The sequence below is a fragment of the Rothia nasimurium genome (assembly GCF_004569295.1).
GTDB classification, from domain to species: Bacteria; Actinomycetota; Actinomycetes; order Actinomycetales; family Micrococcaceae; genus Rothia; species Rothia nasimurium_B.
In genome coordinates, this window is the sequence record NZ_SPQC01000009.1 from 1 (window position 1) to 57671 (window position 57671).

The 57671-nt window shown below is 57.1% G+C and carries 51 protein-coding genes, 1 tRNA gene and 1 pseudogene (1 of these 53 running past the window's edge); 38 read left to right on the top strand and 15 right to left on the bottom strand.

Features of this window, described 5'->3' with window-relative positions; genetic code table 11:
- From E4U03_RS12745 to hemL, 5 genes and pseudogenes are all read left to right on the top strand, one after another.
- A pseudogene (locus E4U03_RS12745) lies at positions 1-197 on the top strand (ferrochelatase); the annotation flags it as partial.
- A 73-nt stretch (positions 198-270) separates the two neighbouring features.
- The gene (hemC, locus tag E4U03_RS03560) at positions 271-1278 is read left to right on the top strand and encodes a hydroxymethylbilane synthase (protein WP_135011620.1); all 1008 of its coding nucleotides are present in this window, start codon (positions 271-273) and stop codon (positions 1276-1278) included.
- 5 nt (positions 1279-1283) lie between these two features.
- Positions 1284-2105, top strand: a complete 822-nt coding sequence (locus E4U03_RS03565) for a uroporphyrinogen-III synthase (protein WP_135011621.1) — start codon at positions 1284-1286, stop codon at positions 2103-2105.
- A gap of 32 nt (positions 2106-2137) precedes the next feature.
- A complete protein-coding gene (hemB, locus tag E4U03_RS03570) occupies positions 2138-3145 on the top strand; it encodes a porphobilinogen synthase (protein WP_135011622.1) in 1008 nt (335 codons plus the stop codon).
- Positions 3146-3149: 4 nt separating this feature from the next.
- The gene (hemL, locus tag E4U03_RS03575; protein ID WP_135011623.1) at positions 3150-4475 is read left to right on the top strand and encodes a glutamate-1-semialdehyde 2,1-aminomutase; all 1326 of its coding nucleotides are present in this window, start codon (positions 3150-3152) and stop codon (positions 4473-4475) included.
- A 149-nt stretch (positions 4476-4624) separates the two neighbouring features.
- Here the strand turns inward: hemL and E4U03_RS03580 are convergent, their stop codons facing one another.
- Together E4U03_RS03580 and E4U03_RS03585 are read right to left on the bottom strand one after the other, a co-directional pair.
- On the bottom strand, positions 4625-5962 hold the full coding sequence (locus tag E4U03_RS03580) for a threonine/serine ThrE exporter family protein (protein ID WP_135011624.1): 1338 nt from the start codon (positions 5960-5962) through the stop codon (positions 4625-4627).
- A gap of 144 nt (positions 5963-6106) precedes the next feature.
- Positions 6107-6793, bottom strand: a complete 687-nt coding sequence (locus E4U03_RS03585) for a 3'-5' exonuclease (protein ID WP_135011625.1) — start codon at positions 6791-6793, stop codon at positions 6107-6109.
- A gap of 140 nt (positions 6794-6933) precedes the next feature.
- Here E4U03_RS03585 and E4U03_RS03590 point away from each other — a divergent pair, with 140 nt between their 5' ends.
- Together E4U03_RS03590 and E4U03_RS03595 are read left to right on the top strand one after the other, a co-directional pair.
- The gene (locus E4U03_RS03590) at positions 6934-10410 is read left to right on the top strand and encodes a UrvD/REP family ATP-dependent DNA helicase (RefSeq protein ID WP_135011626.1); all 3477 of its coding nucleotides are present in this window, start codon (positions 6934-6936) and stop codon (positions 10408-10410) included.
- Positions 10411-10419: 9 nt separating this feature from the next.
- Positions 10420-14100: an ATP-dependent DNA helicase gene (locus tag E4U03_RS03595; RefSeq protein ID WP_135011627.1), complete on the top strand. Its 3681-nt coding sequence runs from the start codon at positions 10420-10422 to the stop codon at positions 14098-14100.
- Here the strand turns inward: E4U03_RS03595 and E4U03_RS03600 are convergent.
- Entirely contained in the window at positions 14089-15039 is a 951-nt protein-coding gene (locus tag E4U03_RS03600; RefSeq protein ID WP_135011628.1) for a phosphotransferase, read from the bottom strand. The genes E4U03_RS03595 and E4U03_RS03600 overlap by 12 nt on opposite strands.
- A 38-nt stretch (positions 15040-15077) precedes the next feature.
- Here E4U03_RS03600 and nudC point away from each other — a divergent pair, with 38 nt between their 5' ends.
- The 3 genes from nudC to E4U03_RS03615 are packed head-to-tail and all read left to right on the top strand — an operon-like array spanning position 15078 to position 18771.
- Entirely contained in the window at positions 15078-16316 is a 1239-nt protein-coding gene (nudC, locus tag E4U03_RS03605) for an NAD(+) diphosphatase (RefSeq protein ID WP_228065770.1), read from the top strand.
- Positions 16317-16372: 56 nt separating this feature from the next.
- The gene (locus E4U03_RS03610; RefSeq protein ID WP_135011629.1) at positions 16373-18199 is read left to right on the top strand and encodes an ATP-dependent helicase; all 1827 of its coding nucleotides are present in this window, start codon (positions 16373-16375) and stop codon (positions 18197-18199) included.
- Positions 18199-18771, top strand: coding sequence for a M48 metallopeptidase family protein (locus tag E4U03_RS03615; RefSeq protein ID WP_135011630.1), 573 nt, complete (start codon positions 18199-18201; stop codon positions 18769-18771). The genes E4U03_RS03610 and E4U03_RS03615 overlap by 1 nt, the downstream gene beginning before the upstream one ends.
- 29 nt (positions 18772-18800) lie before the next feature.
- Here E4U03_RS03615 and E4U03_RS03620 read toward each other — a convergent pair whose 3' ends face one another.
- Complete coding sequence (locus E4U03_RS03620) at positions 18801-20189, bottom strand: zinc-dependent metalloprotease (protein WP_245207659.1); 1389 nt, start codon at positions 20187-20189, stop codon at positions 18801-18803.
- 161 nt (positions 20190-20350) lie between these two features.
- Between E4U03_RS03620 and E4U03_RS03625 the strand changes: the two genes are divergently transcribed.
- From E4U03_RS03625 to E4U03_RS03635, 3 genes are all read left to right on the top strand, one after another.
- Positions 20351-21436, top strand: coding sequence for a YlbL family protein (locus tag E4U03_RS03625; protein WP_135011631.1), 1086 nt, complete (start codon positions 20351-20353; stop codon positions 21434-21436).
- A 167-nt stretch (positions 21437-21603) separates the two neighbouring features.
- Positions 21604-24639, top strand: coding sequence for a UPF0182 family protein (locus E4U03_RS03630; protein WP_135011632.1), 3036 nt, complete (start codon positions 21604-21606; stop codon positions 24637-24639).
- Between the two features lie 146 nt (positions 24640-24785).
- Positions 24786-24862: transfer RNA gene (locus E4U03_RS03635), tRNA-Met, on the top strand.
- Here the strand turns inward: E4U03_RS03635 and E4U03_RS13700 are convergent.
- Entirely contained in the window at positions 24819-25193 is a 375-nt protein-coding gene (locus tag E4U03_RS13700; RefSeq protein ID WP_135011679.1) for a helix-turn-helix domain-containing protein, read from the bottom strand. The genes E4U03_RS03635 and E4U03_RS13700 overlap by 44 nt on opposite strands.
- Before the next feature lie 155 nt (positions 25194-25348).
- Between E4U03_RS13700 and E4U03_RS13705 the strand changes: the two genes are divergently transcribed.
- From E4U03_RS13705 to E4U03_RS03680, 8 genes are all read left to right on the top strand, one after another.
- Positions 25349-25537, top strand: coding sequence for a helix-turn-helix transcriptional regulator (locus tag E4U03_RS13705; RefSeq protein ID WP_416220608.1), 189 nt, complete (start codon positions 25349-25351; stop codon positions 25535-25537).
- Entirely contained in the window at positions 25537-25842 is a 306-nt protein-coding gene (locus E4U03_RS12750) for a hypothetical protein (protein ID WP_167752261.1), read from the top strand. The genes E4U03_RS13705 and E4U03_RS12750 overlap by 1 nt, the downstream gene beginning before the upstream one ends.
- Before the next feature lie 175 nt (positions 25843-26017).
- Positions 26018-26380: a MarR family transcriptional regulator gene (locus tag E4U03_RS03655; protein ID WP_135011635.1), complete on the top strand. Its 363-nt coding sequence runs from the start codon at positions 26018-26020 to the stop codon at positions 26378-26380.
- Positions 26381-26419: 39 nt separating this feature from the next.
- Positions 26420-27028, top strand: a complete 609-nt coding sequence (locus E4U03_RS03660; protein WP_135011636.1) for a helix-turn-helix domain-containing protein — start codon at positions 26420-26422, stop codon at positions 27026-27028.
- 74 nt (positions 27029-27102) lie between these two features.
- Positions 27103-27633, top strand: coding sequence for a hypothetical protein (locus E4U03_RS03665; protein ID WP_135011637.1), 531 nt, complete (start codon positions 27103-27105; stop codon positions 27631-27633).
- 36 nt (positions 27634-27669) lie between these two features.
- Complete coding sequence (locus E4U03_RS03670; RefSeq protein ID WP_135011638.1) at positions 27670-27972, top strand: hypothetical protein; 303 nt, start codon at positions 27670-27672, stop codon at positions 27970-27972.
- A gap of 43 nt (positions 27973-28015) precedes the next feature.
- Positions 28016-28879, top strand: a complete 864-nt coding sequence (locus tag E4U03_RS03675; protein WP_135011639.1) for an RNA polymerase sigma factor — start codon at positions 28016-28018, stop codon at positions 28877-28879.
- Positions 28880-29027: 148 nt separating this feature from the next.
- The gene (locus E4U03_RS03680; RefSeq protein WP_135011640.1) at positions 29028-29393 is read left to right on the top strand and encodes a DUF4190 domain-containing protein; all 366 of its coding nucleotides are present in this window, start codon (positions 29028-29030) and stop codon (positions 29391-29393) included.
- Between the two features lie 145 nt (positions 29394-29538).
- Here the strand turns inward: E4U03_RS03680 and E4U03_RS03685 are convergent, their stop codons facing one another.
- From E4U03_RS03685 to E4U03_RS03700, 4 genes are all read right to left on the bottom strand, one after another.
- Complete coding sequence (locus tag E4U03_RS03685; RefSeq protein WP_135011641.1) at positions 29539-29799, bottom strand: hypothetical protein; 261 nt, start codon at positions 29797-29799, stop codon at positions 29539-29541.
- Positions 29800-29948: 149 nt separating this feature from the next.
- A complete protein-coding gene (locus E4U03_RS03690) occupies positions 29949-30377 on the bottom strand; it encodes a hypothetical protein (protein ID WP_167752263.1) in 429 nt (142 codons plus the stop codon).
- Between the two features lie 440 nt (positions 30378-30817).
- Positions 30818-31987, bottom strand: a complete 1170-nt coding sequence (locus E4U03_RS03695) for an HNH endonuclease family protein (protein WP_135011643.1) — start codon at positions 31985-31987, stop codon at positions 30818-30820.
- Entirely contained in the window at positions 31984-33378 is a 1395-nt protein-coding gene (locus tag E4U03_RS03700; RefSeq protein WP_135011644.1) for an adenine-specific methyltransferase EcoRI family protein, read from the bottom strand. Before E4U03_RS03700 ends, E4U03_RS03695 begins: the two co-directional genes overlap by 4 nt.
- 300 nt (positions 33379-33678) lie before the next feature.
- On the opposite strand from E4U03_RS03700, the gene E4U03_RS12755 reads away from it, so the two are divergent.
- The 14 genes from E4U03_RS12755 (at position 33679) to E4U03_RS03770 (ending at position 46732) form a co-directional block, all read left to right on the top strand.
- On the top strand, positions 33679-33906 hold the full coding sequence (locus E4U03_RS12755; RefSeq protein WP_167752264.1) for a hypothetical protein: 228 nt from the start codon (positions 33679-33681) through the stop codon (positions 33904-33906).
- A gap of 14 nt (positions 33907-33920) precedes the next feature.
- A complete protein-coding gene (locus tag E4U03_RS03710; protein WP_135011645.1) occupies positions 33921-35048 on the top strand; it encodes a transglycosylase SLT domain-containing protein in 1128 nt (375 codons plus the stop codon).
- A complete protein-coding gene (locus E4U03_RS03715) occupies positions 35033-35734 on the top strand; it encodes a hypothetical protein (RefSeq protein ID WP_135011646.1) in 702 nt (233 codons plus the stop codon). The genes E4U03_RS03710 and E4U03_RS03715 overlap by 16 nt, the downstream gene beginning before the upstream one ends.
- 12 nt (positions 35735-35746) lie before the next feature.
- Positions 35747-36328, top strand: coding sequence for a hypothetical protein (locus tag E4U03_RS03720; RefSeq protein ID WP_135011647.1), 582 nt, complete (start codon positions 35747-35749; stop codon positions 36326-36328).
- Positions 36325-37809: a hypothetical protein gene (locus E4U03_RS03725; protein WP_135011648.1), complete on the top strand. Its 1485-nt coding sequence runs from the start codon at positions 36325-36327 to the stop codon at positions 37807-37809. Before E4U03_RS03720 ends, E4U03_RS03725 begins: the two co-directional genes overlap by 4 nt.
- Before the next feature lies 1 nt (position 37810).
- Positions 37811-38362 (top strand): DUF6668 family protein, encoded by a 552-nt coding sequence (locus tag E4U03_RS03730; protein WP_135011649.1) that lies wholly within the window; start codon positions 37811-37813, stop codon positions 38360-38362.
- Between the two features lie 123 nt (positions 38363-38485).
- Positions 38486-38716: a hypothetical protein gene (locus E4U03_RS03735; protein ID WP_135011650.1), complete on the top strand. Its 231-nt coding sequence runs from the start codon at positions 38486-38488 to the stop codon at positions 38714-38716.
- Positions 38717-39638: 922 nt separating this feature from the next.
- A complete protein-coding gene (locus E4U03_RS03740; protein ID WP_135011651.1) occupies positions 39639-40571 on the top strand; it encodes a hypothetical protein in 933 nt (310 codons plus the stop codon).
- Positions 40572-42098 (top strand): SCO6880 family protein, encoded by a 1527-nt coding sequence (locus E4U03_RS03745; protein ID WP_135011652.1) that lies wholly within the window; start codon positions 40572-40574, stop codon positions 42096-42098.
- Between the two features lie 115 nt (positions 42099-42213).
- Positions 42214-43812: a hypothetical protein gene (locus E4U03_RS03750; RefSeq protein WP_135011653.1), complete on the top strand. Its 1599-nt coding sequence runs from the start codon at positions 42214-42216 to the stop codon at positions 43810-43812.
- Between the two features lie 26 nt (positions 43813-43838).
- The gene (locus tag E4U03_RS03755) at positions 43839-45593 is read left to right on the top strand and encodes a type IV secretory system conjugative DNA transfer family protein (protein ID WP_167752266.1); all 1755 of its coding nucleotides are present in this window, start codon (positions 43839-43841) and stop codon (positions 45591-45593) included.
- Complete coding sequence (locus E4U03_RS03760) at positions 45586-46086, top strand: hypothetical protein (RefSeq protein ID WP_135011655.1); 501 nt, start codon at positions 45586-45588, stop codon at positions 46084-46086. Before E4U03_RS03755 ends, E4U03_RS03760 begins: the two co-directional genes overlap by 8 nt.
- Before the next feature lie 128 nt (positions 46087-46214).
- Positions 46215-46460, top strand: a complete 246-nt coding sequence (gene relB / locus E4U03_RS03765) for a type II toxin-antitoxin system RelB family antitoxin (RefSeq protein ID WP_167752268.1) — start codon at positions 46215-46217, stop codon at positions 46458-46460.
- On the top strand, positions 46457-46732 hold the full coding sequence (locus E4U03_RS03770; RefSeq protein WP_135011657.1) for a type II toxin-antitoxin system RelE family toxin: 276 nt from the start codon (positions 46457-46459) through the stop codon (positions 46730-46732). Before relB ends, E4U03_RS03770 begins: the two co-directional genes overlap by 4 nt.
- 174 nt (positions 46733-46906) lie before the next feature.
- Here E4U03_RS03770 and mobF read toward each other — a convergent pair whose 3' ends face one another.
- Positions 46907-52033, bottom strand: coding sequence for a MobF family relaxase (mobF, locus tag E4U03_RS03775; RefSeq protein ID WP_135011658.1), 5127 nt, complete (start codon positions 52031-52033; stop codon positions 46907-46909).
- Between the two features lie 771 nt (positions 52034-52804).
- On the opposite strand from mobF, the gene E4U03_RS03780 reads away from it, so the two are divergent.
- From E4U03_RS03780 to E4U03_RS03795, 3 genes are all read left to right on the top strand, one after another.
- Positions 52805-53215, top strand: coding sequence for a hypothetical protein (locus E4U03_RS03780; RefSeq protein ID WP_135011659.1), 411 nt, complete (start codon positions 52805-52807; stop codon positions 53213-53215).
- Positions 53216-53774: 559 nt separating this feature from the next.
- Positions 53775-54062: a hypothetical protein gene (locus tag E4U03_RS03790; protein WP_135011661.1), complete on the top strand. Its 288-nt coding sequence runs from the start codon at positions 53775-53777 to the stop codon at positions 54060-54062.
- The gene (locus E4U03_RS03795; protein ID WP_135011662.1) at positions 54052-54384 is read left to right on the top strand and encodes a ribbon-helix-helix protein, CopG family; all 333 of its coding nucleotides are present in this window, start codon (positions 54052-54054) and stop codon (positions 54382-54384) included. Before E4U03_RS03790 ends, E4U03_RS03795 begins: the two co-directional genes overlap by 11 nt.
- Positions 54385-54458: 74 nt before the next feature.
- On the opposite strand, the gene E4U03_RS03800 is transcribed toward E4U03_RS03795, so the two are convergent.
- The 5 genes from E4U03_RS03800 to E4U03_RS03820 form a co-directional block, all read right to left on the bottom strand.
- Complete coding sequence (locus tag E4U03_RS03800; protein WP_135011663.1) at positions 54459-54884, bottom strand: hypothetical protein; 426 nt, start codon at positions 54882-54884, stop codon at positions 54459-54461.
- A 413-nt stretch (positions 54885-55297) separates the two neighbouring features.
- The gene (locus tag E4U03_RS03805; protein ID WP_135011664.1) at positions 55298-55636 is read right to left on the bottom strand and encodes a ribbon-helix-helix protein, CopG family; all 339 of its coding nucleotides are present in this window, start codon (positions 55634-55636) and stop codon (positions 55298-55300) included.
- Positions 55637-55682: 46 nt separating this feature from the next.
- Complete coding sequence (locus tag E4U03_RS03810; RefSeq protein WP_135011665.1) at positions 55683-55994, bottom strand: helix-turn-helix domain-containing protein; 312 nt, start codon at positions 55992-55994, stop codon at positions 55683-55685.
- Between the two features lie 4 nt (positions 55995-55998).
- On the bottom strand, positions 55999-56355 hold the full coding sequence (locus E4U03_RS03815; RefSeq protein WP_135011666.1) for a type II toxin-antitoxin system RelE/ParE family toxin: 357 nt from the start codon (positions 56353-56355) through the stop codon (positions 55999-56001).
- Between the two features lie 219 nt (positions 56356-56574).
- Positions 56575-57671: the 3' end of a helicase-related protein gene (locus E4U03_RS03820; protein ID WP_135011667.1), read on the bottom strand. Its footprint extends 4582 nt past the window's final position; only the last 1097 of its 5679 coding nucleotides appear in the window; the start codon falls outside the window, past its right edge; its stop codon occupies positions 56575-56577.

The window sequence follows — 57671 nt, forward strand, 5'->3', positions numbered from 1 at the left end:
CCTACGTTGAGGGCCTGCGCCAGCTGATCGCCGAACGCGTCGCCTCCACCGCCCCCGCCCAGGACGCCGACGGCGTACAAGCAGCCCGCCAGTCCGTCTGCGGCGGAAACGGCTGGTTCGACGCCTGCAACCCCGACTGCTGCAAGTCCCAGCGCCCCGGCTCCGACAAGCCGGTGATTGCTGACTACAAGGGCTAGTACGCTGGACTGGTAGGCGGCAGGGGACGGCGGCTTAAACATCTCAGATAAAGATTGCACGAAAGGACGCTCATTGGCAGCTCGAACATTTACCGTAGGTACGCGCGGGTCGGCTCTTGCGACCACTCAGACCGGCTGGGCTGTTCAGCGTATGCGGGAGGTGACCGGCATTGAGCTAGAGACCGTCACCGTCAAAACTGAGGGCGACGTGCTCACCGGCCCCCTGTCTCAGCTGGGTGGTACTGGTGTTTTTGCTGCGACCCTGCGCGCCCGCCTGCTCGATGGGGGAGTGGATGTGGCCGTCCATTCCCTGAAAGACCTGCCCAGCGCGCTCTGCCCGGGGCTGACCGTCGCTGCCACCCCGGAGCGGGAGGACCCCCGCGACGCCCTGTGCGCCCGTGACGGTCTGACCCTCGACACCCTGCCTGCTGGTGCCCGGGTGGGCACGGGGTCGCCGCGTCGAGCCGCCCAGCTGCTGGCTATCCGTCCTGACCTCACCATCGTTGATATCCGCGGTAATGTGGGTACCCGCCTGGCCCGTGTGGCTGGTAATGAGCACTACGGGGTGGGCGCCCACGGCCTGCACGGTGAGAAGAAGCTCGGCGCTATCACCGGTGATTGCGATGCGGTTGTGCTGGCTGCTGCCGGTCTGCACCGCCTGGGCCTTGCTGAGACCATCACCGAGTACCTGGGAGTTGACAGGGTTGTGCCCGCTCCCGGCCAGGGGGCCCTCGCTATCGAAATTCGTACCGAGGATACCGGCGAGCAAACAGAGCTGGGGCAGGCTGTAGCCGCTGTCAACCACACCGAGACCCAGCTGGCTGTGACCGCTGAGCGTGCCCTGCTCCGCCGCCTTGAAGCGGGTTGCGCCGCCCCCATTGGGGCTTACGCCCTGGTGAACGCTGGCCAGCTCGTCCTTAACATCGCTGTGGCTAACCCCGACGGCACCGAGCTGCTGCGGCACACCGTGCAGACAGAAACCCTGTCGGCAGAAGCCGCCGCCTTCCTCGGCACCCAGGCTGCCGATGACCTGCTGGGTATGGGCGCTGCCGCTCTCGCTGGTCTTGAAGGCGGTGCTTAGGAGCCATGACTACCTATCTCATCACCCGCACCCCGGCTAAGGCCGCCGCGCTGACCAGCGCTCTTCTGGAGCAGGACGCCGAAGCTCAGCTGCTCTACGCCCCCATTCTTGACCCCGTGGGCACCGAACCAGAAGACTGGGAAGAGGTTGCCTTCGCCCTGATTCGCGGGGAGTTCTCCTGGGTTACCTTCACCTCGGTCAACGGGGTACTGGGCCTAGACGCCCTGGCACAGAGGCTGGGCCAAAGCCTGGTCGAACTGTTAGGTGCTGCCCAGATTGCAGCCGTCGGTCGGGTTGCCGAGGCAGCCCTGGTTGAGCGGGGCCTGCTGGTCGACTTCGTGCCCGAAACCCAGTCAGCAGCCGGAATGGTCGACGAATGGCTCATTGACGAAGAATGGGATAACCCCATGGACGAAACTATCTTGGCCGTCCAGGGAACCACAGCTTCACCGACCCTCGAAGAAGGGCTCACCGACTACGGCCACACCGTCGCCACCCTGCCGGTCTACGACATGCTGCCCTACCCAGCAGCGAACCCCCTTACCGGGCAGAACCCCGCTGAGACCGATGCTCCGTCAGGTTCCGCGCTCACCCTGGGCGAGGCCGTCACCGCGCTCGCTACCACCGACGTCCTGATTGCGACCTCGCCCCTGCTGTTGCAGACCCTAGCGGACGCCGCCGGCAGCGCCCTGCCCCCCACCGTTGCCATCGGGGCCAGCACCGAAGCTGCCGCCCGCAACCTACCCGAGCAGCAGCGTCCTGCCACCATCACTGTGGCGGCAAGCCCCGCCGCCGCAGACCTGGCAGCAGCCGCCCTCGCCCTCTAAGCTAAAAAGACACCTACCCGTCAAGGAAGACCATGTTTGAACCCTCAGCCCTCCCGGTGCGTCCCCGCCGCCTGCGCACCACCGGCCCCATGCGGGCCCTGACCGCCGAAACCGCCCTGACCCCGGCTAAACTGGTGCAGGTGCTCTTCGTGCGCGACGGAATTGAGGAGCCCGTTGCCATCGAATCCATGCCAGGCCAGTACCAGCACACCCTGGAGACCGTCATCGGCGAAGTACAAAAAGCCGTGGACGCCGGCGTGCGCTGCATCGACCTCTTCGGTGTGCCGCGCGATGAAGATAAGGACGCAGCCGGTTCAGCAGCCTGGGCTGAGGATGGTATTCTCAACCGGGCTATCCGTGCTGTGCGCCAGCACTTCGGCGACTCTGTGGTCGTCATGGCAGATACCTGCCTCGACGAATTCACCGACCACGGACACTGCGGCCCGCTGGTCGAAGACGCCTTCGGTAACACCGTCGTTGATAATGACGCCGCCGTGGAGTCCTACTGCAAGATGGCGGTTTCCCAGGCGCGCGCCGGTGCCCACACCGTCAGCCCCTCCGGCATGATGGACGGCCAAATCGCCGCCATGCGCACCGCCCTCGACGAAGCCGGCTTCACCGACGTTTCTATCTTGGCCTACTCCGCCAAATACGCTTCGGCCTTCTTCGGCCCCTTCCGCGATGCGGTGGGCTCCACCTTCACCGGCGACCGCAAAACCTACCAGCAGGACCCCGCCAACCGCCGGGAATCCCTCTACGAAGTCCAGCTCGATATCGAGCAGGGCGCCGACATGGTCATGGTCAAACCCGCTACCGCCTACCTGGACATCGTGCGCGAGGTTGCTGACTTCTCGCCCGTCCCCGTGGCTGCCTACCATGTCTCCGGTGAATACGCCATGATTGAAGCCGCTGCCGCCGCCGGCTGGATTGACCGCAAGGCCGTAGCCCTCGAAGCCCTCATGGGCATCCGTCGGGCAGGCGCCTCCATCATCCTGACCTACTACGCCACCGAAGCCGCCACCTGGCTCAACGAAAGGTAACCCCTTGACCGTCTCAGAAGACCTCTTTGCCCGCTCCGCCCGCGTCATTCCCGGCGGCGTCAACTCACCCGTGCGCGCCTTCAACTCCGTTGGTGGCACCCCCGCCTTCATGGTGGAAGCCTCCGGCCCCTACCTGACCGACGCGGACGGCCACAACTACGTCGACCTGGTCTGCTCCTGGGGCCCGGCCCTGCTCGGACACAAGCACACCGGCGTCATCGAAGCCGTGCACGCAGCGGTTGAACATGGCCTCTCCTTCGGCGCCTCAACCGCCGCCGAAACCGAACTGGCTGAACTCGTGGTTGACCGCATCAACGCCGTAGCCCCTGGAACCATCGACCAGATCCGCATGGTCTCAACCGGCACCGAAGCAACCATGACCGCCATCCGCCTGGCCCGCGGCTACACCGGCCGCGACAAGATCATTAAGTTCGCCGGTTGCTACCACGGCCACGTCGACGCCCTACTCTCAGAAGCCGGCTCCGGCGTCGCCACACTCGCCCTGCCCGGCTCGGCAGGTGTCACCGCCGCTACCGCCGCCGAAACTATCGTTCTTCCCTATAACGACGAGGACGCCGTCCGCGCAGCTTTTGCCGCCAACCCCGGCGAAATTGCCGCCATCATCACCGAAGCAGCTCCCTGCAACATGGGCGTTGTGACCCCTGCTGAGGGCTTCAATGCCTTCCTGCGCGAGATTACCCGTGAACAGGGTGCCCTCATGATTTTCGACGAGGTGCTGACCGGCTTCCGCGTCTCGTCCGCAGGTTACTGGGGCTACTCCGCCCCCGCAGAAGGTAACTGGGCCCCCGATATCTTCACCTTCGGCAAGGTAATCGGAGGCGGCATGCCCATGGCCGCCCTGGGCGGCAAACGAGAGATCATGGAATACCTGGCTCCGCTGGGCCCCGTCTACCAGGCAGGTACCCTCTCCGGTAACCCCATCGCCATGGCCGCCGGTCTGGCCACCCTCAAAGCCGCTGACGCCACCGTCTACGAAACCATTGACGCCCGCTCAGCCCAGCTGCAGGCAGCCCTGGTTGAAGCCTTCAACGCCGCCGGGGTCAACCACTCTATCCAGACCGCAGGCAACCTCTTCTCCGTTGCCTTTGGCACTGCTGACAAGGGCGTGCACAACTACGAAGACATCAAGGCATCAGAAACATACCGCTACAATGCCTTCTTCCACTCCATGCTGAACTCCGGCATCTACCTGCCGCCCAGCGCCTTCGAGGCATGGTTCCTTTCAGCAGCCCACGATGACGCCGCCATGGACCGAATCATCGCGGCCCTGCCCGACGCCGCGCGAGCAGCGGCAGAGGCGACAGCCTAGAATAAAACCCTATGCACAAGCGCGCTGCACTGACTTTCGCCAACTAACCTTCTCGCTGGCTCGCAAGCGATTCATGCCAGACCTAGCCAGTTGGCTACCGGCCAGTGCACCGCGCTTGTGTTCATGTGGGAACTCAGGAGCTCTAACGGCTATCTCATGTGCCCCTGCGGCAGGGACGCCAGGTTTTGGGTATCGCGGTCGTAGAGCCAGTTCTTGTCCATGAGCAGACGGGATAGGGCCAGACCCATTCCTAGAGCAGCGAAGATGAGCAGGACCTGCACGAAGCTGGCCAGGGCCTCATTGACATCGCCGTTAGAGAAGTGGGCCATGGACATGTAAAACATGACACCGGGAACCATGGTGACGGTAGCTGGCACCGCCAGGGAGATACGGGAAACCCTGCGGGCGTGGAGGGGAGCGACGATTTCTGAGAGTACCCCGGCGGTAAAAACGGCCAGAGCAATGGCAAGGTGGGGCGCCCACCCGGCTTCTACCAGCCAGATACGTCCTGGGTTTACGATTGCGGCGATTGCCCCTGCCCAGGCGCAGGAGAGGGGAGTAGCTGAGAAGAGCATGGCGAAGCCGAAGGCAGCGGTGAAGGAGGCCAGCATCTGAAGAATTAGGAGCAGCCAGAAGCCCAGGTGCGGGGCTGGGGCCTGCTCTAGCGGCAGGCTAAATACCAGGGAGATGAGCCAGACCGAGAAGGACGCACTACCCAGGAGCAGGGCAACATAGGTGAGACGGGAAATGCCGGAGGAGAAGTCCATGCGGGCTATTTCTAGCATGCCGGTGACCAGGGGGAAGCCCGGTACCAGGTAGAGAATTGAGGATATAAAGCCCACCAGGTGGTTATCCGCGATGAGGCCGGGGGCGATAAGCGCCGACATGACCCCCACGTAGATACCGGCTGAGAGCAGGCCGCAGAGCATCCAGACTGCCATATGGTTGAGACCCCGGTGGGCGAGGGTGGAGCGTAGGAGCTGGCCGGCGAAGGCTGCGACGAGAACGACTGAGCATTCAATGACTCCGCCCCGGTTGAGGAAGGCGAAGGCCGCACAGGCTAGGGCGGCAGCGAGAGCTAGGAGCCAGGGGGCGTAGAGGGGCTTTTCTTTCTCAATGCGGGTGAGCGTTGCGTCGGCTAGAGCTGGGTCGATGCGCTCGGGCAGGGATGAGACGAAGTCGCTGAGCAGGTCGATTTTGTAGGCGGAGATTCCCTTGACGCGGGTTTCTGCAATTTCGGTGCGGAAGTTGCCTCCGGAGTAGGCGGTGGTGGAGAGTTCGGTGAAGTGTACCTGGGCGTGGTGTTCTTCAAGCCCTACGGCTTTGGCCAGGCGGGACATGGAGGTTTTGACGCGGTAGGCGCTGGCTCCAGATTTCATGAGGAGCAGGCCTAGCTTGAGGACGACCGCTGACTGGGCTACCAGTTCTTTGTGCTGGTTGCGGGTGGAGCCGAGGTAGATGCTGTTGGTGGGTGCGGGCTCGTTCACGGTCGTCCTTGCGGTTGTGGGGTATCTGCTTCTTTAAATCTAGTAGAGGGAGAGCAGAAAAGGACGTCGGTGGGCAAGGGGACGGTGCTCAAGGCACCTACCTGCCTACCGGCATCCTGACGGAGCGTTCACGCTACCTGAACCTTAGTCGGTGCGCACCGGCCAGGCGCCGCTGACATCCGCCTGCTTGCCAATGCGGTTGAAGTAGTCCTGCAGCTCGGCTGCCTGCTCAGCTGCCCAGGTAATCTGCTGCTCATGCAGGGCTGTAGCAGGCTGTTCGATCTCTTCGTATTCAAAGCTCATAGCCGTCAGTAGGCGCTCAGCTGCTAGGGCGTCGTCCTTCGAGGTGTGGGCGTTTTCCAGCTCCACGCTGTACTCATTCGCCAGCACTTCCAGGGTACGCTTGCCCTTCTTAAACTTGTGCACATGCTTATTGATGACCAGGGGATCAAGCACGGGATAGCAGGTCAGCGGCGGGTACCCGTAGCGGGCCAGCTCAAAATGCAGCACCGAGAAATCGTAGGCAGCGTTAAAGGCGATGACGGGAACGCCATCGGCAAAGAGACCGCCTAGAGCCATAGCCACCTCGTAGGCCACCTGCTGGGCAGGCTTGCCGTGCTCGCGGGCGTACTCGGTGGTGATACCGTGAATAGCGGAGGCCTGCTCAGGAATCTCAACCCCGGGGTCAGCCAGCCATTCCCCGGCGCGTAAAACCTCGCCGTCCGGAGAAACCAAGACCAAAGAAGCCGTGACGATGCGGGCGGTCTTAGGGTCGATACCGGTTGTCTCAAGGTCGAAAGTGGCGCGGGGAAGCTTGGTCCATGAAGTCATACCTTCGATAGTAGCGACAGAACCTGCCCCACAAAAATATTTGGGGCAGGTGGCGCCCAGGCTCTTAAAATGTCAGCCACCTATGATGAACTTGGAATACAGTGAGAACCTCGACCACGACAAAAGATGGGGAGTGCACGGTGACACACGAGCAACTAGAGACTCAGGGCGCTACCTTGCTTCTGGGCGCGCCCGGCAGCGGCAAAACCCAGGCCCTGCTAGAAGTAGCTACCGGATTCATTGAGCAGGGTAAAGACCCTGCCCGCCTGCTGGTGCTTACCCCCTCACGCGTCAGTGCAACCAGGTTCCGAGAAGCGCTCTCAGCCCGCATCACCGCAACAGTCTCAACCGCCCCTGTACGCGCCTGGCAGGCTTACGCCTTTGACCTGCTGCGACGAGCCCATATCGAGGGTTATCTACCCCACCTGGACTTCACCCCCAAGCTCCTTTCGGGTCCCGAGCAGGACGTCCTGATTAAAGAACTCCTCGACGGCCACCGCAGTGGCGAAGGGTTCAGCATTATCTGGCCCGATGACCTCCGTGAAGCCCTTGAAACCCGCGGTTTCCGCCACGAGGTGCGAGACTTCTTCGACCGCATGGCCGAATACGACCTCACAGCCTCAGCAGTTGCAGACCTAGCGCAGCGCTTCGATCGCCCCGAATGGCGGGCCCTGGCCAAGCTCTACACCGAATACCGCCAGGTGCGCTCCCTCCGCGCCCCGCATGCCTTCGACCCCGCAGCCCTTATCCACGAGGCCACCAAGACCCTGCTAACCCACCCTGATGTGCTGAGTGCAGAACGCGCCCGCTTTGACCTGGTGCTCATTGATGATGTGCAAGAACTCACCCCTTCCATCTACCGGCTGCTGGCTGTTCTGACCGGCAGGTCAGCAGAGTATCTGCGTGCCACAGCCAGTAACTCGCTGGCCTCTGACACCGAAGCCGAATCCGCAGACCTGGACGGTCTTCTTGCCTCAGGCCCGGTAGTGGTCATGACCTGCTGCACCGATACGGTCGTGCAGGGCTTCCGCGGAGCCAGCCCCCAGTTGGCAGCCAACCTCCCCGACATCTTCCCCTCTCTCGTTACAGAAGAGCTCACCACGAGCTGGCGCATGGCTCCTGTTATCGCCGAGCGTTGGGCAGAACTGGCCTCCCGCCTACCGCTTGTGCCCCGGGCAGCCCACCGGCGCGTCCTTGCCCGCGCTTCTCAGGAGCCCAGCGAAAAGGCCCTCCTACCGGTCGGGGATGACGGCGCCCTGCTAAACCCCGCAAAAGCAGCAGAACCAGACCCCGAGGTGCTGGGCCTGGTTGTAGCAACCCCCCAGCAGGAAAACCAGCTGCTAGCCCAAATGATTCTTGAAGACCACCTTTACCGGGGCAGGGCCTACCAGCGTAGCGCTATTATCGTGCGAAACGGCTCAGACGTCACCCGACTGAAACGAGCACTTAGCAATCTGGGTGTTCCCGTACAAACAGCAGCTTCTATTACCCCCGTGCGCGATGAACCTGCCGCCCGCCCCTTCCTCGATGCTCTGGGGCTAATCCTGCACACCCGGCGCCTACGGGGTGCAGAGCAGGCTACGAGCTCTCAGGGCACAGAGACAGAGCCTTCAACTACCCAGCAAGTAAACACCTGGGGCCTGGGCGCTGATACTGCGGTTTCCCTGCTGACCTCCCGCTTGGGCGGGGCCTCGACCATGGACGTGCGTCGTTTACGCCAGCGTCTCCGCGCCGAAGAACTGCGAGCCGGGGGCACTCGCGACAGCGATGCCCTCCTGGTTGAAGCCCTCATCAACCCCCAATTACTGCCCACCGGCGAAAGCAGCGCAGCTGCCCGCCGCCTGGGCCGGGTACTCACCGCAGGCGATAAAGCCCTCGACCAGCCCGGCGCTACCGCCGAAACCGTCCTCTGGGCACTCTGGGAGGCCTCAGAACTTGCACCCCTCTGGAAAGCCCAGTCCCTCTCAGGCGGTGCAGGAGCCGACCGAGCCGGGCGAGACATCGACGCCATGATAGGCCTGTTTGAGGCAGCCGAACGTTACACCGACCAGATGCCGGGAGCCACCGCCGAACAGTTCTTGGCCTACATCGATGCCCAAGACCTACCCATGGATACCCTGGCAGAGCGCACCAACCACCGCGACGCCGTAGAAATCATGACCCCCGCTCTCGCCGCAGGGCGTGAATGGGACACTGTCTACATCGCGGGCCTGCAAGATAGCACCTGGCCGAACACCACCGTCCGCGGCTCCCTACTGGGAACCCTCGACCTCGTGGACGCAGCTACCGGGCGCTTGGACGCAAACGGACGCAATAACGGTAGGGGAGTAGCTCCCGGCTATTCGCTTCTTGAACGCTTACGCTCTAACCGTTTCGACGAGTTCCGTATGTTCGCCACAGCAACCTCCCGAGCCCGCTCCCGGGTAGTATGCACCGCTGTGTCTTCTGCTGACCAGGCCCCCAGCGAGCTGCTCGATATCTTTGCCCCGGCCCCCGGTGGCGAGCGACCCCTTACCGAGGTTCGGCGCCCCATGACCCTGCGCTCGCTGGTTGCTGAACTGCGCCAGTGGTCAGAAGCCCAGCACATTTCACCGGCGAAAGCCGATGCCGCTGCCCGCCTACTGGGGCGGCTCGCCGACCCTGAGCAGACCTCCGGGCTGAACTTACCGGGTGCCCACCCCCGCTCCTGGTGGGGGCTGCTGCCCCTGTCCTCACAGGCCCCGGCCTTTGAAGGGGATGGGCCAGTTCCGGTATCGCCGTCTCAGATTGAAAAGATTCACCGCTCGCCCCTGGACTGGTTTGTGGCTGCCTCCCGTGCTGAAGCTGCCACCGACGCATCGCGGTCGCTGGGCACTCTCATCCACGCCATTTGCGAAGATATGCCCGAAGGGAACGGAACCGACCTGCGCGACGAGCTCCACCGCCGCCTACCCCAGCTAGGGCTGCCCGACACCTGGGAGAGCCAGAAGATGGTGGAGCGGGCCGAGGGCATGCTCGAGAAGTTTGCCGACTACGTGCGAGACCTCAAGGGCAAAGGACGCTCCCTGGTGGGTGTCGAGGGTTCCTTTAGTGTGCTGGTGCCCGGCCCCGCCAAGGACGCCCTGCTGTCGGGACGTGTAGACCGCATCGAGGTAGACCAGGTAGGGCGCTTTATCATCATCGATATGAAGACCGGTAAGAGTAAACCCAGTAAGGCAGATCTTGAACAGCACCCGCAGCTCGCTGCCTACCAGGTTGCTCTTGAAGCCGGTGCAGGTGCCCTGATGCAGCAGGCCCTACAGCACGATGCCCTAGCCCAGAAAGAGGGCGAGCAGCCAGCGAAGCCGCAACCGAACCAGGTGCCGGTACTCGACGGGCTCCACGAACTTTCGGGCGGTGCCCTGCTTCTACAAATTGGTGGGACCACGAAGAGCTACTCCGAGCAGGAGCAGGCCCCGCTGACCGCTGAAAGTACCTGGGCTGTTGAACTCATCAACCGGGCTGCCGAACTGATTGCAGGGGAGCACCTGCAGGCTCGGCATACCGCAGGTGGCCCCTTTGGCATTGGCTGTGCCCTCCCCGATATTTGCCCCATCTGCTCACGGGGCCGCGCTATCACCGTCCGCCCCGCCCAGTAAGGCAGAATCATGACTGAACAGAAGCCAGCAGAAACCTTTCTCAGCCCCGAAGAAATCGCAAAAGTCCTGGGCCGCCCCCTACCCACAGCGGAGCAATCTGCCATTATCAGCTCCCCGCTGGTACCCCGCCTGGTCGTAGCGGGAGCAGGGTCAGGCAAGACCGCCACCATGGTGGACCGAGTAGTGTGGCTGGTTGCAAACGGGCTTGTACGCGCCGACCAGGTACTGGGGGTGACCTTCACCCGCAAGGCTGCCGGTGAACTGCGGGAGCGTATGCGCTCCCGCCTTGAAGAGCTCCGCCGCCAGGGGCTCGTGCGAGAAAACCCTGGTCAGGGCGCGGACGGAGTCATGAGCGACCCCACCATCTCCACCTACCACTCTTACGCTAATACGCTGGTGCAACAGTACGGGCTTCGCATCGGCGTAGAAGACGACGCCCAAATGCTGGGTGGCGCTCAAACCTGGCAGCTGGTTGCCCAAATCGTGGAGCACTATGAGGGCAAGCTGCCTGAAAAAGACGTCGCTAAGTCAACCATGGTGGAAGCCATCATCAAACTCTCGTCCGAGTGCGCTGAACACCTGGTAAGCCCCGATGCCGTTATCGACTGGTGCACAGAAACTCTGAAACAGGTAGAGCACCTGGGCAAGCCCACGGTCAAGGGAGCGACCACCGAACAGCGGGCCCTGGTGCAGGGGCTACAGCTGCGTATTTTTTACGCTGAGCTGGTTAAACGCTATTCGTCTATCAAAGAACAGATGCAGGTGATGGACTACGGCGACCTCATCGCCAAGGCTGCCCACATCGCGAAGACCGTACCCCAAGCTGCGCAGACAGAACGGGAACTCTTTAGGGTGGTGCTCCTGGACGAATTCCAAGATACCTCCCATGCCCAGATGCAGCTCTTCTCCGATCTGTTTGGGGCAAAAGCAGATGCCCCTGCCCACCCCGTGATGGCGGTGGGCGACCCCAAGCAGTCTATCTACGGCTTCCGCGGAGCTTCAGACGGCCAGCTCTTTAGCTTCTACGACTACTTCCCGGCAGAAGACCGTACCGCCAGCTACCTCACCGTGGCCTGGCGAAACGACACTTCTATCTTGGCGGCTGCCAACCGGGTAGCTGAGCCCCTGAGCGTAAGCCCCGACTGGGTTCAGCGCACCCATGCCATCGAGGTGCCGCCCCTGGTTGCGCGCCCCAACCCCACCGCCGGGCGGGTGCTGGTAGGGGAGTACCTCACAGACCTGCAAGAAGTCCGTGCCCTTGGTCAGATGATTGCCGAGCAACGCTCTAGCTTTGTTGGCCGCCCGCTCTCCGACATGCCGACCATGGCCGTCCTCTGCAAAAAGCGAGCCATGATGGAACCCCTGCAAGAAGCCTTCGACGAGCTGGGTGTCCCCTACCAGGTGGTAGGTCTGGGCGGTTTGCTCGATACCCCCGAAATCGTAGATCTGGTGTCGGTGCTCCGAGTGCTGAGTGACCCCGGCCGTTCAGATGCGCTCATGCGCATACTGGCTGGCGCCCGCTGGCGGCTTGGCTTATCTGACCTGCTAGCCTTTGGCGAGTGGGCAGAAGCCCTCAAACGCCAGCGAGAACTTGAAATCAGATTCGGCATTACAGCCCAGGCCGCTGCCCTGCGCGCCGAACAGGAAATCCTCGACGAGGTTGAGGGCCTGAGCGAAGCCGCTGAACGCGGCGCCACCAGCGCGAGGGACCTAAAGGACGCTGGCGAGCAGGCACCCGCGTCCGCTGAAGACTACCGGCGCCTGCTCCAAGCTGCCGCCCCTGATGTCACCGATGGAGCCTCCCTCATCGAGGCGCTCGAAAACCTGCCGCAGGAGGGCTGGGTCTCAGCCCGCAGCGGCCGGTCCATCAGCGCCGAAGGCTTGAAACGACTGCAGGCAGTATCGAGGGAGCTGACCTACCTGCGCCAGTTCACCGCCGATGATCTCACCACCCTCATCAGCGAAATTGAGCGCACTCTCCTGCTCGATATCGAGCTTGCTGCCCGCCCGGGGGCACACGCCACATCGGCTCGCAGGCACCTCGATGCCTTCTACGATGTGGCCGCTACCTACGATTCCACCGCCCCCCGCGTGAACGCTCTGCTCTTGGCCGCTGCTAACGGCCAGCCCCTGGAAGAAGGGGAGGCCGGGGTTCGCTTTGCCCTGAGCGCCACCGGTGCCTCGGCATCGGGGATTAGCGGCTTCTTAGCCTGGCTTGATGCGGCAGCCCAGCAGGAAGCCGGGCTCGAAATGGCAGCAGAGGCCCCCCGCCACGACGCAGTGCAAATTCTCACCGTGCACGCTTCAAAGGGGCTGGAATGGGACCAGGTATACATTCCGGGAATGGCTGCCGGAGACTTCCCCGATGCTAAGGACGAGCGCTGGACCAAGCAGGGGGACACCCTGCCCTGGCCCCTGCGCGGGGACGCCGCCTACCTACCCGGCTGGCGGTCAGACTTTGATCATCTGCAGGATCTCGGTGATTTTATGGCCCAGCTCTCGGAGCAGGCGGTAGAACATCGCACCCTGGAAGAGCGCCGTCTAGCCTACGTGGGGTACACCCGTGCCCGGTCCCTGCTCGTTCTGACCACCTCGGGCTGGAAGGGGACCACGGCTAAGCCCCGCTTCATGTCTGACTTCGTCGCCGAGTTACTCGATGCCCCGGTTGAGTTAGCTGAAATTCTGAGTGAGCTTGACCCTGACCAGGTAGGCACCGTCAACCCCCAGTCAGCTACGATTACCACCGCCCTCTGGCCCTTCGACCCCTTCGACGGGCCCTACCAGATGACCTGGACCTCTCTTCAGGAACTCGAAGCAGCAGGCCCTGCACCCAGCCCAAACGAGAGTAAACAGGGCAACCTAACAGGGCTCAGCCCCCGCCAGGTAGTCGAGCGTGCAGCCCAGAACGTGCTACGCGGTGGGCTTGAGGCAGATACGCTGGCTGAAGCTCTCGCTGCCCTCCCCGACCCCATCCCGGAGCAGAGCCAAGAGGCACGAGATGCTATCGAGGACTGGCAAGAAGAAACCGACCTGCTTCTGAGCCTGCTGGCCGCACCCGCGGAAAACAGCTCCTTCGAGCTACCCGGCCATCTGTCAGCCTCCTTGCTCGTCAACCTGGTCAAAGACCCGCAGGCCGTCATCGACAACATGCGACGCCCCATGCCCCAAAAGCCGGGTATAGCGGCCCGCCAGGGCACCATCTTCCATAGCTGGGTTGAAGACCACTTCGGCACCAGCGGCATGCTCGACATGGACGAAGATTTCGATGACGACAGCACCGAAGAAGAGCTCAATATTCCGGCTCTGCGAGAGAACTTCCTTGCCAGCGAATGGGCAAGCCGTGAACCCTGGGCCCTGGAATACCCGCTGGAAACACCGCTTGCCGGAGTAACAGTACGCGGCCGCATCGACGCCATCTTTACCCGGACGGGCGGCGACGGCTCGACCATCTGGCAGCTGGTGGACTGGAAGACGGGGCAGCCGCCACGCACTAAGAAAGAGCTCAAAGAACGGTCAGTGCAGCTCTCCCTCTACCGCCTAGGCTTTGCCCGTCTACAGGGAGTACCCGAAGAAAACGTAGAAGCCCATTTCTTCTACGCTTCAACCGGCAAAAGCATCGAAGTGACCAACTTCTCCACCCGGGCAGAGCTAGAGAAGGCTCTGGAAGGGGCCGCACAGTTAGCCGGCTAGGGCTCCAACAGTCCGCAGCTCAGCTTCGAGATGATCGAGCATAGAAACAGCCTCAGAAATCATGACCCGGTCTTCTAGCTCTACCCCGCGAATCAGCCACTGGGCCAGACCGAACTCCGCATAGAGGTTAGCTCGAGCCTCAAGGTTCCGATCGGGCTCCTGCGGCATCTCTTCACGGTAGGCCGCAAAGACCCTCTCCCTGAAGAGGGGGTCTTCGCAGGCGTACAGCCAGGCGAAGTCAGCAGCGGGGTCACCGACGCAGACCTCTGACCAGCCGGTGATTTCAACGATTTTCTTTTGGTCAAGCACCAGGTTGTCTTCGTTGAGGTCCCCGTGAATGACGCGGGGGCGGAAGTCCCACATTACTGAATCGTTGAGCTGCTCCTCCCAGCGGGTGAGCAGCCCAGAGGGCACCTTGCCGGTAGCGACAGCCAAATCTAGCTCGGCCAGGCGGCGCTCGCGGACCTGCTGGCCGGTGTAGACCGGTAGGTCGGCGTCCTCAACGATGGTGGTGGGGAAAACGTGAATGGTGGCGATGTGGCGGGCAATGTCGTCCGCAATATTGGGCTGGCCCTCGCGGGTTCGGTGGGAGAGGTCCGCTAAATCGTCAATGTCGTAGTGGGAGCCGGGGTTGTGGGTGTAGATGAAGGCCTGCCGTCCGTCGAGGGGAACGGTGCCCACGATGGTGGGTACGAGGAAGGGCAGGCGGGCGCGGAGCCCCGGCGTAAAGGACTGGAGAATAACGTGTTCCGCTTCGAGGCGTACGCTAGCTTCGGGGTGCTTGGGGGCGCGGACGCGCCAGCGCTTGTCGGCTGAGTCAATGATGATGGCTGAGTCGAAGTCGAGGGCGTCGTCGGCTGAGGGTAGGGCGGCTACGGGGTAGAGCCCGGGAACCCCAGCTGATACGATGGCGGCAAGTTGAAGCGGTGTTGAAGTCACACTTTTAAGGGTACAAGAGAAGTTGGAACGAACCCGATATGAATGCTGAAAATATGACTAATCTGTCGGTATCTAGTTCGCAGGATGAGGCGGATGCTGCACCCGGCGCGGGCGGGAAGGGCTGGTTTTCGCCCCTGGGGCGGTTGCCGCTGACTACTGACCGGGTGCGAACCAGCGGCGCCGTGCGGGAGCGTCCTGGGTTTTTCGCTCACCTGGGGCAGGCCCTGACAGACAGGCAAGACACCAAAGATAGAAGACCCAGCGACCTTTACCCCTGGCTCCTTAGCCCCGCCCTGCTGGCAGTTGACCGGGGTAAGGTGCTGGTTCACCAGACCGGCCAGGGGCTAGAACCGCTGGACTTAGCGCAGGTTTTTGATCTTCATGCTGAAGCTGTACTCGACTACACTGCCCGCGACCGTCACCAACACCCAACCCTTATCTTCGCGGGAAGCCGGGTAGTGGCGTCCGCACCGGGCCAGAAGGGGGAGACAACCGAACAGCCCGTGCTAGTAATCCTGGCTGACTTCGCCCGCTTCTTAGACCTGGGCGATGCACCCCTGAACCTCCAGGGCTTTGAAAACCAGGAGCAAACCCTCGCTGAGGTGGTAGCTGCCCGTTCGGGTGGCGAGTGGGTAAGCATACGCGACTACGCTACCTACGCCTATGAGGGGCAGGGGTCAGCCTTCGCCTGGGGCGAGGTGCTGGCAGCTGCGGCGTCCTTGAGCGCCTGGCACGCATCCTCTGGGTTTGATGCGCGGACGGGCGCCCCCATCTTCGCTACCCGCGGCGGCTGGGTACGGGTCACCGAAGAGGGTAGAGAGCTCTTCCCCCGCACAGACCCCGCCGTTATTACAGCGGTTACCGCTGATGTAGGGGGTGAGAGCAAGGTTCTGCTGGGGCAGGCGCGGGCCTGGGGGAAAGGGCGCTTTTCTACCTTTGCCGGGTTTGTTGAGGGCGGCGAAGCCCTCGAAACCGCTGTCCTGCGAGAGGTCTACGAGGAATGCGGCGGGCTGGTTGTTTCGCTGAAGTATCTGGGGTCGCAACCCTGGCCCTTCCCCAGGTCGCTGATGTGTGGTTATCTTGCTGAAATCTCCAACCCCGACCAGGTTGAAGCTGACGGAGCTGAGATTGAGGAAATCCGCTGGTTCAGCCGATCAGAGCTCCTTGACGCCCACCGGTCAGGCGCTGTGCAGCTACCCGGGCCGAGCTCTATTTCCCGCCGCCTGATCGAGTTCTGGCTGGGACAGCCCCTGGGCCCTGCTGGGCGGGTAGACTAGATAGCTGGCGTGGCCGCTACCGGCCACAAGGACTGCGAGGGTAGGGGAGAAGCACCATGATTCACGATAAGCTCAGGGCCCAGCCCATTACCCTGTCTGCCCCCAACCCCGAGACTATCCTTGAGGAGCTTGACCCCGAACAGCGCCGGGTGGCTACCGAACTGGCCGGGCCCATGTGCGTGATGGCAGGTGCCGGCACCGGCAAGACCCGAGCCATCACCCACCGCATTGCCTACGGTATCGCCATTGGCCGCTACAACCCACGGGCCGTCCTTGCTCTCACCTTTACCAACCGGGCAGCCGAAGAAATGAAGGTACGCCTGCGCCAGCTAGGCGCCGCCGGGGTCGTAGCCCGTACCTTCCACTCAGCCGCCCTCGCCCAGCTACGCTATTTCTGGCCCCAGGCCATCGGCGGCGCCCTGCCCGAGATTATCAAGAACAAGTCCCAGTTCATCATCGAGTCAACCCGCCGCCTAGGGCTAGCTACCGACCGTGCCATCGTGCGCGACCTTGCCAGCGAAATCGAGTGGGCCAAGGTCTCCATGCTCACGGCCGACTCCCTCATGCCCCACCTGGCCCACCGGGAGCTACCGGCAGATATCAGCCCCATCGACATGGTGCGCCTGCTGCGCACCTACGAGGAGCTGAAGGACGAGCGCAACGTCATCGACTTCGAAGATATCCTGCTGCTGACCGTCGCCATCATCGAGGAAAACCCCGATATCGCCGCCCAGATTCACCAACAGTACCGCCACTTCGTGGTGGACGAATACCAGGACGTCTCCCCCCTGCAGCAACGCCTGCTGGATGCCTGGTTGGGGCGCCGCGATGACTTGTGCGTGGTGGGCGACGCCTCCCAGACTATTTACTCTTTCGCCGGGGCAACCAGCCGCCACCTGCTCGAATTCCGCACCCGTTTCGAGGGTGCCACCATGGTTAAGCTGGTACGTGACTACCGTTCCACCCCTCAAGTGGTCGACTTGGCCAACCGCCTGTTAGCTGCCCGCCGTCAGATGCCCGACTCCACCCGCTACTCCTGGGCCCCGCCCCTGCAGCTGGTCTCCCAACGAGAGCCCGGGGCTAAACCCGAATGGTTTGAGTACGCCGATGACGAGCAAGAAGCAATCGGTATCGCTGAAGACATCAAGGACCTCATCGACAAAGAGGGCGTCCCGGCAGCCGATATCGCCGTGCTTTACCGCACCAACTCCCAATCAGCGGCCCTGGAACAGGCTCTCACCGACGCCGGAATCAACTATCAGCTGCGCGGTGCAGAACAGTTCTTTGACCGCCCCGAAGTCCGTGCCGCTATCAGCATGCTCCAGGGCGCAGCCAAGGGCGCTGAACCTACCGACAGCGTCACCCAGCTCGTGAGAGATAACCTCAAAAACCTGGGCTGGTCAGCCAAAGCCCCCCAGCGCTCTGGCCAGGAACGAGCCCGATGGGAGTCCCTTGAAACCCTGGTGTCCCTCGCCGACCGCCTAGCTGACGAGCGCACGCAAGCGCGGGAGCGGGCGTCCGCTAACGGCGCCACCGACCTACCCCCCGAATTCACCCTCTACGAGCTGGTCGCCGTGCTCATTCAGCGCTCTCAGCACCGCGATGCCCCCTCCCTCAACGGCGTCACCCTCGCCTCCCTGCACGCAGCCAAGGGCCTGGAGTGGGAGGCTGTCTTCCTCTGCGGCCTCAACGAGGGCCTTATGCCCATCTCCTTCGCCCAAACCAGCGACGAGGTAGATGAAGAACGCCGTCTCCTCTACGTCGGAATTACCCGCGCCCGCTCCTACCTGACCTTGAGCTGGTCGCGCTCGCGAACCCCCGGCGGACGGGCCGGGCGCAAGCGCTCCCGCTTTATCAACGACATCGCTCCCAAGGGGGTCTAATGGCTACTTCGCGTGAGATTCTGCCGGCAACGGCGTCCCGCCCCGAGATTGAGGTGGTACGCTCTACCCGCCGCACCCGTACGGTACAGCTAGCACCGCATAAGGACGGACGCCTGCGCCTGATGGTTCCCGCCACCTCCACCGACAGGGAGATCGAGGACTACCTGCGCCGCATGCTACCTAAGGTAGAGGCCCGCCGGGCCCGTAAGGACGCCGGTACCCAGCGGGGTGCCCTCGATGAGTTTTTGCGGGAGCGAGCTGACTACCTGCGAGCCACCTACCTGCCGGAAGCCCCGGAACCGCTCTCAATCCGGTGGGTTACCAATCAGAAGCAGCGCTGGGCCTCAGCGACCCCTGCTGAGCGCACGATTCGCATCTCGCATACACTTCAGGGTGCACCGGAGTACGCCCTGGATTCTGTGATATTTCACGAGCTCTGCCATTTTCTAGAGCCTAACCATTCACCGGCTTTTAGAGCCCTTGAAGCCCGCTACCCCTACCTTGAGAAAGCGCGGGGATTCCTGGAAGGCGTTACTTTTGGGCAACGGGCGCAGCAGGCAGGAAGGGTCTAGAGAAGACTCCTCCCTAGACCCATTCCTCTTTATTCTTTGTCCTTGCCTTCGGACCCTTCAGCGGGCTCGTCGTAACCGCCGGCTAGAAGCTTTTCGAGGGCCGCGTCGAACTCATCCTCGCTGGCGTTGAGCAGGGCCCGACGGGAGGTGAAGCCTGCGGGGTCGTCCAGATCCTCGCCGGTGGGCAGAGTCTCGGGGCCCTCCCAGAGCTGGTCACGGGCCTCAAAGCCGTGGTTTTCTTCGTAGTGACGCCAGAAGGCAAGGGCCTCGCGCATCTTGCGGGGGTGCAGCTCAAGACCAACCAGCTGGGCAAAAGCGTGCTCTGCGGGGCCGCCGGTGGCGCGGCGGCGGGCCATGGTCTCAGCTAGCTGTGGGGCCATGGGCAGGTTTTTGGTGGCCTGCTCGGTGACGAGGCTGATCCAGCCTTCGATGAGGGCCAGCAGGGTTTCGAGGCGGTCAAGGGCCAGCTGCTGGTCTTCGGTGAGCTGGGGTTTGAACATATCGCCGGCGAAGGCGTCCATCATGGCTTCGGGGTTTGAGGGGTCGAAGTCGATGTCGTTAGCGGCTGCCTGTATACGCTCAATATCAACGTGTATGCCGCGGGAGAAGTGTTTGATGAGGTCGATAATATCCTCACGCAGCCAGGGGTTAGTCTTATGCAGGCGAATCAGGGCAGCTTCGCGCACGGCAAGGTAGAGCATGACCTCTTGGGCTGGGATTTCTAGGCCTTCACCGAAGGCCGCAACACCGGCAGGTAGCAGGGCTGAGCGCCCCTGGGCCAGCGGGATACCAATGTCGGTGGACGAGACGACCTCTTCGGCCAGGTTGCCGATAGCCTGCCCCATCTGCATACCGAACATCATGCCGCCGAGACCAGCGAAGAGATTACCGCCGCCGAGCATAGCGGCCATTTCTTCGGGCATCTGCTGCTGGATAGAGGAGGTCATGGCTGATGAGACTTCTTCGGCAACGGGGCCAGCGATGTCCTTCCAGGTGGCAAAAGAGTTCTCAACCCACTCGGCTTTGGCCCAGGCTTCAACACCGAAGGCAGGACGCTCGAAGATGGTCACGGGATCCAGCCAGAGATCTGCCAGGGCAGCAGCATCACGGACTGCGCCTGTCTGGGATGAAGTCACCGAGGGGTCTTCACCCATGGCCAGTACCTGGCAGGCGTGCTGCTTGGCCATGTCCCAGTTGACGGGCTCATCGCTAGACTGGGCGCTCATCATGGAATTGACCTGGGCGAAGATACCCGAAAGCATGGCCGGATCGAGGGGGATACCCATATTTTTGAGGGCGTCAGCATCGAAGCCCGCGGCCCCGTTCATGGCTGACGGATCAAACCCCTGCTCCTGTAGCTTTTTGAGGAACTCTTCAAGGGGGTCACGGCCAGCTGAGTCGTAGGGGTTGTTGGTCACGTTCTGCCTCGTTTCAATAGGGGGCTGCGGCGCCCGCCGCTCCTGTTTCTCACTAGCCTACCGACCTCATCGCATACCCCGGGAGGCTTTTAGCCCTGAGCCAAGTGGGAATTTGCTGGGGAGTGGGCTGAGCCGGGCGATTTTGCTAGTAGGCTAGTCCTATGGTTTTTTCGAAGAGGGACAATGCAGGTACCCGCCCCCGTGGAGGTTGGGCTGATCTGCGCACGGTCAGCGCTGTGGGGGCCCTGGGCCTGTCGATGCTTTCTTTGGTGATTCCGGTTGATTTCGTGACCGAGTCACCCGGCCCCACCTTCAACACAATTGGCGAGTTTAACAGTAAGCCCCTGATTGAGATTGAGGGCGCTCAGACCTACCCGGTGAGCGGCAACCTCGATATGACCACGGTGTCGGTCGCCGGTGGCCCTAACTCTTCTCTCTTTGCGATTGAGGCGCTGGCCACCTGGCTGGAAGATTCTACAGCGGTACTGCCCAGCGACCTCATTTACGACCCCTCAGTGACCAGCGAGCAGGTCACCGCACAGAACACTGCCGATATGACCAACTCCCAGGAGGTAGCTCAGGCGGCTGCCCTTACCCAGCTAGGTATCGACTACACCGAGATTTTAAGGGTGTCAGGTGCCGTTGAGGGTGGCCCCAGCCAAGGCATACTCCAGGAGGGCGACGTGGTTACCGCTCTCAACGGCGAGCCGCTGGCAAGCTACACCGACCTGACCGAGCGGGTGAACGCGTCCGCCGGGCAGCCCGTCACCCTCACCGTGACCCGCGGAGGCAGCGAGCAGGACATTTCCGTCACCCCCTCCTACAACGAGCAGGGACAGCGCTACGTGCTGGGCCTCTACATTGCCCGGTCCTTTGAGTTCCCCATGGCCGTTAACTACGGTCTAGAAGAAGTGGGCGGCCCGTCGGCCGGCATGATGTTTGCCCTGGGTATTATCGACGAGCTGACCGAGGGCGAGATGACCGGCGGCATTCACTTTGCTGGAACCGGCACCATCGATGCGGACGGTACCGTGGGCAGCATCGGCGGCATCGAGCAAAAGATTCGGGGAGCTGCGGACGCCGGTGCTACGGTTTTCTTGGCCCCGGCAGATAACTGCGATGAAGTGGTCGGTAACGTGCCTCGGCGCTTGAACGTTATTAAGGTGTCGACTCTGGATGAGGCGGTAGACGCGGTCACCCGCATCGGCCAGGGTGGAGACCCCGCAACCTTCCCCACCTGTTCATAAGGGGCGGGGCTGGTCACCCCAGAGCTGAAATGCTAAGCCCACTCTCGAAACTCACAGCTTTCTTTGGCAAAATAGTGTCTTATATGTAGCGTCGCCCACGGTGCGGCGTCACCCACCACACAGGCCGCACCTTTGCGGCAGACACGAAACACAACTGAAGGATACCCGTGAGTACCGGAAGCACCCCTCCCCGTTCATCATCACGCGCTCCTCAACGTAGAAACCGGCCGCTGACCGTGACCGTGGCAATCATTGCCGCCCTGGTCGTAGCCTTTGTTTTTGCAACCCAGGTGTACACCGACGTCCTCTGGTATGACCAGCTGGGCTACCTCAAGGTTTTCATCACCCAAAACCTGACCCGCGGTGCCGTCTTCCTGGTTGCAAGCATCGTTGTAGGTATCGCCGTTTGGGCCAGCCTCTTCTACGCCTATAGGCACGGCCAACTACAGACTCCTAGCCCCCGTCGTCCTGCCGGCCCCCGAGTGGATGCCAACGGCAACCCTGTGCCCGACCCCTACGGCGATATGCAGGACCTCTTCAACCAGAACATGGAGCGTTACCGCCAGGGTATTGAGCGCATGCGCAAGGTCCTTCTGATTGCTGTGCCGGTTCTTCTGGGCGCTTTCGTCGGCAGTGGGGCGATGACCCAGTGGGAGACTGTCCTGCTCTTCTTCCAGGGCGAAAGCTTTGGCACCGCAGACCCCGAGTTTGGTCGCGACCTGGGTTACTTCATGTTTACCCTGCCCTTCCTCAACGTAGTGACCGGCCTGCTGAGCACCGCCATCATCTTCTCAGCGATGGCAGCTTTGGTCATGCACTACTTCTACGGCGGCATTGTAGTGGGGGAGCGCGGTATCACTACCACCGTGCACTTCCGCCGCCACATCGCAGTGCTCGGTGCCCTCTTTATTCTGCTGCGCGGTATTACCCTATGGCTGGCCCGCTACAACGCCACCCAGGACCAGTCTGGCTCCTGGGCCGGTGCCATGTACAGTGACGTCAACGCCATCATCCCTGTCAATGCGATTCTGGCAATTGCCTCCCTGTTTGTCGCAGCCCTCTTCGTCCTGGCTGCCGTGCGCGGGAACTTCCGTCTGCCCATCATCGGCACCGCCGTGCTGGTGATCGCTTCACTGGTCGCAGGTGGCATCTACCCCTGGGTTGTGCAGCGCTTCCAGGTCGTACCGAACGAACAGGCCGCAGAAGCCCCCTATATCCAGCGCAACATCGACGCTACCCGTGCCGCCTACGGCCTGGACCAAATCGACGTTCAGAATTACGATGCCACCACATCCACCGCAGCAGGTGCCCTGCGCGGTGAGAGTGAGACCATCTCCAACATCCGTCTACTCGACCCCAACGTGGTGTCCGGTGCATTTGCCCAGCTGCAGCAGTTCCGCCCCTACTACCAGTTTGGGCAGAACCTCTCGGTGGACCGCTACACCATCGGCGGAACTGAGACCGACACCGTTATCGCCGCCCGCGAGCTGAACCCCGACCAGAATGCCGGGGCATCCTGGGTTAACCAGCACGTGGTTTACACCCACGGCTACGGCGTCATCGCCGCCTACGGTAACCAGGTTGAAGCCGACGGTAAGCCCAAGTTCATCCAGTCGGGTATTCAGGCAACCGGTGCAATTAGCGGCGACTACGAGCCCCGCATCTACTTCGGCCAGAGCTCACCCGACTACTCTATCGTGGGTGGCACCGCCGAGGCCGAACCGCTAGAACTTGACCGCCCCCAGACCGCTGACGACGAAAGCGGTGCGGACGCCAAATACACCTTCAGCGGCAATGGCGGGCCCGTCATTGGTAACGCCTTTAACCGTCTGGCCTACGCCATCAAGTTCCAGTCCTCAGACATCCTGCTGTCGGATGCCGTCCGCCCCGAATCCCAGATTCTCTACGACCACGACCCCTCAGAGCGCGTGAAGAAGGTTGCCCCCTACCTGACCGTAGACGGCAACCCCTACCCGGCTATCATCGATGGCCAGGTGCTCTGGATTGTGGACGCCTACACCACCAGTAACCAGTACCCCTACTCGCAGGCAGCCCAGCTCGATAATGCGACCTCTGATTCAGAGACCGCATCCGGCGTAACCCAGGCTCTGCCCAGCCAGCAGGTTAACTACATCCGTAACTCGGTCAAGGCCACTGTAAACGCCTACGACGGCTCGGTTACCCTCTACGCCTGGGACGACCAAGACCCGGTACTGAAGACCTGGCAGAAGGTCTACCCCGATACCGTGCGCCCCTACAGCGAGATGAGCGCTTCGCTCATTGAGCACGTGCGCTACCCCCAGGATCTGTTCAAGGTGCAGCGAGAGATTCTGAACGCTTACCACGTGACCAATGCAAGCAGCCTCTACAACGGGGACGACCGCTGGTCGATTCCTAACGATCCCACCAACGACAGCGGCCGCCCCCTGCCTCCCTACTACATGTCCCTGCAGATGCCGGGTGAAGACTCAGCTCAGTTCTCGCTGACCACCAGCTTCATCCCCCAGCAGTCAGACAGCAACACCCGTAACGTCATGTACGGCTTCCTTTCAGCCAATGGTGATGCCGGTACCGGTAAGGGCGGCGAAAAGGCTGAAGGCTATGGCAAGCTGACCCTGCTTGAGCTTCCCCGCTCGTCGGTTGTTCCGGGCCCTGGTCAGGCTCAGAACGTGTTCAACTCAGATACCGCTGTTTCAACCGAGCTGAACCTGCTGCGCCAGGGTGCTTCCGACGTGATTAACGGTAACCTGCTCACCCTGCCCGTGGGCGGCGGTATTCTCTACGTGCAGCCGGTCTATGTGCAGTCCTCCGGTGATGCTGCCTACCCCTCACTGCGCCGCGTCCTTGTGGGCTTTGGCGAGCAGGTTGGCTTCGCCCCCACCCTGGAGGAAGCCCTGGATGAGCTCTTTAGCGGTTCCTCCGGTGCTGAAACCGCTGCCGATGCCGGTGTCGATGAAACCGAGGCCGCTCAGGCAGTTGATGGTACTGCGGCCAGCACTGACAGTGCGAGCCTGACTGGCGCCCTGCAAGATGCCCGTAAGGCCATGCAGGATGCGGACGCCGCTATGAAGGCCGGTGACTGGGCCGCCTATGGTGAAGCCCAGACCCGCCTGAATGAGGCCCTGCAGCGCGCCATTGATGCTGAAGGTATCGAGGGCACTGCCACCACCGAGGCAAGCCCCAGCCCCTCACCCTCCAACTAGGAGTCAGGCTGTAGCAGCCCTGGGTAGATAAGGACGCCGCCTCCCGCACCCAGCGGGCCAGCGGCGTCCTTTTATGTAGAGTGCATCACAAAAGCTGGTTCTGGCTTGCACTGCTTGCGGGAAGTGCGTATAGTTATATGAGTCGCCGCGGGGTGGAGCAGTTCGGTAGCTCGCCGGGCTCATAACCCGGAGGCCGCAGGTTCAAATCCTGCCCCCGCAACCATTTGATAAGTCGTCCCGTTCGGAATAAATCCGACCGGGGCGACTTTTTTCTCGCCCTTTTCATCTTCCATATATTCGGGAGTGGGTACACGAGAGAGTAGAAGTGAGTCGCCCAGTAGCTCACTAAGGGAAAGATTTAGAATCCCGGCAATGCTCAGAAGTTCGTTCATTGTAAACGAGACCTCAGCGCGCATTTTGAGTGAGACACTACCAGCGCTAATGCCAAGACGATTAGCGAGCTCCTTCTGGGATAGACCTTCTCGGCTTAGGGCTGACTTGATTTCGCGAGTAATAACTTGGTTGACCCCAAGGGGTTTGACTGATGTATGCATGCTTCCATGCTATACAGATAACTTGACACAGTGCAAGCTAAAACCAACAGAAAGTTTAAGAATCTTATATTTGTCGCTTGAAGAGTTTAAGAATCTTGAATACTCTTTAACGTATGAGTTACAAAGAACAGATTGCACGCAACGTCCGTGCAGAGATGGCACGTCAGGGTCTTACACAAAGAGAGTTGGCTACGGTACTGAATGTATCGCGCCAATCTGTCAACTCCCGTCTGACCTGCAAAGTCGAATTCAAGGTCAATGAGCTGAAGCTAATCGCTGACCATCTGGGAATAGACGTTGAAAACTTGTATAAGACGTCTGGAGCTCAGGTGGTAGCGGCCTGATGGGCATTCTCAAGCAACCAGCCAGCACACTGCCACTCCGCACCCCAAAAACAAGGCCCATCCAAACACTGGCCACCTACAAAGCAGGCACCGCCAGCCAGGAACTCATGGCCCAAATCAAGGCCTACGAGAAACGAGAGAATCTGCCGACCCTACGCCCCGGCAAACATCGCAATACCGCCCGCGTTATCCGCTACAACTTCCTGCACGATGAGAACGAACCAGCAGTCAAAACGATGGCTCAGAACATCACCCACGCAGAAATCTGGATAGCACTAGCAGGCCTCAACGGGGCCAAACCATGAGGGCACAAAAACAGGCCACCTGCTCCAAGGGAACAAGCGGCCTGCCTGCTGAAATCTGGAGAACCTCAGATGATCTTACCTATCGAAGAAACCAGACTCAGCTACACGCAACAATCGCGCCAAGGCGAAAGAATGCGCCGATACGGAAACCCGTACCGAAAGGAGATTATACATTATGTCATCAAAAGCTTACGAATGGTCGCTCACACACGAGCTAAAAAGCCCAGCCCAATACCAGCTGCTGCACTTTCTCGGCATCACAGCAGACGATGAGGGCTACGTCTCAGACCGCGAAGGAATCAAAGGCATCGACTTCATCACCTACGTGACCGGTCAAAGCAAATCAACCATCATGCGGAGCCTACGCGAGTTTGAAGAAGCGAACCTGCTGCACCGTGAACGCCGTTACTCCGGCGAATTTGGGCCTCACCCTACTAACACCATCGTCTTGCATCTGGAGAACACCGGAACCAAGCCGCCCTATCTCATGAAACACAAGCAGCAAAATGAAGCCCCGGCACAGAGGCTCAGCCGCTAAGACCTTCACCAGATTCAACAAGTAGAAATCAAGCTACCCATGACACTAGAACACATCACCTGGGCCATGAAGCAAGACATCAAAGGCGCAGAATACAAAGTATTGCTTCAGCTGGCTAACCGTTGCAATCACCACGGCATCTACGACGCTGGTCAAGAAGTCCTCGCTGCAACCACCGGCTACAAAGAACGAGCTGTACGCGAAGCAGTCAAAAAACTCCGTGAACTTGACCTGCTACACACAGAGCGCCAACGCAGTGAATTCGGGCTAGGCAGGGGAGCTGACCTGATCATCTTGCACCCACAGGTAGACACCTATACCCTGCCTGATTACATCGAGTCACCCGAAGAAATCGAGCTCTTGCGGCTGTCAAGAGAGCTCAATGAGACCACTGGCGAGTGGGGAGTTTCCCCTAGTCAGACTCTACCGGCAAAAAATGCCGGTAGAGAGGGTCGGCCTGTGGATAACTTTCAGCAAAATAACGTTTCACCTAGTCAGACTTTACCGGCAAAAAATGCCGGTAAGGCAAGACTTACCGGCAAAATCTTGTTTTCTACCGGCACCACAGTGCCGGTAGAAAACAAGATTCTGCCGGTAGAGCAAAAAAGTGCCTTAATAGGAACCGCGCGCGCGCGACGCGCGCGTTAAAAGGAAATCTTTTGACTGATATTAATCAATCAATCAGTCAATCAGTCACCTCAAGTACAGGCGCGCGAGAAAAAATGACTGACGGACTGACTGAAGCGAACCAGGATTTGAAAAACCACCCGGCCCAGCCCATCGGGGCCATGCCCGCAGAAGTCGCCCAGCTTCAGCTACGAACCGCCATCAACCGCACTAACCCCGGCCTGCTCGACGCCGTGGACGGCCCAACCCTGGATGCCATCATGCGCCTGCTCGTCAGCCGCGAAGAGCGCCGAGGCAAGCAAGTGCAGAACCCTGTAGGTTTTTGCATCCGAGCCATCGGCAACGAACCTGGGGGTATCGAAGCCCTCACCGCCCTGGCTGCCATTGAGTGCTACACGGCTCAAGAAACCCAACCAGCTGCCGCACCAGCCCCGCTGCCCTCAGCACCAGTTGCCTTCTGCCAGGTGCACACCCGTGAGTACACCGGACACTGCCCCCTGTGCCTCAAAGAAGCTACCGGCTTGCTGGCAATCGTGAGCAGCGAGACCCCATCCGATCCTGAAGCTGGTAAAGCCTTCCGAGACCAAATCCGCGCCCGCCGTCAAGCCAAAAAATTAGCTGGCTAACCCCCTCCACCTGTACAAAACACCGGAGAGAAACCCATGAACACCAACTTCACCTACGAAGAAGCCTTCCGCCTAGGAACCTTCATGCGCTGCGACTGGATAGCCGTAGCCCTAGGGTACAAACTTCGCATCTGGGAACTCCTGGACTACGAGACCTGGGAGGAATACCTAGCCGGTGAACACTGGGAGCTGAACTATCAACCCGGTCGATTCCAAAGCCCTGACGTAGCTTTCTGGGCTTCTTATGGAATGAGCGTAGAGGCCATTAGCCGGATTACCACCCTAGAGCCCGAGGCTATCCGTGCTGAACTGGCAGCCCTTCAAAGCCAGGCAGACTAGCACCCTCCCAGTGACAAAAACATCAACCCCAAAGAGAACAACCATGACACATACACAAACCGGCGCCGCCCGCGCCTGGACACCCGAAATGCTCGAAGACTGGCAGAACACCATCTACCTCATCCGAGCCCGCCTCACCAGCGCCTGCCCCGCCCACGACGCCCACGACGTTCACCAAAACACCTGGCTTGCAGCACACCAGCGCCTTGACTCCTACGACCCCACCAAAGGCCCCTTTGGCCCCTGGATCCGAGCTGTTGCCATCACTGAAGTCAAAACCTACCAGCGCAAAAAACTCACCGAAGCCCAGCACGATGAAACCTACGGCCGCCTAGCCATTACCGGCATTAGCGAAACCCTCTCCCTGATTGAACAAGACATTGCTGACGGCATCATTGAGGAAGATGGTGACTATACTCGCCTGCACCACATCATGGGCATCCTCGCGGCAATCATGGAAAACCCTGCCCACCTAGAGCGCACCCTGAAAATCGTTCTAGCCTTTGATGGCAACGTAGCTGCCGCCTCCAGGGCTCTGGGCATCGCTGCGAAGACTCTGCGGGATAACCAGGCCAATACCGTGCGCTTGGCTCAGGTGATTCATCGGGCTCTGGATGCTCATGAGCGGCTAGCTGCCCAGGGTGACGCTGAGGGCGTTACTGTCGAAGATTTGCTCGACTGCCTTCCCGGTGAAGAAGCTAATCTACCTACTGGCTTTAGCGTATTGGTCGCGATGATAGCTACCGGCACAGACCTCAACGCTGCTGCGGTGGCCGTACTTGGTGAGCAGCTAGGTATCTCCCCTTCTTCGAGCCGGGACTACTACAACCAGACCATCAAGATGCTATCGGTGGCCAAGCTGGTCATTGATAGGGGTCTGGATATTTATCAGCCTATAAATGTGTAGCAGAAGCTCGTGTTTCTGGATAAGCTCTAGCACACTGCCTTAAGCTATATGAGAGCTCGCAAGGTTCTCTATAATGCCCTGGTTTAGGTGCACGGAAAGAGAGTTCGATCTCATACACCATTTCATCGACAACGCACAAGGATTTTCCATGTCTCAGGAACCTACACAAAACAACGATTCCTACGCCTCTGACCAGCATCTTGCTTCGTATAGTAACCAGAGCACCGGCCAGCCGGGAGCAGTGTTTTATCAGAAGAGCCCACAGCAGGTTGAAGCTGATAAAGCCGCGCAGGCTGCGCTGATTTGCGGAATCATTGGACTCTTTACTGTGCCAATTATTCTTGGCCCCATTGCTATTGTTCAGGCCAATAAAGCTGAACGTCTCGGTGCTGCCGCTACTGCTGGCAAAGTTTTGGGATGGATCGATACGATTATCGGCGGTTTAGCTCTGCTGACCATAGTTGGTTTTGTGGTGTTGGGAGCTATTGCAGCTGGTTCTTCAGCAGGCTACTAAAACGAGCCCCCTGGCGTCTTAGGCTTTGACTCTGATGGATGAGTGAGGCCTAACTTTTCAGGGATATATAAGAGCAATATAGAAGGAAACCATATCGTTTCATGTGATGTGAAACGATATGGTTTCTTTATTGAGTAGCTGAGAGTCATTCCTGGTCTTTGTCGATATTCTTCTGTAGGTAACCGAACCAGCCAAAGAAATTTAGTAAAGCTACAAATGATACAATCCAACTTGCTAGCCCTAGCCATGTGAAGTCAATCTCTTCGGGGACGCCGGATTTCTGGCCGACAGAGATGTTGAACTCTACACGTAGGTAGTAGAAAAATATGCCTAATGCTATTCCCTTTCCTGTGAGAAGTAGGCTTTGCCGCCAGAAAGGCTGGTCTTGATGGGGTGTCTTGAGCATGATTATTGATTCAGGTCTTTGCAGCTGAGGACAATATCTCTGTACCCTAATATCCTTCCAAGCAAAAATCCCATTTCCTTGCCATATTTGTTGGTTGTTCGCTTGACCCAATCTTCTTCTGCAGTTGATTGGAGAATCTGGGAAATACCCTACGCGAGCTCCACCACGCCACCAATGGTTTCTACAAGGGTCCAGAACTGTCCGATGGGGGTGCCACGTTTTACCAGCGTTGAAACAACAGCTTTAGCACAGGCACTGGCTTTTCCGAAGTCAATACCACTTGCAATTGCTCCGCGAGCTAGTGATGGAGAAGCGCCGGCCAGTAGAGCAGTCTGTACGTCCGGTGAATCTAGGGGCGCTTCCTTGAGATGGCTTGGCAGATTGTGGTAGGCGTTGACAACCTTTTGAAGTTCAATGGCAAGCTCTGTTGCGTCAGCATCTAAGCCTTTGGATAGGGCTTCAGCTCGAATGTCTGCCAGTGATTTGTAGGGAAGATTTGCAGGTGTTCCCTGAGCGTTTGTCTCTGTTGCGCTGATGGAAGTGCTTGAAGTGGGCGGCGATGGTGTTGCATGGGTCACTGGTAGTGTGCCTGCTATGAGAGCTAGGCTGGTCGTGGCCACTAGGACGGCGCGGGTCATTCTGGTGTGCATGTTCCTCCAAGGTTGTAGTACAGGACTTCTTTGTGATGTACGTCTTAAATGCTAGTGGAGCCTTGGAAGTATCGCAAGTGGGCTTATTAAAACTGGACGTTGCTCCGAGGGGTAATGTAAGCCGCCTTGTCATTTTGATGTTTTGAAGCTGGCAGTGGTTGCAGTGCCTAATTATCTTGTGCATGTGAGGGGCTAAGATAGGTGGCTGATAAGTACATGGGTGGTTCTGTTGGCTATCGGCCCAAAGGGCGTGATTCATTAAAGTGATATGGCATGATTTCACATGAAATCATGCCATATCATATGAAATTATGGCGAGTGTGCCGGAAGTAATCCCTGGAACAGGCAAATAAGCCTAACGCCTATGACTACCGATTTCCCTTTGCTCTATTGTGCATAATGCATAGCATCTCACAGTTAGCCGCATCCGATGAGCCGCCCCTGGACCACGCAGTCACATGGTCAGCGTCCATCTCACGCTGCGTATAAATGCGTGTGCGACTATTATTGTCTCCTGTAGCGCACAACGGGCAGTTCGAGACACCAGCAGCTTTCGCTGCTTCAGTTTGCCGCTGATAAACAGTTCGTTTGGTCTTATCATCAAACATACGGATGTTCAAAAACTCAGATCGACTCTCTCCGCCCAGAACATACTCATAGATACCACTAGACCTATGAACAGCAGGATCAGCTCTAAGCTTGTTAATGCGCTCATCTACGATACGACTATCATATGGGCGTAAATGGTACTCTTCATATAGCCTGCCCCACTCCAGGCCGCGCATTTCTTTATCTGGTGTACGACTGAAAACGGTGGAAACCCAATCAATGACAGAGGTGAAATACTGCTCTAATTCGGTCGCAGTAGCATCATGCCGATGCTCTGCCATGTAAGAAGAAACGGTCGTATCTTTCGCTGACGCTAGCCAGTCAAGCGCTACATGCAAAACTTCTTGCCGCTTAGGATCTCCCTTGGTGTAGGCGGACCATTTTTGTTGTCGAGAATCAGCTGAGTTTGAGAAAACTGTCTTAGCTGCGGTGACAAATGGCCCAGAATAAACAGCGTTAAGAAGTTCCTGCTCATTAAGGGGTACTCCAGCAATATTGATGGTCTGGAACCACTGCTTAATCTCTGGTTCACTGCCTGAGCAGATGTAGATGAGCAGTTCTGTATTTCGGATTAATTCTTGATGCTCTGGCGCGAGGGAAGAAAAAGTCTGCTCACGGCCATCAACCTTGATAGCGAACTTGCCTGTAATAAAGCGCCCAATTGAAGTGATGCGCTGCTGGCCATCGAGCACCTCGAGTTTGCCCTCGCTTGCATCGTTGAAGTAAATAAGGCCAAGAGGGTAGCCAGCTAGAATCGATTCGATCACAGCAACGTCCTTCTTGCCGTCGCCATAGATATAGTTACGCTGATATTCAGGCTGGATGGTGAGACGCCCACCTAAGCCATAGAGGCCTCGGCCCTCAGCTTCGTTATAGACAAAGCCTTGCACGATGTCGTTGATACTTATTTGTTCTAGTGAAGTTCTCATGAGCGTCCCTTTAAATGTCGGATAAAAATGCGGTCGTAGGTTTCTTTGCCATCGATGAGCGTCTTCTTATCCATCTCAGGCGGAGCGACGGTACCTCGGTAGGCCCGCAAGAGGATAGGTGACTTTGCCCAGCGCTGAGAGCCGAGTACTTCAAACTGTTCTGGGTTGTATCTATCAAAAAAAGTAAGGGGTACGCCCATAATTCCCGACCGGTATTCAATCTGCTCCGGAGCGTACCCGTATTCTTCGGTTAAGAGGGTCATGACTGCTTCTTTCGTATGACCAGCCGTGAGTACAAACGCTCTCTCTCTCTCTCTCTCTCTCTTAAGATAGAATCGGCTGGTTCCAGTCTTTCCGTTGCTGAGTTTAACGGGTTCGGCAACTTCAAAGTCTGCGCCCACGAGAATAAACTGATCCGGATTATATTTATCCAGGAAGGTGATGGGAACGCCCATGGCTTCTACGTAGTCGCTTGGGATTGCGTCGACAAAGGGAACCTCAATGGCATCGTAGTTGTCGTACTTAAGGTAGCCGTACTCTTTGATTGCCTTGTGTCTGCTGAATTTGAGGTTATCCTCCATCGTCATGAGAGATAGCGGTTCATGGCGTCGTCCGTGCTCAATGTTAGTAAACCAGCACGAGTTGCCTAGACGGGTGTAATCGTAGTTCTCATCTGCTGGGTAGCCTAGTCGTTCAGCTTTAGCTGCATCAGTTTCTTTGATGGCTGTACCTTTAGGGACGCCAAAGACCATATCGGTGTTGTTGGCTGTTGCCCCTTTCCATAGGCGGTTGTCTTTGATGAGGGGAAAAATTTCTTTATAGGTAATGGCGTTGTTTGAGCCTATGACCGAGAACTGCACCTCATCTTCCATAAGCCAGGCGATGAACTCCCGGAAGAGCGAAAAAGGTGGATTAGTGATAACAAAATCTGCGCTGTTTCGTAGCTTGGTGACTTCTTCTGACCGGAAATCGCCGTCGCCCTCTAAATAAGTCCACTTGAGGTCATCGATATTGACAATGCCGTCGCCGGAAATATCATCGGGCTCAAGGACAAACATACGTCCTCGTTCAAATGACTTGCCCTCATCATATTGTGGAGCATCACGCTCAAACATAGTGGGCTGGTAAGCGGACCTAATGCCCTTTGAGCTCGGAGCATACGATGTCGAGATGAGCTTCTTTAACCCGTACTCAGCAAAATGAAGTGCGAAAAACTTCGTGAAGTTACTCCACTCCGGGTCGTCGCAGGGTAGCAGAATAATTTTGTTGCGGAATAAATCCGGGTCGTATTCTAGGTACGCATTGATTTCGCGCTCAATATCTGCCCATTGGGTGTAGAACTCATCGTTCTTAGCGGCTTTAGCACGTGTGAGGTTGCTATTACCTGCCATATCTTCTTACTCCTTGGCGTGAAGGGGCGGGTGGGTCACTTGAATTTTACCGTTCTCTTGATGAGCTCCTAGCTGGTGGGTGTTATAAGTCGTGTATTATCTGGGTTTTCTTGTGCTGTGGAAGACGAATGCCGTGATTTGATTACATATGACATCATATTATTTCATGTGAAATAATATGATGTCATATGATTTTTCGGACTGAAAATTTTCCAAAAACTTCTGTCCCAGCCCGCCGAAACCACCAGCTAAGTGCATATACCTCTACGAACCCCACAAACGTAGACGAAAGAGCACACCATGGCTAAAACCCCCACCCGCTGCACCCTCTGCACCGGCACCACCAAACTCACCACCATCACCCGCCCCACCACCGGCACTACCCACCCCATCTGCACCAGCTGCCACACCCTCGTTACCTCCAACGCCATCAACCAGGACATCACACCCTGGCACGCTTACACCCAGCTTTTAGACCGTCTTGATAGACACTTCGGTAGAGGTCTCCAGCTCGCTGGCACCAGGTAAACCAAGGGAACGGCATGAAAAACAAAGGACTACTTGCCGGGGCCAGCCTTTTACTTGCTGCTCTTTTGAGCCTTGTGGCATGTATCCCTCTCCTCGTCGCGGTCTTTTTCGCCGCTTCAATAGATACACCTGAAAATACCTCAGCTAAGTGCAGCCCCGCAGCGACCACCACAAGCGAGACCAGCGAGAACCTCATCAACGTCCCGGCTGAATATACAGAAGACGTCAAAAAGGCCGGCGAAGACTCAGGCATTCCAGCAGAGATACTTGCCAAGCAAATTCAGCAAGAATCGAACTGGGATCCTAAGGCCGTATCACCGGCAGGCGCTAAAGGCCTAACCCAGTTCATCCCCTCCACCTGGGAGGCAATCGCACCGGGCGAAGACCCCTTTGACCCGCACGCTGCAATCGCCGCCCAGGGCCGCTACATGAAGCAGCTCAAAGACCAGATACAGCACCTAGCCAACGGGGACGCCAATCAGATTGTGAAGCTTACCCTCGCGGCCTACAACGCAGGACCCGGCGCTGTCTTGAGCTACGGCGGTATCCCACCGTATAAAGAAACTCAGCACTACGTTGACATCATTACATCCGGGGCACAGGTCAACTTCTCAGCCACCTGCTCACAGATCGATGGAGCAAAAGCCTGGGACGGCGACTTAGGTCCCGGCGAATGGACGAACCCCTGCCCAGGGTGTTCATTTACATCAGGCTTTGGGCGAAGGGAATTACCTGAAGGTTTTCCTGAATGGATGAAACAACACGTAGGCGTAGACCTAGCAACCCCAGGCCTGGACCAAGGACAAGCCGGTGTAGAAATCATTACCCCCACCGATATGACCGTAGTCGGCCTGCTTGAAGATGACGGCTGCGTTATCGCCAAGCAAAATGAAGCACCAGGCTTCCAATTCGGTTTTTGCCACCTGAACACCATCAACGTCACAGTCGGCCAAAACCTCAAACGCGGCGATATTATCGGAATTGAAGGCGGTACAGGCGGCGGCGCACAGTTCGCATTTGCAACTCACCTGCACTTTGAAATCTATGACCCTGAATCTCCTGTACCGGCCTACCCCTACAACGGCCACAACCTAAACCCCGAACCCATCCTCAAAGAGAAAGGCGCATGGGTGAACTCATGACCGATAAAAGGCACAAGGGCACACTTATGATCATGGGCGGCTTGAGTCTGCTGAGCGTGCTGGGCCTAGTTGTTGCTATCTTCATCCTCTGGCCTGATAAGGACACTAACGAAGAAAGCTCGACAGCTCCTGTCAGTACTTCACCGGCGGCAACGGCAAGCCCAAGCCCCTCGGCAACACTCAGTATCGCTGAACGGCAGGACCTTCTGGCAGAAGGCAGCTGCACCGACCCGACCACCGTCGATAGGTCAGACCCCGAAGCTCTCATCAAGGGATTTACCGAAATCGCCTTTTGCTGGGACAGCACCAAAGACCCCAACACCACAGCAGCCATTCTCCGCGCACAGCTCCTGCTGACCGAGGAATACTACAAAACCCTTGACCCCAATGTACGTAACGCCATGAGCGCAGACTTCCTCGCGGTCTCTCAGAGCCAGGCCTACACCCTCCCTCAGGTCAGCTTTGCCCCCGATGAAGCAGGCCAGATGCCTGAAGGCTTTGCCGCTAAAGAAGTCATCGTTGAATGGACATGGCTAGGGCGAGACGGCTACGAATACAAAGGCGGCCGCTCCCTGGCAACTGTTGCAGCGGTAGAAGAAGAACCTGGGAAATGGGCTATCAGCGGAATGCAGGTTAACTCAACTACCAGCGAAACCGGCATGCTCTACGGCAACACCAACCAGTAGAAAGGAATCACCATGAGCACCACTACAGAGAACCAGCAGCCCCTCAAGCGGCGTATCTCCATCACAGCATGGGCCCTTATCCTGCTGACCGTCCTGCTTGCCCTGAGCACCCTGGTGCTAGGTATCGGCTACTCCAAGACCCAGGCCGAACTCAAGACCGCACAGGATAACGTCGTCTCCTTGGAAAACACCATCCAGACCCAGCAGGCCACTATCGAGACCTACCAGGTTGACACCCAATACTGGAGCGTGGAAGAACAGAACAACGCTATCGCTGTTGCCGCTGCCGCCGTGGGCGTCGAACGCCGCGGCCCTGAACGTGATTTCGAGGCCTACCTTTTCCACATCGAATCGTACGGCACCGATAACTTCCGCACCCAAATGGATGGCACCCGCAACGGCCTGAAGACACGCGGCATTGTACGCCTTGTAGAATCAACCGACTTTTCACAAGCTGATAAGGCTATCGTACGTATCGGCTCATCAGGCGTTATCGGTGGCCGTGAACCTCGTGGCTTCTACGACGTAACTCTCATCAAGGCAGATGACGGCTCTATTTTGGTTGACTCTTTTTCAGGAGTGACCTACCAGTGAGCAACGAAAATACGGCAACCAACAAGCCACCAGAGCTACCGCTCTTTCCCGTCATTACGGTAGAGGTTGATGATGAGAACCATCAGCTTTACGCCTCAGCCCCTGGCTCTACCCTCGTCACCTATTCCTACGACAGAGAACAATGGGCCGATGAAACCCAAGTAGCCTACCGCAACGAACAGGTTGCCCAGGTCGCCGGTGCCATCGCCCAGGACATCGGTATCAAGCACCCCGTGCGAGTGAATGTAGCGATGGATGATGAAAACATCTACAAGATGTGGATGGATCATCAAGGCACAGAGCTACAGATGCTCCCAGAGTCCAGCCCTCAAGAATCAAAGCCCTCCAATGGTAAAACCTTTGGGGGGCTTTCCCCTAAGCTCTGGGTGGCAATCATCGCCTTCATCCTCTGCGTTGGAACCATGATTGGGGCAGTGCTATGGAAGAACGGCCAGGAAGAAGCCGCACCCATCTACACCCCACCCCCGGTACAGCTGCCGGTCTCTGCACCGGCTGGATGGGACACGTTCGCGGACTACTCCCTAGAGGCCACCACAGCCTCACCGCTGATTGTGGGAGACAAATTGCTCTACGCTCAGGGCGGCGAACTGAAAATCGCTAACTCCCTCGATGGGGTACAGCTTTCAGCTCACTCTGTAGGCTTTGACATCACCTCCATCACCACCGTGACAGGACTAGGGGAGAACATCATTGCTGTTGGCGGGGCTAACTCCCAAGCAGCTATCGGCACCCTGGGAGGGGAACTGCACACCATCAGCCGCCCCACGAGCCAAGCTACCTTGCACTGGGTGTCAGGCGTGCCAGTCTTTACCAGTACCGGCGCGGTGTGGGTGCCTAACTCTAACGGTGAACTGACTAAGCTCACCGCCCCAGCTGATACCGTCCCTGCCGCCGTCTTCGGTGGCACCGTCTGGATGGTCTCAACTGTCGATACCCAAGCATGGCTCATCTCATCGGATGCACCTGAACTACCGGCTCCGGTCAGTATTCCAGCCCCTGGAGGTTACACCTACCAGGGGTTTATCGCATCGGTCAATAACCACCTGGCCTTTGCCTTTAGTAATACTGAGTCACGCGAACAGGTCATTGTTCTAGCTGATGCCACCGAGACAGGCACCTTGGAGAACGGTCGCACCGTCAAGGGTAATTACAACCAGACACAGGTTTCTGTTGACCTGGCTCGCAACCTGCTACTGACCGGCTCAACCCTCGTGGATGTTGCCGCTAACCAGGCAATGAATGTTGGGTCGAATGCCTCTTACGGTGGCGGGTATGCCTGGGCTCGTGGCACTGACCCACAGCGCATTAGCGTCACCGGCGATATCACCAGCTGGGCTACTAGCTCCGCTACCTCTGTTATCCCGGCTGACGTTGATAGCCAAGGTAGGGCCGTGGTGCTGTACAAGCCCTCTGCCCAGGATGTGCCCTCAAAGCTCTACGTCCTACGGAAGGAGAATTAGCATGGCCGTTTTCTCACGCCGCCAAGCGGTACTGGAAAAACCCGCCCCGGCTAACCCCTTTGTAGCACCGCCTACAAAGAAAGAAGAAGTCGAGGATATCGGCGTTAGCGACTTATTCGATAACGACGTGTCCAAGCACTTTGAAGCCCCCAGCTTTGGGTCATCGTCCATTGGGCTCTACCCGGTGGCTGGGGGAGTGGGGCTATCCACGATGGTTCGGTACGCACGCGGTGCCTTGAGCGAGAATCACCAGGTTTGTGATGCGGTCATTCTGGTGAGCACCACAGCTGCTGACCACCTCTACAAGGCCCAGAATCTACTTCGCACCGGCACCACTGCCAGCGGCCAGCAGATTATCGGAATCGTGCTGGTAGAAGACCGTCCCAAGCTCTCGAAAGAAACTATCAAGGAGGCCAAGAAAACTCTTCGCATGACCAAGCACAGCTGGGGCATTCCCTTTGTCAATGACCTGCGTGAACCCAAGGACGTGACCAAGTTGCCCTACCGCTACCGTAAAGCGCTAGAGAGCCTGAGCAAGGTAGCAAGCTCCTAACATTCTGCTGCACCGCGCTGGTGCAGTTGCCCCTATCTATACCCCCCACACTGGGCCGGTTGCAGATAGGGGCATTTTTACACCCAAGATCACCATTTCTTCACGAATAGAAAGAACATACCCATGAACGTGACCCCCACCGCATTCCCCGGCGCAGAAAACCTGAACACCGTTATCGGCTGGGTAGCCTACGGCGGCATGATGGCCCTGCTGGTCTTCTTCATCATCGGCATTGTCAAGGCTGCCCAGTCTCGCCGCCAGCACGCAGAAGAACGTGTCGAGGCTCCTGTATGGCCTCTGATTGGCGCTGCTTTGATGGGTATGGCTGGCACTATCTTCAATTTCTTCATGTAAACCCGAACCTAAAACGTGTGGTGCTGCCTCATTACCTATGGGGTAGCACCACCATACATAAGCGCTGTGACTGGCACACACGAAGAAAGAAGCACTGATGCCTGTTATCAATTCTCTTCTACAATCTGCATTGGGCAAAGCTCTTGAAGCCTTAGCAGGATATATCTATATCTGGCTTGTGGATATGCTCAACCTCGTTGGAATCTGGTGGCTGGAAATTAAACCTATCGGTGATGGCGAGGAATCTGTTGTCAGAGTGATTAGCGACGTCACCCGTCCTCTGGCTGCAATGGTTGGCACAGTTGGTCTTATCGTTGCCTTTGTGAGAGTAGGGCGATCTGCTGGAGCCAAAGAAGACACCTCAATGCTTATCGAAGGGCTGATGCGTGTGGCTATTGCAGGTAGCGTCGCGATTCCTGGTACCCAGTTACTGATGGCTTTTTCCTCTCAGTTTTCCCCTTGGATTTTTAGGGGCATCGTCAAGATATCTGGCCATGAGGGAGCCACAATGATTTCTACGCTCCCACAAGGGACAGAAATTGCTACTACCGGATTTATTGCTATTGCACTTTATAATGTCGCCCCATTCGTCTTATTTGCTTCACTGATTCAGCTCATGATGGCTATGGGAACAGATATTGCGGCTTCCCTTTTGTCGGGTCTTTTGCCGATTACTGCGGCCGCATCGGTAACTGCTCAAGGAAACCGGGCTTTCTGGAAGCAAGTGGGCTGGATTATTTCCTGCGTGATGTTTAAACCAGCTGCTGCCATTATTTATGGTTTTGGGGTTGCCCTGACTCTTGGCGGAAATCTCAGTTCCTTTGAGGGGACATCTAATCCTGCTTTATCAATTATTGCGGGTCTGATGACTATTATTCTCGCTTGCTTTTCTTTGCCTGCTTTGGTTGCGCTGGTGTCTCCTATGTCTGGTGTCCTTGGCTCATCTGGTGGTCGTTTTCTTTCTTCTGCTGCGTCGGCGGCGGTGGGTGCAGCTATTGTGATGGCTGCGGGGGCGGCTACTGGTGGTGCTGGTGCGGCTCCTGCCGCTGCTGCTACCGGTGCAAGTGGAGCTGCTGGCGGCGCGGCAGGCGGTACTGCTGCTGGCGCAAGTACGGCCACAGCTGGCACCAGTGCAGCCAGTAGCGCAGGTGCTGGTGCTGAAGCCGCCGGAGGCGCAAGCGCAGAGCCCACTGCTTCAGGAGCCCAGGCCTCTGCAGAAGGCTCAGGCGCTGCCGGTTCAACTACTGCTGGTGCTGGTGAAACAACCGGTGCTAGTGAACTTGGTGCCGATGAAGCCTCTGCAACAGGCGACACACCAGGGGTAGATGCTGATGCTACTGATTCGAATCTCGGTGCCGGTGACGCTGCTGCTGCCGGTGCTGATAGCTACTCAGCTAACGGTGCCCCTGCATCCAATACCACTGCCCCCGATAGCTCTACTACTGAACCAGCCGGGACTCAGAGCGGGGCAAACACCGACGCCCCCGATACAGGTGCAAGCGCTCAGATGCCAGCTAGTGGGGACGAGCCAGACACTAGCTCTAGCTCTAACGCAAGCGGTGCCGCCAGTTCTACCAGCTCAAGTACCGGGGCAACATCCGCTGAGACCTCGGGCACCTCAACAGGTTCCGATACTTCTTCAAGCTCAGGTGCCAGCCTCTCATCAAGCTACTCAGACGGCAGCTCATCCTCAGCGCCCGCCGCTGCCAACGGGGCACCTACCACCACCAACAACACCTACCGCCCACGCGGGGGAACAGCCGCCCACGACGCTGCCCGGTATCTGCAAGATATGACCCGCGCGATTGGGGACGAAACCGAAGGTGCTATCAGACCAGAAGGAGCAGGCCAGTAAATGAGTACCACAGAAGAAACCCGTACCCGCTACGGCAACATCATCATCCCACCAGACTCAGGGTTCTTTGGCATCCCCAAAGCGGTCTCGAATCTAGCTGTGGGCATCATCTTTAGTGCCTTTGCCCTCTGGTTCCTCCTCTCCCTCATCCCCGCCCTGGCCCGCTACTCCATGTGGGTGGTGCTTATCTACATCACTATCTCCGGCGTCTACATCCTGCGTCGCCTCCGCAAGGGGGTTGCAGGCCGCTACAAATGGCAGGAAAAGAAAATGAAAAAGCTCTTTCTCAAAGCAAAAAAGGAAGGCCTGACCTCCTACCGTCCTGGCCCCTCTGGTGATACCCCCGACGGCTCCTACCGGCTACCGGGTGTACTGGCTACTACCGAATGCTCGGACTACATCGACTCATTCCATGAGACCTTTGGCCTGCTCTGGGATTCTAAACGCGAGGTCGGCACCGTCTTCATGTCTGTTGCCGCACCCGGTCTTCAGCTCCTAGACCAAAAGTTCGTCGATGGCATGGTAGCTCAGTGGGCCGCATTCCAGCGACAAGCAGGCACTAGCGCCAACCTCATCCAGGTGGCCGCATCCGTTGTCTCCACCAAAGACTCCGGCATGCGCCTGCCCCTGGCCGTGGCCAAGCACCGCACCTACGCCGGTGACTCCCCAGTACCCCTAGCTGCACGGGAAATCATGGACGAGGTACTGGAGCTGGAAAACCAGGCCCTGCCGCGTATCGAGCACACCGTCTCACTGACCTTTTCAGCTCGGGCCATGAACGATGAGGGCATTGCCGCGCGTACCAAGGACGAACTGGCTGATGAGGTCTCTACGGTTATCAAGAGCTTCAAAGACACCCTCTCAGCTGCCGCTGCCGGTACAGTGCGCCTGATGGATGCCCAGTCAATCACTGACAGTTTCTACTCAGCCTATAACCCCGGTCAGGCACACTCTATTGACGTGGCCCGCATGGCAGATGGTGGCACCAATCTGCGCTGGGAAGAAGCAGGGCCCACTCACGCGGACGCCGAAAAGGACTACTACGCCCACTCGGACTACTACACCAAGAGTTTCCAGATGTGGAAACCCCCGGCCACCCTCTTCATGGAAGATTCGCTCCGGTCTCTACTCTCACCGGATGCCAACCTAGAGAAGAAGCGCGTGACCCTTATCTACCGGCCCCTAGCCCAGGATAAGAGCCACGAAATTGCCCTGAGCACTGTCAACGATGCCCTCTATGAAGGCAACCAGAAGGGACGTAAGGGAGGCTCCCGCTCTCGCGTGCTGATTCAAAAGGCAGAGCAGACCGAAAACGAGATGGGACACGGGGCCACGCTGGTGCCCTTCACCATGGTTGTCAGCGCTACCACTGATAACCCAAAGAAGTTCCCGCGTATTTCCACTGATGTGCGCCGTGCCGGGGCAACCGGGGTCAACCTGGGCTTACGTGAAGCTACCTACACACACGATGCAGCCTTTGCCCTGGGCCTGGGAGCTGGCATCATCCCGCGCGAGTTCAAGCTCTAACCCACGCACCTCACCGTTTACCGCGTCCCCCTGAGCCCCTTACTGGCCCAGGGGGACGCCCACACCTACCCCCCCAAAAAACATCACCTCCCCACTACGTTAGGCAGGCAGACACATGGACTTCCTCATCGACTGGACTATCAAGATTCTTGATAAGTTCAATGGCTCCAAAAAAGACTTTGCCCCCGAAGAAGCCCCGGCACCAGAAGAAAAATTCAGCGAACTGACCTCCAGGGGGTTCAAGAAATCAGGTGGCGGCTACATGAGCATCATCGAACCTCCCGTAGAATTTTCAGCTTCATCCCAACAGGTTGCCGGTCTCTTCCCCTTCTGCGTTGGTTCCTCAGAACCACTCATCGGCACCATCTTGGGCCGCTCCCTGACCAACGGCCAGCCTGTCACCGGTGACCCTGTTTCCCTCTACCTTGCCGGTATTATCTCCGCTCCCTTGGCAATCGTCATGGGCCTCAACGGGCGCGGTAAATCAACGCTGGTGCAGCGCATGATGCTAGGAATTGCCGATGCCGGGTTCTTGATTATGGCCCTGGGCGATGTGAAGCCCGACTTTAGAAAGACCATCACGGCCCTGGGCGGGCAAGTCATTGAACCTGGCCCCGAACTGGACGCCATCAACCCTCTGGACGCCGGGCCCATGTGGCACCGCATCAAAGACCTCGAAGACTTTGACGCCGCCAACGGCACCCGCCACGCAAAGACCCTCAAGGCAGAGATTCACACCCGCCGCGTTTCCACCATGCAGTCCCTCTTCCGGCTCTCAGGCGATGAAAAGGCAACCCGAGTTGCCAACGACTCCCTGCTGCTCTCACTTGCTATCGACCAAGCAGATGCACAGTGCATGGCAGAAAACCCGCCCCGCCAGCCTCTGATCGAAGATGTACGTCAAGCTGTTCTGGCCGGCAACGAAGCGATGCGAACCGCCCTACTGACTGAAACCACAGAAGAATACAAGGCCGCTTCACGCGATTTGGTGCTGGCTTTGAACGTCTTCAACACCGGTGGCGCGTTCGGTGACGTCTTCTCCCGCCAGACCACCACCGAGATTGACGTGACCCGCTCAGTGGACTTTGACATCTCATCGGTACGCGAATCTAAAAACAAGAACCTTCTCGCTGCCGTCCAGATTGTCTGCTGGGCCTACGGTCAGGCTGCAATTGGCGCGGCCAAACGTCTAGCTGATGTGGGCCTGGAACCTCAGCGGAACTACTGCGTGGCAATGGATGAGCTTTGGGCCCTGCTAGAAATTGACCCTGAGATGATTCACCATATCGACGAAATCACCCGTCTGAACCGTACCCTTGGTATCGCCCAGATTCTCATCACCCACACCCCCAAAGACTTTGTGTTCAACGACCCCGGCCTGACCGAAAAGGCTAAGGGCTTCCTTGAACGCTCACCCATGAAGCTCTACGGGGCGCTGGCTGAGACCGATATGGAGGCCCTAGATAAGGTCATGCCCATGACACAGCGTGAGAAGAACACCCTCATCTCCTGGTCTCCTGCCGGTCACATGGATCCTGAAACCATGCAGGTCTCACCTCCCATTGGACGCGGCAAGTTTCTGCTCAAGTACGGTGAGGGCCCTGGTAAGCCTTTCCAGCTGACCATCACACGGGGCGAGAAAGAAATCTTTGAATCAGATGGGGCATGGGGCCAAGCTATCTCCCGCGCCCGCTCACCTATGCATGCCGCCTAAGAAGTAGTAGAAAGGACACACACCCTATGTTCCGCTCACGTTCATGGGTGGGGCTCTACACACTGGTACTAGGCTTTATCGGTATGGCCGTTGCCATCCAAGTAGGGCAACGGCTCACCGGAGCCAAAACCACAAGCCTCAACCCCCTCATCGGCATTCTCGAACTCATTACCGGGCGCATCAAAGCCTCACCCCTTAGCTGGGTGCTCGTAGCCCTGGTAGTAATCGGCTGCGTTATTTTCTTCGTGGTCTTTGGGGAAGAACCTAACGAGAAGTCCCCAGAGCGCAAGAACCAGCTACTGGGTGCACATAAGCTAGAGAAAACCGCCACCGGCAAAAACCTCTCCAAGTACGCTACCCTCACCGGCCTGACCATCGGACGTATCATCGGTTCAGGTAAATGCGTTATACAGAACTGGGAGTCGGTTGGTCTGTACTTTATGGGCCCCCGTATGGGTAAGACCAGCGGTATTGTAGTGCGCCACGCAATTGAGGCACCTGGGGCCTATGTCTTTACGGCCAATAAGCCTGATGGGGTCGCTGAGATTATTGCCTCCCGTCAGCACATGGGCCAAATCTGGTTATGGGATACAGAACGCCTACTACCTGTGCCTGTGGCCGATGGCCAAGAAAAGAAGCCTCTGATGGTCTGGAACTTCCTTGGTTCTATCACCTCTCGCTCTCGCGCTGAAGCCTACGCCAAGATCCTCAATGACTCATCCAAGCTCTCAGGCGAGAACGATAACGTCTCATCGGATGCTTTCTTTGAGCCTCTAGCCCAAAAAGTTGTTGTCGCCTCCTTGCTTGCTGCCTCATCACGCGGGTACTCGGTGGTGAAGATGCTGGAAATGACTCAAGAATCCACCCTTGCCCAGCTCTATTCCATCGTTCAGCAGGACTCCCCTCTGCTAGCTGCTGACATCAAGAAGGTGGCCGAACAGCCCGATAAGACCAAAGAGAACATCCTGGCAGGTGCCTCTCGTATTCTCTCGGCGCTCTCTAACGATGAGATTATCCCTTGGCTCGAATCCAGTACCGTCCGCAAGCACGAGCTCTTTGACCCTGCCAAGTTCGTCCGTACCCGTGACACCCTCATCATTCTGGTCAAGGACGGCGGCTCTTCTGCTGCCACCTTATCCTCCCTGCTCGCTGAGGCTGTCATGAATGCCGCCTTGGACGCTGCAAGCCCACGGCTTGACCCGCCCTTGGTCTGCGATTTTGATGAAGCGAACAACACTGTACACATTCGTACCATGCCTAAGCGGTACACCTACTTTGGGTCTCGCGGCATCATCGTCAATCAGTATTTCCAGACCTACTCAGACGGGGCCAGGCTTTACGGCGAAAAGGGCTTTAGGGCTCTGTTGTCTGCGGCTACTGTCAAGGTCGTTGGTGGCGGCATTGACGAAGAGCGCGAGTTAGCGGCTATCGCTAAGACTCTGGGCACCTATGAGAAGAAAACCGTTTCGTCTTCAGCCTCACGTGAGGGCGGGTTCAATACCGGGGCTACCTCAACCTCCATCTCACGCCGCAAGGAAGAGATTATGTCGGTGGCCGAACTCAGTAACCTGCCCCAGTTCCGGGCTGTCTGCCGTATCTCAGGTGTAGGTCGCGGCCTGGTCGAAACCACCCCGTGGTTCAGAGATGAAGCACTCAAAGAGAAAATTGACCCCGCAGAAGTAGAGCGAATCGCTAACAGCTTGGGCTACAGCCTGGGCCTCGCTAAAGAGAGCTCATCGTCCCCGTCCCCTGATAAGAAGGAGCCCTTGCGCCTTGTATAACCACCTTGAACCAAACCGGCTACTGACCCTTAGCCCTGCCCAACAGGACGAGTTTGAGAACTTTGTGCAATGGTATTTCCAGGTTCTCGAGTCCAACCGCGCGCACCAGCCCTGTATCAAGTGGTATCTGCACCCTGAAGCTGTAGACCGTCTCATCGCCCTGTGGGCGGCCTCCCTTACCGTGAGTATTCCCGACGTCGATATGACCGGTACACCGGTGGGGGATGAGGACGCTTTGAAACAGGCTACGAGCTTACGGGAATGGTGGCGAGAAGCTGACATCCAGAACAAGATGCTTTTTGATGGTTCGTCCTCCCCGTTCTCAGATTGCACGTCTTATAACCACGTTGCGCCTCACACCTATGAGCGGTCAATGACTGAGGCCAGGCCCTTTCCTACGATTGATTGGGATGTGCTCTACCCGGCAGAAGAAGAACCCACCCAGATGTTAGAGGGGCCCTCAGATACAGAAGAAAAAAGAATCTACCGGTAGCTAGCTACCGGTAGCTAGTAGATAGATGCCATTGCCGGCAACGGCCAGGGATAGTCCACAGATCCTGTGGACTATCCCTTTTTTGTTGTCTCTACTCAAGGCACACCAGTATGTCATACAATGAATACATGACTACCACTGCCATATCCGACAGCGTTTTGACCATCCGTATCCCAAGCTCTCTCAAAGAACGACTCACGAACCTAGCGGAGACCTCTGACCGTTCTGTAGCGTACTGCGCCAGAAACCTGATTGAAGAGCATATCGCAGAAGCAGAGTACGCGGCAGAACTCCACGCCAGGGCAAAAGCCGTGCGAGAAGGAAAAATCCGTACCTACAGCGCCGAAGAAGTACGAGCAGAACTAGGTCTATGACCAAAGAACATAACTGGACAGTTCGTTTTGAGCCATCCTTTACCAAGAGTCTCAAAAAGCTAGATAAACCGACCGCCCGTCGAGTCTTAAACTCCCTAGAACGCCTTGAGACTACAGATACTCCGCATTCTCTCTGCAAAGCACTAACCGGAGAGTTCTCCGGTCTATGGCGCTACCGGGTAGGAGACTACCGAGTCATTATCGACTTCCATAATGAGAACCTCATCGTCGTTGCACTTGATGTTGCTCACCGCTCAAAAATCTACCGATAGGTTCTCCTTCGAGAGAATCCCTGCGCCCATCCGAACAGGCCGTATACAGCGATTTCTGCTGAACTCGTAGAAGCACAAAACCCCGCTTACCAGCGGGGTTTTACGCAATGCGGGAGTTCCGTTACTTTAGGAGTCCTGCCCAACAATTATCTCACAGCTCAAAGAGAATCTGCCCTAACGAACAGTCGTCCTGTCCTCACTCTGCTGCCGATTCAAATAGTCAGTAGCGCTTTCACGCTTGGCCTGAGCATCAAGAGCCACAGCAATCTGACGCTTACGATGCTGACGGGCCTGTACCGTCTCCTGAATCTTAGCCAGCTTCGTCCGCGCCGCCATACGACCAGCATGAGCCTTATTAATCTTCTGCTTCAACCCAACAGATAATTGTTCATTCCTCTCTAGTCGTTCCTTAGCCTGAACCAGGCGTATCTGGGTCTGCTCGAAGTGCTCCCTAGTTTCACGCACAGTTTCCTGAGCCGGAACCCACTTCTCCTCTACCTCTTCAAGGGTGGCGAACCCACCATAGGCAGAAGCGAACTGAGCTGTGGCTTCTTCAAGCTGACGTGCGGCCTTGGTGCGGGCGAAGAAGCCTGCGCTCTCTACCGCTGCCTTAGCCTCCTTGACCGGGCGGTAGGCCTTCTTCGCACCAAAGAACACATCAGATTTAGCCTTGGCCAACTCCACACGGTATTGCTGCTGCAAGGGGGTTAGCTCTTCTACCAGCTGTTTGAGCTCACGGGTCTTGCGGGCCACCTCATCGCTTTGGGTAGATAGATTCGCAAGTTGCTCATCAAAGGAGCTGACCTGCTCCTGGAGGTAAGCCACCTTCTCGTCACGATTCTGCACATCAAGGACGTACTCAACCTCTGATTGGTCCTCGCGGGTCTCTTGCAGATGCTCAGCCCGCTGTGCAATCCTTGCGGACTCTTCAGCAGAGAGCAGAGTCGATGACAGGCGGGAGCTCTTGTGCATGGCAACCATCTGGGCTTGCAGATACTGGCCACGTTCCGATTCTTGGTACTTCTTCGGAATGGCCACAACCTCACCGGCAGGCACCTTGTACTGGTTTCGGTAGGCCTCAATCTCACCAGCGATCCTGTACCAGCGTTTGGCCGCACGGGGATAAGCAGGCACCTCACCCAGGGACTTGACCCATTCAGGGCGTTCATCGGCCAGCTGCTTACCGCGCAGTTCGATAAGCTGCCCGATTTGCTTACGGTGAGACGCTAGCAGGGCCTTGTTCTCAGGCTTGACCATCGGGTTAGTTGCCCAGTACGGGTCAACGGTGTGGTTCGATACGCCCGCACGTACCGCGTCCTTGGCCGGCATCTTGTACCCGGCATCTTCTACGGTCTTGAGTGCGGTTCTACGCAGACGCTGCTCACTCTTAAGCGCCTTGACGATGGTGAAGAGGTGGTCGCGGCGCTTCTCACCACGGACGAACTGCTCCACGGCCTTTTGCTCCGGGCCCATCTGTGCACGGCGTAGCCACTCGTTATCCATTGCATAGGCATTTTCACGCAAATCGTCGATGTAGGGGTCTTTGGCGTCTTCACGAGAGCGCAACAAGGCAAAGGTCTTCATACGCATTTCCCGTAGTTCTTCGGTCTTCACCAGAGCGTAGGGACGGTCAGCCCAGTTTGCATCTTCAAGGTTGGCGCTATCAGGCTTCTTCGGCAGGTTGGCCTCAGCGCGGGCAATCATCTTAGCCAATGTGGCATCAGAGTAGGCACCCAGGGGACGGGTCATGCGCTGCTTAAGTAATGCTTCGTTGTGCTCGCGTACCTGCTTCACGCGCCACTGCATGACGGCCGCTGCATCGTGGGCGTCCTCAAACCCGCGAGTGGGGAAGGCCTGGCGTACAGCATCACGGGGGTCGAACCCGGCACGGTAGACTTCATCCAGCTCGTAGCACAGGGCCCCGTAAGCCTCTGCGTTAATCATCTTCTCTGCTAGGGTGTCCCCAACTTCCTGGCGCAACATGGTGGCGTAGGACTGCTTCATGGAGTGCTCAGCCAGGTTGTTGTAGATGCTGACGCGGGTTGCCAAGTCCCGGGTCTCTGCGCGCAGACGCTCTACCTCTTCATGCACGGAGAGGTTCTTATCGTAGTTGTTAGTGATAGCCTCCAGCACGGCATCGCGGTTATTCTCAGCGTCGGTAGCCACGTAGATGCGGTTGGAGAAACGGCCACGGGTGATACCAACGTAGGCCCCGGCGCGGTCGGTGCTCTTATCAACGTAGGCGTGAACGGTGTCTACGGTCGCACCCTGGGAGCGGGCAATAGTTGAGGCATACCCCAGCTCAACGAACTTGGCAACATAGTGAGCTGATAGAACAGTCTTACCACCGTGCTTGAGGTTCTTGACCACCATAGACCCATCTTTACGGGTAGAGAGAACCTGCCAGAGGTCGCCGTTCTTCACAAAGTCTTTGCCACCACGTACCCGGTTACGGCGGTCATTCTCACGCGATACGACAATCTCGCCCTTGTAGGCTGTGGACGAATCATGCAGGGAGATACCCCACTTATTTTCCACTACCTTGCCCTGGGCAATGGCCTGAATCTGGGCGCGCATGTTCAGCTCTTGGACGGCCTGATTGTTAGCTGCCAGCATCAGTGACTTTTTGCCGGCTGCGGTATCTGCGCTCCATGCCTCAAAGACCTTGGAGAGCATGGCCTCAGATTCACCGGCCATCACACGGTTATTGTCGATGTACCAGGCAAAGGGTTTGTCGGCACCTGTTGCGGCAGGTTCGCGTAAGAGCATAGAGGCGTTGGCCTCTTCAATGTTGGTGCTGCCGTCCTCGTTACGGAAACGGAAAACGTCTTCTAGGTAGACCGCTCCGACTTCTCGTTCAATCAGTCGTAGGGCACCACCGGCACCTACAGCTGAGAGCTGACGAGTATCGCCCATACCTCGGATAACTGCACCGCTGTTGTAGGAATGGGTCAGTAGCTCGTTGAGTTTGGGGGTTGAGACCATGCCGATTTCGTCAACCAACAGGACGTCGCCGTGGGTCAAGGTGTGTTTGGTCTTGTCGGTTTCGTGCAGGAAACGGTCAAGAGTGGTGGCCTCGATTCCCAGTTCTTGGCTCATGACAGCTGCCGCTGCTGCGGTGGGGGCTAGGCCGATAACCTTGCGTCCTTGTGCCTTGACAGTCTTGACGGTAAGCACGGTTGAGGTGGTCTTACCGGCACCGGCAGGGCCAATACCAACGACTAGACGCTTGGGGCTGGTGGCAAAAGCACGGGCCATGTTTTCCTGTGCTTCTGATACCTGGCTGGCTTTCCGGTGGGCTTTGAGCAGCTCTTCAAAGGTGGCCTTTTGGGCCGGGGCGGTGGCGTTATTGCGTGCTGCTGAGAGTAGGTTCTGCTCGCCGTTGATGACGCGGTGGGTTGTATAGAGCTGGCTACCTGCACGGGTGTAGACGCTGGTGCCGTCCTTACGGAACTTCTCTTCGGGCACGTCCATTGTGTGCTCGGCCTGCATTGAAAGAGAGATATTTTTGACGGACTTGATGGCGTTGTTGAAGAGGTCGTCGTCAACAAAAGAGCCGTTGGTGAGCTCTCGGAAGTAGCGGTGTGCCTCAGCTTCAATATGGCGGTCACCCCACATCGAACGGGTGTTTTCAAGACGGCCAATAATCTTTTCGGCGTGCTCTAGGGGTGAGGTAGTGAGGGCTTCGCTCTTACCGGCAACAACCTTTTCAGCTTGCGTAGTAGAAGAATTACGCAGATGTAGTTCTAGCTCATCGCCGGTGGGTAGGTAAACATCTTTGAGAGATGCAGCTTTCTCGCGCCATAGGTCATTGAGGTCTTTGAGTGACTTAGCTTCGAGTTTCTGGGGGCGAGTTGAGAGAGTAACCTGCTGGTAGAGCTGCTTGACCTGACGCTCGTTCGGCTCATAGCCGTGGTCTTTGACAAACTGGGCATGAACCTTTTTGTACTCTTTATTGATACTGGCGCGGCGTGATGAAAAGGCCTGGATTGCCTCATCGTCGATACCGGCCAGCTCGTAAATGAACTTACCTTTACGCGGTACTTTAACGAACTCAAGGCCCAGGTTCTGGTGAATGTACTGGGCAATCTTGGTGTTATAAAGTTCGGAGGCGCTGACCCCGTAGCCGTAAATATTGCGTCCGTCGATGGCTGACCATCTACCATCTGCACCCTTGACGCGGTTGACGATGACCAGGTGGTCGTGGATATTGGGGTCGCCTTCTCGGGAGTCATAGTGACGGAATTTAGTACCGATAATGCCACCGTCAACGTCAATTTGCTCAACACCGCCTTGCCCGCGACGGGTGTAAAGAGCGTTTTCTTCCAGGTAGGTAATGACATCTGCAATGGCTGCTTCGTGGGCTTTTTCGATGCCCTTGCGGAGGTTTTCGTTACCCAGTCCCCATGCAATTGAGACTGATTTGGTGGGGGAGAATACGAGGTCGTAACCGGCGATTGACTGCTGTGCAGGCTTTTCTAGGCGCTGCATGTAGCGTACTAGCTCTTCGTTTTCGGGGTTGTAGCCGTTCTCTTCGCGGAACATTTTTGCGGCTACTTCAAGGCGGTAGGCACGCATTTCAGCCTTGGAAGGTTCGGCCTTTCCAAGGCTGTTGTGCTTGTCGATTTTCTTCTGAACTGCCTTGAGGAAGTCCTTATTAGCGGTGGGGTAGGAGTGGTCTCTGTTGCCAAAGTCGTGCTCTTTGATCCACTTTAGCTTGGCTTTTTCTTTGGCTTCTGCTGCCTTGGCTTCTGCTGCCCTGCTCTGGGCAGGGGTCATGGTGTAGGTTGCGATGATGCTCTCTTTGGCTTCTGCAAGAGAGGGTACTTTACCGCTGTACGGTTCAACGGTATTGAGCTTCATCATCTTTAGTTTGCGCTTATTCACGGCTTCTCGAGATAAGCCAATCATGCGGCCAATACGCTGTTCGGGGGTTCCCTTCCTGACCTCATGAATGATGCGCCAGTTCTCTTCTGCGTACTTAACGCGCTCTTCTTCCATGACTCGGATACGCGCAAACTCACCAGCTACACCAGCAGCCTCAAGAGCTTCGGTGTACATCTCGGGGGTCAAGGGCTTGGCTTTACCGCTAAAGAGCATTTCCATCTGAGCTTCAGTGACGTTGCCAGAAACCCCGAGCTCATGGATAGATGAACCAACCCACTGACCAGGGGGCATACCCTCAACGGTGTAGTAATCACCGATTTCACGGTCATTTGAGCGCAGTGCATCACCGGTGGCCACCTCATGGGTGTAGTAGGTGTGGCCGTCCCCGTGGGACAGCTTATGCACGGTCATCATGGGACTATTCTATTTCAGTAAGTATGCTTGGTACAACCTGAGTTACTGAGTGCAAGAGGTGTGACGAAAAAAGAGCGATTAGCGACTGACAGCGAGCACGGCGAAACTGGCAATAATGGGGGAGCCTGCGGAGGAATTATTGGCAGGAAGATGTGGCGGCGAGCTGGAAGGAGAGGTTCTAGCGCAAGTGGCTTTGGCACGTTTTCAGGTGAGGCACGAACAGGAAAGCAAACGTGACAAAGGTTGCTAAGAAGCTGTACAACAGTGAGGAACGAACAGTACAGCACAGCGAACAGCAATAACGAGCAGCGAGAAAATTGATCATGAGTCCGGCACACTTGCCGCGATTTTGCACACGAGACCAGGGGAGTGTAACTGCTGTGCACAGCTTAGAAAGGAGCCTTCGGGATGAATAGGCTGTGTGTCAGGAGTTCACTCTACTGAGCGTGGTGTGTGAAACTTGTGGATGAACCTGTGTGCATCTGGGGGAGCCCTGCGGAGGAAGATGTGCCCAGGTTATCCATCAAGTTTTACACGCCCTTGAGCGTGTCGATTGTGTAAAATCGAACCCGGCGCTTGCGCCCCTGCGACGGCCCCGCCGTCCAGGTGCCCACAGAACAAAGCAAAACTGAAGAGCCCACGTGCTCAAAGAACACCTCCACAAATTTGCGGTAAATGCCGTGACCGCTAGGTTTGGTGGTGAGGATAAAACATGGCAGATGTTAAACTGAGAACACCAAAACATCAGCCCACAGAACCAAGGAGTTCACCATGACTCGCAAAAGCAGCAAAGTATCAGAAGCCCGCAAAAAGGCAGAACTAGCAGCCCAAAAAATTCAAGAGAAGCAGGCCAAACTTCTAAGCCTTGCAGAAGAATACTTCTCCGTAACCGCTGCAACCGGCATCGATGACCTCGAAGCAAAAATTGCAGAACACCAAGCACAGATTCAAACTCTCCAGCAGAAAATTCAGGACGCCCACACTGAAACCCAGAACAAGCAGTCCCTAGCTGTCCAGAAAATGAAAGCTGAGGGTATTAGCAACAGCGAGATTGCAGAACGACTGGCCCTTTCCTCAAGCGAAGTCTCCAGTCTGCTCAAAATTGCTAAGGAACTTATCGAAGTAGCAACCTCTAAAACAGAGTCTGTTGCTCAGGACGCAGACCAAGAACAAACTGACTAACTAGTTGCTGGTCATACCCATTAGCTTTGATAGCATCACGAAGTTCACGTGCCTTTTGCGCGTGAACTTTTCTATTTCCATGCACAACCTGCCGCCTGCGCTCGGCCCTATCTTGCATATTCAGTTCATGGTCGCCCACTACCAAATGACTATCCGAACCATCGGTCGCTCGAACACACAGAGGATTGTCACAACGATGCAGCACATGAACCAAGTTCATCTGAGCATCAGTAAAACCGAGAGCAACTTGTAAAGCAAAATGATGGGCTCGATAAACTTTCTGCCTACCGGTCGCACTATCCTTGACCCAAAATCTTCCGTACCCGTCATCCCCCAGAGCACCTACCCATACCCAGCAACCTGCAACATTTTCACTCTTAATCACTCGTTTATTGAATCGTTCTGTGGCATCCATAGCGCAATTTTAACAACTACAGCGTGAAAATTTGATAGATACTGGGGTGGGGGAATGCGTAGCAGATTGCTGTTGATATGGCGCTTATGGTTGTTTAGCGCCTGAAGTGTTGCCCCCTCTAAATAAATGTAGTACAATTAATGCATGGAAGTTATCATTACACCATCAGCCCGGAAGCACGGGGTAACTGACGGTGAAATCTACGAAGTGTTAACCAACTATCTCTACAGAATTGACCGTTTTGATACCTCAAGAGTTGAAGGTATGAGCGACCCTGACCTTTTCATTGGGACTACAGCAAGTGGAAAGTTCCTAGAAGTACTTACCTACACCAGGAATGGAATTGTGGTCTTTCACTGCATGAGGCTTAGAGGGAAAACTTATCAGCGGGCAATGAAGGTTCTAGAAGAGAGGAAACATCATGGAAGATAAAATGACCCGAAAAGATATAGAAGCTGAGGCCGAACGATTCGCAGCATGGGCCGAATCTGACGACTTCTTTGAAGCGTTCTCCACTGCCCGCATCATAGAACGAACAGAAGATACATCACCCAAGGCGCAAGAACTGATGGCTGCTTTGAAACGTGGCCGCCCTGCGCATACGACTGATTCGGTTCCTAAAGGCTCATCGCCTGTGTTGCAGTTGAGGGTTCCAGAGGAGCTTAAAGAACTCCTAAGGCAGCGATCGGCTCAAGAGAAGAAAACTCAGAGTGAGATTGCGCGAGATGCTTTAGCTCAGTACCTTATGGCATAGACGCTATACATGTAGTCTAGCTCTTGCAGGTTTTTGGTGGACTGTCGATATCAATTCGGCAGTCCACCGCTGGTTTAGTCCCACTCGGTGTAGAAGAATGCTTCTCCGTCCTGATTCTCTTCGCTATCCTCGTAAGCCTTCTCTATGCTCTGTTCCCATAGTCGCTGGCAAAGAGCCTCAGCTCTGGATCCATCGGCTATGTAGGCCTCGCCCATCTCATACATCCATCCGGCGTTCATGCACTCACCGGTTTCTGAATCTATTCGCCATTCTGAGCCGCTGAAGTTTGCCTCATAGGGGTCAAGCGCGCAATATTCCAACTCGTCCCCATGTACCTGGCAACGGTTAGAGGGCAGAAGGCAGATGCGCTGAAGACTATAGCCTTTATCGACAAAATTTTTCAGGCTCTTATCCCACTGAAGGTACTCCAGTTCGTGAGGTGCTTCTGCTTCCTCGACTACTGCATTACCCCAGTCGTAAACATATCCCTGCTGGCTCATTACTTGTGTTCCTTTCACGTGCTCCGGCAGGTCGGCGCTACCTGGCTGGTAGCCATCCCGTTTCCTGCTGGCAGAAGAAGGCGTCAAGGGGCTAAAGACCCAAAGCTGTGCAACCCCGTAAGGGGCATGGCGGCATCGAAATTTCTGAGGAAATAAGCGACGCAGGAGCGCCGAAGAAATTTTGAATACGCTGTGGCCTTTAGGCTTGCACAGCTAGGTCCAAGCCCCTAGCCTCGAGTGCCAGCAGGGCCACACGGCAGAGGTAGACGGTAACTGAGGTTAGAGGGGGGCCTATAAGGAGCCTGCGACGCAATAGGATCCCCCTAACCGATGAACTTTAAACCAAAAAGGCGTTGATCTTAGGTAAGATGCTCTGCATCGCACCTAAGATCAACGCCGTGGCTATAGCTTGTTTATGCCACTTTGGGTAGGAAGTTATCAAGCGCTTCACGAATAACTTCGGATGTGCTCAACCCCTGTTCTTGGGTATAGCGGTTAAGTCGCTCTTTGATGTCAGGAGTTACTCGCGCGTTAATACTGGGGGAGTGGCCACTAATAGCTTCTGCAAGAGCGGGGCGGCCGCGTGTAGCTGCCTTGACGATTTTTTCAGCGCGGGCTACACCTTCAGGGGTTCTCGGCATGACGGTTGCTGTGTCTAGTGCCTCGAAAAATTTATCGGATTCTGCCCATTGTGAGAGCTTTTCTCCAAGAGCTTCTAGCTCTTCCATACTAAGGTTGTGATTCGCAGCCATGCCTTCCCTTGTTTTCGATCAAGTATTCATTACCTTCGTAGGGCCACTATGCGCTGGTAAGAATCTTAAGGCTCTGCCCATTAGGGATTTCCACGCTAATGGTGATAGAAGTTCCTAGAGCCTCAAGATACTTCTGAAGAGTTTCAATCTTCACATTTGGAAGATTGCCATTCTCGATTTGGGATACCCTATGTTGGCTTACTCCCAGGCGTTCAGCTAGCTGGGCTTGGGTTATGCCGGTATCTTTACGTAGCTCTCGTAGTTGGTAAAGGCGAGTTTCTGCTCGCATTTCTTGAAGCTCTTGCTCGATGTATTCAGGATCTACGGGATGAATTTTTAGAAGCTCATCGAGAGTCATGATGTTAGTCTTCTTTCTCTAGGTTCTTGAGGTGTTGCTCGTATCGTTCCTCAGCGAGGGGAATGTTCTGTTTGTACCACTTCTCCCAGTTGCCGGTTTTATCGCCTGCTACTAGTAGGATGGCTTGCTGGATAGGGTCAAAAATGAAAAGTATTCTGATATTCTTTGCTGCTTTGCGCGGACGTAGCTCTTTAAGGTTGTGATACTTGCTGCTATGGATTCTGTCGATGTAAGGTCTTCCTCCGTAGGGACCTTCTACGGCTAGGAAGTTCAAAGCAGTTAGCGTATCTCGTCTTTGATCTTCCGGTAGTTGGCTAATCCACTGTGTAATGTACGTGGCATCGATAGTCCATCTGCTCATGAAAACATTATATCATATATAACTGATATTTTGCTGCTATGGTGCATACAAATAAAGGGGACTCTCTAAAGAATTTGGTTCCTTAGAGAGCCCCGTACCTGCAATCGCGGCTACCACACCGCAACCAGACACACCGGGCACAAACTGCACGCTACAAAACATCAGCGCCAAAGAACGCAAAATAACGAGCAACCTGCGCCACAGCCAGCATACCAGCCACTACCGCACCATACCCTGCCCCCTCTGCACATCAGCACCACGAGAACTAGCCAGCTCACGCGCTACCCCGGCCCCTCGCACCTTCTGCGCCCGCAACACAGGGTCAACCTGCACCCTCTCCTGCTTCACAGCCTCAGCCTTACCCTGAACCAGCTTCAACGCACCATCAGCCTTCTCGATCCTAAGCCGCGCATCAGCCGAATCCTGCTCAATACCAGCCTTCCTAGCCCTCACATCGGCCAGTTGCTTATCCCACAAAGACAGCTCTTCATCAGTCTCCTTAGCCCACTTCATCCCCTCATACGCTTCGGTAGCTCCGTGGTACTTACCCTGAACCTCAGCCTTCACCTGCTCCAGGGCCTCACGCTTGGCAGAACGAGAGAAAAAGCCAGCCTCTTCAAGCTCCTGCTCGGCAGACCGTAGCCGCTTGAAATCACTCTGCGCCTGAGCCTCAATAACCCGTTCACGCTCCTGCATCTTCCCCAGAATCTCAGCCTCGGTATTGCCCACCTTAAAGAGCTCCCGCTCGGCCTTACCCAGCTCATCCCAAGCCTCAGTCAATTCAGCCTTGACCCCATTCGTCTCATCTACCAACTGGCGGTGCTCTTGCTCAAGCTGCCGGGCACGCTCCTGAGCCTGAGTCTGAGCCTCAACGCCCTGGCCCTCAGCGGCCCTCTCATCATCCACCAGCACACCGTTCACCTTATCCTGCTCATCGCCCGCAGCTTCGGCTACCTGTAGCTCTTCCATTGGTTCCTTGCCTTTCTCTTCCAGATTCTCCACCGAATCTGCAATCAAACTAATCTCTTCCTGCTGGCTCTCCAGTAGCATCTGCTCCCGAACCTCGTCCTTAGCGGTCTTGAACTTCTCCACCAGCTTCCTCAGACGTAGCTCCTCAGCTTCGGCTACACGCACCTGCTCCAACTGGGTAAACCCAGCCTCCGCCTTGGCCTTATAGCCAGGCATCAACTCACGAGCCTGAGCCAGCTCCTTCTCCATGCCCTCAGCCTTCACCGCCACAGATGAGACCGCGTTCTCCAGGCGCATCACCAGACCCCTGTTGCCCTGACGCATCTCCGCATACCCGGCCTCAACCT

Excerpts from the sequence above, each read along its gene's own strand:
- mobF (WP_135011658.1), bottom strand. The coding sequence starts at position 52,033 with ATGATGACCGTGCATAAGCTGTCCCACGGGGACGGCCACACCTACTAC.
- E4U03_RS13700 (WP_135011679.1), bottom strand. The coding sequence starts at position 25,193 with ATGCATACATCAGTCAAACCCCTTGGGGTCAACCAAGTTATTACTCGC.
- E4U03_RS03815 (WP_135011666.1), bottom strand. The coding sequence starts at position 56,355 with ATGAGCAGATGGACTATCGATGCCACGTACATTACACAGTGGATTAGC.
- E4U03_RS03715 (WP_135011646.1), top strand. The coding sequence starts at position 35,033 with ATGGGTGAACTCATGACCGATAAAAGGCACAAGGGCACACTTATGATC.
- E4U03_RS03625 (WP_135011631.1), top strand. The coding sequence starts at position 20,351 with ATGGTTTTTTCGAAGAGGGACAATGCAGGTACCCGCCCCCGTGGAGGT.
- E4U03_RS03585 (WP_135011625.1), bottom strand. The coding sequence starts at position 6,793 with ATGACTTCATGGACCAAGCTTCCCCGCGCCACTTTCGACCTTGAGACA.
- E4U03_RS03670 (WP_135011638.1), top strand. The coding sequence starts at position 27,670 with ATGAACACCAACTTCACCTACGAAGAAGCCTTCCGCCTAGGAACCTTC.
- E4U03_RS03655 (WP_135011635.1), top strand. The coding sequence starts at position 26,018 with ATGTCATCAAAAGCTTACGAATGGTCGCTCACACACGAGCTAAAAAGC.
- E4U03_RS03700 (WP_135011644.1), bottom strand. The coding sequence starts at position 33,378 with ATGGCAGGTAATAGCAACCTCACACGTGCTAAAGCCGCTAAGAACGAT.
- E4U03_RS03615 (WP_135011630.1), top strand. The coding sequence starts at position 18,199 with ATGGCTACTTCGCGTGAGATTCTGCCGGCAACGGCGTCCCGCCCCGAG.
- E4U03_RS03665 (WP_135011637.1), top strand. The coding sequence starts at position 27,103 with ATGACTGACGGACTGACTGAAGCGAACCAGGATTTGAAAAACCACCCG.
- E4U03_RS03770 (WP_135011657.1), top strand. The coding sequence starts at position 46,457 with ATGACCAAAGAACATAACTGGACAGTTCGTTTTGAGCCATCCTTTACC.
- E4U03_RS03685 (WP_135011641.1), bottom strand. The coding sequence starts at position 29,799 with ATGCTCAAGACACCCCATCAAGACCAGCCTTTCTGGCGGCAAAGCCTA.
- E4U03_RS12755 (WP_167752264.1), top strand. The coding sequence starts at position 33,679 with ATGGCTAAAACCCCCACCCGCTGCACCCTCTGCACCGGCACCACCAAA.
- E4U03_RS03735 (WP_135011650.1), top strand. The coding sequence starts at position 38,486 with ATGAACGTGACCCCCACCGCATTCCCCGGCGCAGAAAACCTGAACACC.
- hemB (WP_135011622.1), top strand. The coding sequence starts at position 2,138 with ATGTTTGAACCCTCAGCCCTCCCGGTGCGTCCCCGCCGCCTGCGCACC.
- E4U03_RS03680 (WP_135011640.1), top strand. The coding sequence starts at position 29,028 with ATGTCTCAGGAACCTACACAAAACAACGATTCCTACGCCTCTGACCAG.
- E4U03_RS03710 (WP_135011645.1), top strand. The coding sequence starts at position 33,921 with ATGAAAAACAAAGGACTACTTGCCGGGGCCAGCCTTTTACTTGCTGCT.
- E4U03_RS03565 (WP_135011621.1), top strand. The coding sequence starts at position 1,284 with ATGACTACCTATCTCATCACCCGCACCCCGGCTAAGGCCGCCGCGCTG.
- E4U03_RS03610 (WP_135011629.1), top strand. The coding sequence starts at position 16,373 with ATGATTCACGATAAGCTCAGGGCCCAGCCCATTACCCTGTCTGCCCCC.
- E4U03_RS03675 (WP_135011639.1), top strand. The coding sequence starts at position 28,016 with ATGACACATACACAAACCGGCGCCGCCCGCGCCTGGACACCCGAAATG.
- E4U03_RS03790 (WP_135011661.1), top strand. The coding sequence starts at position 53,775 with ATGGAAGTTATCATTACACCATCAGCCCGGAAGCACGGGGTAACTGAC.
- E4U03_RS03740 (WP_135011651.1), top strand. The coding sequence starts at position 39,639 with ATGTCTGGTGTCCTTGGCTCATCTGGTGGTCGTTTTCTTTCTTCTGCT.
- E4U03_RS03780 (WP_135011659.1), top strand. The coding sequence starts at position 52,805 with ATGACTCGCAAAAGCAGCAAAGTATCAGAAGCCCGCAAAAAGGCAGAA.
- E4U03_RS03745 (WP_135011652.1), top strand. The coding sequence starts at position 40,572 with ATGAGTACCACAGAAGAAACCCGTACCCGCTACGGCAACATCATCATC.
- E4U03_RS03660 (WP_135011636.1), top strand. The coding sequence starts at position 26,420 with ATGACACTAGAACACATCACCTGGGCCATGAAGCAAGACATCAAAGGC.
- relB (WP_167752268.1), top strand. The coding sequence starts at position 46,215 with ATGACTACCACTGCCATATCCGACAGCGTTTTGACCATCCGTATCCCA.
- E4U03_RS03695 (WP_135011643.1), bottom strand. The coding sequence starts at position 31,987 with ATGAGAACTTCACTAGAACAAATAAGTATCAACGACATCGTGCAAGGC.
- E4U03_RS03595 (WP_135011627.1), top strand. The coding sequence starts at position 10,420 with ATGACTGAACAGAAGCCAGCAGAAACCTTTCTCAGCCCCGAAGAAATC.
- E4U03_RS03750 (WP_135011653.1), top strand. The coding sequence starts at position 42,214 with ATGGACTTCCTCATCGACTGGACTATCAAGATTCTTGATAAGTTCAAT.
- E4U03_RS03800 (WP_135011663.1), bottom strand. The coding sequence starts at position 54,884 with ATGAGCCAGCAGGGATATGTTTACGACTGGGGTAATGCAGTAGTCGAG.
- E4U03_RS12750 (WP_167752261.1), top strand. The coding sequence starts at position 25,537 with ATGGGCATTCTCAAGCAACCAGCCAGCACACTGCCACTCCGCACCCCA.
- E4U03_RS03795 (WP_135011662.1), top strand. The coding sequence starts at position 54,052 with ATGGAAGATAAAATGACCCGAAAAGATATAGAAGCTGAGGCCGAACGA.
- E4U03_RS03805 (WP_135011664.1), bottom strand. The coding sequence starts at position 55,636 with ATGGCTGCGAATCACAACCTTAGTATGGAAGAGCTAGAAGCTCTTGGA.
- E4U03_RS03810 (WP_135011665.1), bottom strand. The coding sequence starts at position 55,994 with ATGACTCTCGATGAGCTTCTAAAAATTCATCCCGTAGATCCTGAATAC.
- nudC (WP_228065770.1), top strand. The coding sequence starts at position 15,078 with ATGAATGCTGAAAATATGACTAATCTGTCGGTATCTAGTTCGCAGGAT.
- E4U03_RS03720 (WP_135011647.1), top strand. The coding sequence starts at position 35,747 with ATGAGCACCACTACAGAGAACCAGCAGCCCCTCAAGCGGCGTATCTCC.
- E4U03_RS03755 (WP_167752266.1), top strand. The coding sequence starts at position 43,839 with ATGTTCCGCTCACGTTCATGGGTGGGGCTCTACACACTGGTACTAGGC.
- E4U03_RS03730 (WP_135011649.1), top strand. The coding sequence starts at position 37,811 with ATGGCCGTTTTCTCACGCCGCCAAGCGGTACTGGAAAAACCCGCCCCG.
- E4U03_RS13705 (WP_416220608.1), top strand. The coding sequence starts at position 25,349 with ATGGCACGTCAGGGTCTTACACAAAGAGAGTTGGCTACGGTACTGAAT.